This is a genomic window from Paraburkholderia sp. OAS925 (genome assembly GCF_040543975.1).
Classification (GTDB): Bacteria; Pseudomonadota; Gammaproteobacteria; order Burkholderiales; family Burkholderiaceae; genus Paraburkholderia; species Paraburkholderia graminis.
In genome coordinates this window covers 1,319,947-1,377,617 of the sequence record NZ_JBEUNO010000002.1, presented here as the reverse complement: position 1 = coordinate 1,377,617, position 57,671 = coordinate 1,319,947, and the positions used below count along the sequence as shown (strand labels likewise).

Genomic DNA, 57,671 nt, shown 5'->3' with positions numbered 1-57,671 from the left:
CTGCGCTCGCACGCGAAGTCCGCGTCGACGCGCAGCCCGGCGAGCCCGATGGAACCTGCGTCATCCATCGGCCTACGCTACCGGGCTTCCGCATTTCGCTCACCGCCCAATCCGCCAGTTAGCCGGAACGCTTGATTGCCGGCGTCGTCTGGTCGTTTCGGGCGAGTCAACTGGAGGAACCGCCGTGAAAAGTCTCCTGAACCGCCGTAGCGTGCTGACCGGTCCATCGCATGTCGTGAGGGTCCCGCAGAGCCATCCCGCCGCATCCGATTCGCCCACTGACGCGCACGACGACGCATCGCCGAATCTGGCGTCCGCGGAGTCGTCATCGGATGACGGTCTTGCGCCGAATCCTGGCTCCGGCGCGGGTTCCAATGCGGCACACGCCGCCGTGGCCCGCAGCGGGCCGCGCCCGGTGCTGGCCTTGCGGCCCGTGCAGACGGTGCCCTCGCAGGTCAGCGCGCGCGGCGTGCAGATGGCCAATACGGCCGAAGTCGAATGGCTCGCCGAAGAAGAAGCGCTCACGCCGTTTCGCGTGTTCCGCAGCTTTGCCTACTCCGTCAGCCTGCTGTTTCACGGCAAGGAACTGGTGTACTACGTCGCGCTGTATCAGGACGGCGCGTTGTGGCGCGCGCTGAAAGCGGCGGATCTCGAAGCCGCCGAAGCCGCGTTCCGTCATTTCGAGGACCAGGCGACCCGGCTCTCCGATTGCGAAACGCGCCGCGCGCAACTCGAGGCGCAGAACGAGCAGTTGGCCCGCATGATCGCGCGCTCGGAAGCCGAAGCGGAACGGCTGCGCAGCGATCTGCAGCGACGCAGCGTGCAGGAACAGGCGGCGTCGAACCGGCAGCATCAGGTGCGCAAGGAAGTGTCGCAACTGGAGGCGCAACGTGTTGCGGCGCAGGCGCATCTGAACAAGGCGCATCGGCAGATGCACCAACTCAACCTGACGAGCAACGAAGCGATTCCGCACTTGCCGACTCGTTGAATCGGCGGATTGGGCGGTTTTGGTCTTAGCGGTTTACCAAGCGCCCACGCGGATCGCGCGCTGAGGAACCGGTAAACGGCAAACGCCGCCAGGCGAAAACCTGGCGGCGTTTTTTTGCTTAAGCGCCTCTACAGCCGGCGGCGCTTCGTCCAACCCGGCAATTAGTTGCCGAAATAAACCGAGCTGCGATCCGTCGTGACTGCGCGGCCTGCTTGCGAGCTGCCGGCGATCGGTGCGCCGTAGCCGCTGTCGGCGACTTGAGCCGAAGCTTGGGCGGTGCCGTTCGCAGCGTTCACACGCGTTTGAGCAGCTTGCAGGTTTGCCGGGTAGTCGACATGATCGCCGACCGGGTTGTAGCCAGCCTTTTCGAGCTGGACCAGTTCGGCGCGGACTTGAGCGCGCGTGACCGGCTGGTTCGATTGAGCAAACGAAGCAACGGGAGCGGCCAGAGCGGCGGCGATAACAGCGGCAGAGATGATCGTCTTCATGATGTAAAACCTCCAGAACTTGTTGTGATGCGCTTCCGGGTTTGTTGTCCCTTGCGCTTGAACAGAAGTTTAGGAGGCCGGTCATCTAGGGGAAACCCCTAAAACGACGAAACTCTATTCCGCAAATTGCAATAGTCCGCGTCTGAAATTGCCGCCGATCTATCCCGTCGATAGCCTGCAGCAACAATAGCGGCACAGCGAATTCAAACGCCGCGCCGCCGCGTGCGCCCTTACAGCAAGCGCGCGCGGCGGCGCGATTCAAGCGATTCAAGCCGTCCGCGCCGTTCCATCGGCCCGCAGGTTCAGCTCCAGTTCGCGTGGAAGCTACCCGGCTTGTCGACGCGCTCGAACGTATGCGCGCCGAAGAAGTCGCGCTGCGCCTGGACGAGGTTCGCAGGCAGCCGCTCCGAGCGATAAGCGTCGAAATACGCAATCGCCGACGCGAAAGCCGGCACCGGCACGCCCGCATTGATCGCCGCGACCACCACTTCGCGCAACGCCGTCTGGTAGTTGCTTGCGATGTCGCGGAAGTACGGATCGAGCAGCAGATTGGCGATCGCCTTGTCTTTCGTGTAGGCGTCCGTGATCTTCTGCAGGAAGCGGGCGCGGATGATACAGCCGGCGCGGAAAATTTTCGCGATCGTGCCGAAGTCCAGGTCCCACTTGTATTCTTCCGACGCCGCGCGCAGTTGCGCGAAACCTTGCGCGTACGAAATGACCTTGCTGAAGTAGAGCGCACGGCGCACTGACTCGATGAACGCCTCGCGCTCGGCGCCGAGCGGCTTCGCCTTCGGGCCGTCCAGCACCTTGCTCGCGGCCACGCGCTGACTTTTCAGCGACGACAGCACGCGCGCGAATACGGCTTCCGTGATCAGCGGCAGCGGCGCGCCGAGGTCGAGCGCGTTCTGGCTCGTCCACTTGCCGGTGCCCTTCTGCGCCGCGCGATCCAGAATCACGTCGACGAGATCCTTGCCGGTTTCTTCGTCCTTCTTGCTGAAGATCTTCGACGTGATTTCAATCAGATAGCTGTCGAGCTCGCCCTGATTCCATTCGGTATAGACCTTGCCGAGTTCTTCGTTCGACAGGCCGGCCACCTGCTTGAGCACCGCGTAGCTTTCCGCGATCAGCTGCATGTCGCCGTATTCGATGCCGTTGTGCACCATCTTCACGAAGTGACCCGCGCCGTCCGGGCCCATGTAGGCGACGCACGGCTCGCCGTCCGGCGCTTTCGCGGCGATTTCGGTGAGGATCGGCGCGACCAGATCGTAGGCGTCGCGCTGACCGCCCGGCATGATCGACGGGCCTTTCAGCGCGCCTTCCTCGCCGCCCGACACGCCGGTGCCGATGAAATGCAGACCGGCCTTCGCCAGTTCCTGATTGCGGCGAATTGTGTCCGTGAAATGCGTATTGCCGCCGTCGATCAGAATGTCGCCCTTCTCCAGCAGCGGCTTGAGCGATGCGATGGTGGCGTCGGTCGGCTCGCCTGCCTTCACCATGAGCAGAATGCGGCGCGGCTTTTCGAGCGATTCGACGAACTCTTCGAGCGTGAACGCCGGCACCAGCTTCTTGTCCGGATATTCGGCGATGAGTTCGTCGGTCTTTTCACGGCTACGGTTGTAGACCGACACCGCGTGGCCGCGGCTCTCGATGTTGAGCGCCAGGTTGCGGCCCATGACCGCTAGCCCCACTACGCCGATTGCCTGTTTGCCCATGTGAATTCTCCAGTGTCCAAAAGTGTCGTGACGCCGCGCCGGAATGAACGTCGGCCGGACGTCGAGGGTGAAAGCATAAAAGAAATGCCGGTTCGCCGCTTGTTATCGGGCAAGCAAAGGCGCGCTTTGGGTTCGCTTTGGCCGCGCTTTTGGCCGCTCCCGCCGCTCTCGCCGCTGTCACGGATCGCGCCGATTGCGCGCAGTCACCGTGTCTGGCCGGCTTGCGCGGCGCGCTTCCTGAATACAAGGCTGGAATTATTGGCCGGCATCGCGATCGGCTCGTCGCATTCAAATCCCGCCGATGCCCCGAGCGCCACCACCGCCTCCATATCGCGCACGCCCCACGAAGGATCGCGGCTTCGCAATTGGCGATCGAAAGCTTCGTTGCTCGGCGCCGTGTGTGCGCCGCCGCGTTTGTATGGGCCGTACAGATACAGTACACCGCCATCCACGAGATAACGGCTCGCGCCTGCGAATAACGCCTGCGCGGCGCTCCACGGCGAAATGTGGATCATGTTGATGCACACGACGGCGTCCAGCGCGCCGACGTCCCACTCCGGCTGATGCACGTCGAGCGCGAGCGGCGCGCGCAGGTTGGGCGGCGCGTCCTCTGCGATCCATGCGGCAATCGACTCGCGCGCTTCCGCGTCGGCGTCGCTCGGTTGCCAGTCGAGGCCGGGCAGCGCGCCGGCAAAGCAGAGCGCGTGCTGACCGGTGCCGCTCGCGATTTCGAGCACGCGGCCGGTGGCGGGCAGCACCGTGCGCAACACCGCGAGTATCGGTTCGCGGTTGCGTTCGGCGGACGGCGAATGTTGCCGCATCGACGGAAGAGGTTCGGTCATGAGGATGGCGTTCCCATTGAATGAATGGCGTTGGCTCGATAGCGTAGGCGTTGGCGGGCGCCGCTCAATCTACCGCGAGGCGGCCGGCCAGAGCGGTCAGCATATCGGCGCACGGCGCCGCGATTTTCAGCGACAAAAGCGGATCGGCGCGCGTGCGCCCGAGGTTGATCGCCGCGATCGGCTTGCGCTGCTTTTGCGCCCATAAGCAGAAGCGGTAACCGGAATAGACCATCAGCGACGACCCGACCACGAGCACCGCGTCCGCGGCATCGAGCGCATGCGACGCCGCTTCCACGCGCTCGCGCGGCACGCTTTCGCCGAAGAACACCACCGCCGGTTTCAGCAAACCGCCGCAATTCGCGCACGCCGGCACGCGAAACGTCTCGAGCGCGTGCCATTCGAGATGCGCGTCGCCATCGGCGGCGGCTTCGGCGGTGACGCTGCGCAACGCGGGGTTGTCCGCTTCCAGCGTCTGCTGGATCGACGCACGCGAATGCTGCGTTCCGCAATCCAGGCAAATAACGCCGTCGATACCGCCATGCAACTCGATCACCTGGCGGCTGCCCGCACGCTGATGCAAACCGTCGACGTTTTGCGTGACGAGCGTCGGCACATGACCGGCGGCTTCGAGACGCGCGAGCGCCGTATGCGCGGCGTTCGGCTGCGCCTGCGCGACGACCGGCCAGCCGACCATGCTGCGCGCCCAGTAGCGCCGGCGCATCGCATCGCCGCCGAGAAACTCTTGCAGCGTGATGGGCGGCGAGCGCTTCCATTCGCCGTTGTCGTCGCGATAGCCGGGAATGCCGGAGTCCGTGCTGATGCCCGCGCCGGTCAGGACGAACAGGCGCGGGTAACGTTGCACGAAGTCGTGAAGGTCGTCGAGCGTGTGCGATGCGCTAACGGCTTCGAGCGCTTCAAGCGCTTGGGACGACTCAACAGGCGCGGAACGAAGATCGGTCATGACGCCTTCAACCGCGTCCGACGAACGGCATCTTGCTCGCCATGATCGTCATGAACTGCACGTTCACGGACAGCGGCAACTGCGCCATATGCAGCACGGCGTCGGCGACATGCTGGACGTCCATCAACGGTTCGACCGCAATCTCGCCGTTCGCCTGCGGTATGCCGCGCGCCATGCGCTCGGCCATCTCCGTTGCCGCATTGCCGATGTCGATCTGACCGCAGACGATGTCGTACTTGCGGCCGTCGAGCGACACGGCTTTGGTGAGGCCGGTGATCGCGTGCTTGGTCGCCGTGTAGGCAATGCTGTTGGGCCGCGGCGCATGCGCCGAAATCGAACCGTTATTGACGATGCGCCCGCCGCGCGGATTCTGCGTTTTCATCAGACCGAACGCGGCGCGCGTGCACAGAAACACGCCGGTCAGATTCGTGTCGACCACCGAGCGCCATTCGTCGATGGCGAGTTCGTCGATGTCCACCGGCGAGCCGTTGCGGCCCGCGTTGTTGAACAGCACGTCGAGCCGGCCATAGCGCTCGCGGATCGTGTCGAACAAGGCGGCGACGCTGTCCGCGTCGGTCACATCGCAGGGCACGGCCAGCGCTTCGCCGCCGAGCGCGTGCGCCGCTTCGACCACGGCTTCGAGCGCCGCCCGTCGACGGCCCGCGAGCACCACGCTATAGCCGTGCTCCGCGAGGCGCAGCGCGCATGCGCGGCCGATGCCGCTGCCCGCGCCCGTTACCAAAGCTACCTTTCTGATTCCCGTCACTGTCACAACATGTCTCCCTGTTTGCCGGCGGCGAGGCGCCACTGCCTCGTACGTTACCGCAGCGCAGGGTCGATCACAAATGCCCGCGACGCGAGCGCATAGCCCTGACGCCGCGCTTTCATTGCCGTTCCTGTCCGCGGTCGCGGCGGCTCGCGCATCAATGGTATCGTTCGACGTTGCGCGCGGCGCCTTCGCGGCGCCTGATCAAGCCGCGCAATTACCGGAAGCACGTTTTATGAATCCACTCTCCACGCCCCACGACACGCCGCATGACGCTCGCGCGGCACGGCTGCGCCGCTGGCCCGAAACCGGCTATCCCGCGATGCTCACCGCGACCGCCGCATGGCACGTGCTGGTGCTGGCCGCGTGGCTCGTCGCGCCGCGCGCATGGCCGTGGTGGCTCGCAGCGATCTTCGCGAATCACGCTGTTTTCACGGTGGCCGGTCTGCTGCCGCGCACGTCGCTGCTCGGTCCGAACTGGACGCGCCTGCCCGCCGGCGCGCGCAACGCGGACGCCATCGCGTTGACCATCGACGATGGCCCCGATCCGGTCGTCACGCCGCAAGTGCTCGATCTGCTCGACGCGTTAGGCGTGCACGCAACCTTCTTCTGCATCGGAGAGAAGGCGCGGCGTTATCCGCAACTCGCACGCGAGATCGTCGCGCGCGGTCATGCGCTGGAAAATCATTCGCAGGTCCACGTGCATACGTTTTCCATCACGCTGCCTGGCGCGCTGTTGCGCGAGATCGACGCCGCGCAACGCACGTTCGAAGAACTCAGCGGCGAGCGTCCGATGTTTTTTCGCGCGCCGGCCGGCTTGCGCAACATCTTTCTCGAACCGGTGCTGCGCAAGCTCGATCTGCGGCTCGCGGCGTGGACGCGGCGCGGCTACGACACGCGCGAACGCGATCCGCAAGTGGTCGCGAGGCGGCTGCTCGACGGCCTCGCGGCACGCGACATTCTGCTGCTGCACGACGGCAACGCCGCGCTCACCGTCGACGGCAAACCGCTGATTCTCGCGGTGCTGCCGCGTGTCGCCGAAGCCGCGCGCAAACAGAAACTGCGCTTCGTCACGCTGCGCGAAGCGCGCATCGACGGTTGATACGCGGCTTCACGGCCATCAGCATCACATGCGGAAATCCGCCGCCATGTCTTCGTCCGAGCGCGCTTGCAGTACGCCGCTGCGGCACGCCTTGACGAAAGCGTCGTAGTCGCGCTCAACCTGGTCCGCGTACGTCGTTGCATACGTTGTCAGCGCCTCTGCGAACTGATCGCCGCGACCGATATACGCGCTGACCTCGATCGCCTGGCCGCTCGCCTTTGCATGCGCTCGCGCCATCACCCAGCCGCACAGTTGCGCGTAACCGGTCAGCAGGTCGCTATCGAATAGCTCGATGCTCGCCGACAGCTTCATGTCGCGCAATTGACGGAAGTAGTAATGCCGCCCGAGCGGACTCGTCGCCCAGCCGAGAAAAATGTCGCTTGCGGCCTGCAACATGCGCTGCCCTTGCACGACGCGCTCGCCCTGATGCCTGGCCGGCGGCGACTTGAAATAGCGCGCGACGACCGACGGCCTCGCTTCCTTGATCTGCATGAAGAGCGGCTTGCTCATCGGGTCGACGAGCAGCACGGCCGTGCAGCGTGTGCCGACGCTGCCCACGCCCACCACCTTGAACACGATGTCCTGCACGCTGAAATGAGCGAGCAGTTCGCGCCGATCGTGCGACATCGTCTTCAGGTAGTCGCTCCACATGCCGTCCAGCATGTTGCCTCCGCGCGGGCCTTTTAGCTCTTCGGTTTCCTCGGCGGTGAACAGCGTGTTCGCGCCCAGCACATGAAAGAGCGCGGGCGGCGCATCGCGAATCACCCAGCGCTCGCCGTCATGCCCGGCCATTCTTTCGAACAGACTTTCGTGCGTGCGGCTCGCCGCCTTCTCCATGCCGCGGCGCACGGCGCGACGCCGTTCCGGCGTGAGCGCCGTCTCGGCCATGCGCTCGAATGTGATGCGCTCGTACCAGAGTTCGAGCGCGCCGCACTGTGCGTATTGCGCCATGCGATTGCGATATTCGTTGACCGCCGTCATCACCAGATCTTCCGCCGCGCCGCGGCTCAGGCGCATATGACGCGCCGCGATCACGAGACTCGCGGTGAGGCGTTTCAGATCCCATTCGAATGGGCCGACCGACACTTCATCGAAATCGTTCAGGTCGAACACAAGCTGACGCTCGGGCGTCGCGAAGCCGCCGAAGTTCATCAAGTGCCCGTCTCCGCAGATGGGCATCGTCAAGCCCGTGTCGTGAACCTTGCTGAGATCGTGAGCCTGCAACAGCGCGGTGCCGCGAAAGAACGTGAACGGCGATGCGGCCATGCGCCCATAACGCAGCGGCACGAGATTGCGCACGCGGCCTTCGCTGCTCTCCTTCAGCAACTCGATCGGATCGCGGCGCAACTCGCCTACTGTCCTGTGACTCGAGCGCTTCGATTTTTCGCGGGCGGCACGGCCACGCGCCTCACGGTCGGCAATGGTGCTGGCTTTCATGCTCATCTCCGTTCTTCTTGTGAAGGTTCACTATCCGTTCGAGAGACCTGACGCCGGTCGCATTGCATGCTAGCAGAGCAATCGGTAAAAAAGTGAGGGCGCTTTTTACCGATGCCGCATACGCGACTCACGCGCGCTTCTATTTTTCCGCTTTGATTCGTTCTAACACTTCAGCAATAGCCTTTCGAGCCGTTTACCAGTACATGCGGAAATTCAGTGACGCACGCAGCGTCCTTGAAAAAGGACGTCTTCCGGTACGACGTGCGGCGCGCAAGATAACGGAGAGAATATGTTTGTCGCAATTGGCTGGTTATTGGTGATCGGCTCCGTCATAGGGAGCTTCATTGGCGTGGGCGGCCATTTGCCGGCGCTGATTCAACCGTTTGAATTGCTGTGCATTTTCGGCGCCGCGATTGGCGCGTTTGTCGTCAGTAATCCGACCTCGACGTTGAAGAAGACGCTGAAAGCGATTCCGTCATGCTTCAAGGGCGGCGGCTATACGAAAGAAAAGTATCTGGAATTGATCGCGCTGCTTTACGAGCTGCTTCAGAAAGCACGCAAGGAAGGCATGATGTCGCTCGAAGCGGACGTCTTCGCTCCCGAAGAAAGCGTGATTTTCCAGAAGTATCCGCATGTGCTCTCCGATCATCATCTGCTCGATTTCATCGTCGACTATTTGCGCATGATGTCGGGCGGCAACGTCAACGTGCTCGAAGTGCAGGACCTGATGGATGAAGAACTGGCCACGCATCACGCGGAAGCGTCGGTGGCCGCGAACGCGATTCAGAAGATGGCCGACGGCCTGCCCGCATTCGGCATCGTCGCCGCGGTGATGGGCGTGGTCCACACGATGGGTTCGGTCGGCGCGCCACCCGCGGTGCTCGGCGAGATGATCGCCGGCGCGCTGGTCGGCACGTTCCTCGGCATTCTTCTCGCGTATGGTTTTATCGGGCCGCTTGCCGATCTGCTGAACGCGAAAGGCCGCGCCGAAGCGAAGCCGTTTCAATGCGTGAAGGCCGTGCTGCTCGCGTCGTTGTCCGGCTATGCGCCGCCCATCGCCGTGGAATTCGGACGCAAGGTGCTGTTCACCGCCGACCGCCCGAGCTTCCAGGAACTCGACGACGCGGTGCGCGCCACCAAGACGCCGAAGCCGGCCGCAAGCGGAGCAGCGTAATGACGCAACGACGTTCACGCGGCTCGGAAGACGAGGCGCCGCCGCCGATCATCGTGCGTCGCTCGAAGAAGAGTGACGACCACGGCGGCCATCACGGCGGCGCATGGAAGATCGCGTATGCCGACTTCGTCACCGCGATGATGGCGTTCTTCCTGCTCATGTGGCTGCTCGGCTCCACGTCGAAGTTCGACAAGCAAGGCATCGAGGATTACTTCAACACGCCGCTCTCGAGCCTGCTCGGCGGCAGTGAAGGCACGGCCGCCGCGCGGCCGAGCGTGGTGCAAGGCGGCGGGCGCGACATCTCCGATACGCGCCCCGGCGACGGCAAGAAGACCCAGATCGAAGCGGCCACGCCTGTCAACGTCGTGCCGACGGTGGCGCCCGCGGACGCGGCACGCTTGCAGCAACTGAAGGAAAAACTTATTTCGCTGATCGAGCAAAGCCCTACATTGAAGGCGTTCAAGGATCAGATCCGCATCTCGATTACGAACGAAGGCTTGCGCATCGAGATCGTCGATTCGCAGAACCGGCCGATGTTCGCGTCCGGCAGTCCGCGTCTGCAAACTTACGCTGTCGCGATACTCACGCAGATCGGCGCGGCGCTCAACGACGTCGAGAACCGCATTTCGATTGCGGGCCACACGGATGCCGTGCCGTACACCGGCGGACCTGTCGGCTATTCGAACTGGGAGTTGTCGTCCGAACGCGCGAACGCGGCGCGCCGCGCGCTGGTTTCAGGCGGCATGCATGCCGAAAAGTTATTGCAGGTGCGCGGCCTCGCGGACGTGCTGCCGCTTAACAGCAATGTCGTCGATGAACCGACCAATCGGCGCATCAGCATTCTCGTGATGAACAAGGCCGCGGAGCAGGCGTTTTTCCACGATGGCGGCCGTACGTCGATCGACGAAAGCACGCCGGCCAGCTCGGCGATTCCCGCAGTCGCGGCGCGCACGCATGCGGCACCGGGCGCAACGATAGTTCGCTAACGCGTTTTACGCCGCCTGGCGCTCATATCCAGTTCGACCCATGTCGGCGCGTGGTCGCTCGCGTGCGGCTCGCCGCGCACCCAGCGATCCACGCCCGCGTCGCGCAAACGCGGTGCGAGGTCCGGGCTCAGCAAGATGTGATCGATGCGCAAGCCCGAGTTGGTGTCCCAGTGGCGGCGAAAATAATCCCAGAAGGTATAGACGCGCTCATCGCCAAAATGCGTGCGCAACGAATCTGTCCAGCCTTGCGCGAGCAGGCGCCGATAACGTTCGCGGCTTTCCGGCTGCAATAGCGCGTCTTTCAGCCATGAGCGCGGATTGTAGATGTCTTCATCGGTGGGCACGACGTTGAAGTCGCCGGCCAACACGACCGGATGCCCGCTCTTGAGCAGATTCGCCGCGTGGTCGATCAGATGGTCGAACCACTTCAGCTTGTATTCGAACTTGGGACCGGGCTGCGGATTCCCGTTCGGCAGATAGAGACAGCACACGAGCAATCCGTCGACGGCCACTTCGAGATAGCGGCTATGCGTGTCGGCCTCGAAGCCCGGCAAGCCGCGGCGGCTTTCGAGCGGCGCTTCGCCCTTCGACAGAATCGCCACGCCGTTCCACGCGCTCTGGCCATGCCAGATCGCGTGATATCCGGCGTCGCGCACGGCATCGGCGGGGAACGCGCTGTCCGCCGCCTTCAATTCCTGCAGACAGACAATGTCCGGCGCCTCGCGCTCGAGCCATTGCAGCAACGCGGCCTGACGCGAGCGGATTCCATTGATATTGAACGTCGCAATGCGCAGCGTCGCCACAGCATGTCCTCCCTGCACGCAAGTTATTCCGACGACGCCTCGCTCGACACCTGCGACGCCGCTTCATCGCACCATTCGATCGCCCACGATCGCGCGCACGAGATCGCATCCGCTTCGTTCGAGAAGGCGTCGATGTCGCCGGAATCGTGCGAACGGAAATGCTCGTTTTTCCGCGGGATATGCGTGATTCTGGCACGCGCGTAGTAGACGCCTTCGTCCGCATGGCGTGCCCGGCAATCGATATGAAAATGCCTGTAGTCGAACTGCATCGGTTGTCCTCTGAACGCTTGATGCCGATCACCCGTAGCATCGCCCGTACCCGCTGCGGATTCAATGCGGCGCTCACACCGCGCGACGCGGGGCCGCGCCGCGTCACGCGAGTGAGTGGACCCGCATCAGTTTGGCACGTTCACCGCGCCGTTTGCGACCGTGATCGCATTGCCGCCAGGGCTCGTCGCGATTGCCGGCAAGTTCGCGGTCGTCAATGCGGGCGCGGCGCCCGGCGTGCCGCCGCGCGGCACCGTGTGAACCACTTGCGAAGGCGGCAGCGGCGTGCCGTTCTTCAGGTGGCTCCACATCAGGTTGAGCGCCTGAACGTTGTAGTAATGCAGCGGCACGAAGCGCGTATCGAAGCCGGCCACGCCGAGGAACGCGTCGAAGTGCTGACCGTTCGTGATTTCATAGAACGACAGCTTGCTCGCCCCACCCTCGACCAGCCGGTTCGTCGCCACGTAGGGCCGCGAAGCATGGTTGATCGGCACCAATGCATCGGCGCGTCCTTGCACGATGATGGCCGGCTTGCCATGCAGATTCGCATTCACCCTGACTGCTTCGACATTCGTGGTCAACGTGCCGTTGGTCCACAGCGTGCGCAGACACGCAGCGCCGACGTAACTTGCATCGACCGTGGCGAGCCGGTGATCGAATGCGCCCAGCGTGCCCGCGTTGTAGACCAGGTTGATGCCGTTGGTCGGCGGCACACCATTGCCGTTGCCGAACACTGTCAGCATCGGCGAGACGGCGGGCGTGACGCCGGCCGCGCCCGTCGAACTCGTCGTGCCGAAGCTGAAGTTGCACAGGTTGTCGGTCACGCTCGCTTTGGCATAGGCGTTCGCGTACGTCACCGCGACCGCCGGCACCGCTTGCGAATCCCACATCGGCGCATGCAGCAGATCGGAGTCGGTCTGGTAGCCGTTCTGATGCAGAAGTGCGAGCGCGTTGATCGCCTGCGTCGTGGTGTCGCCTCCGGTGATCACGCCATTGTTCGCGAGCGTCGTGCATCGCGCGGTGCGAATCGCGGTGGTCGTCGCGAGCGGCAGCGCGGTCAGATACGGCGACCCGGTCGCGGCAGGCGCAAGCGCCGCGCAAGGCTCTAGCAGGTTCGCGAGCGTCATGTAATCGGCAAGCGGCTTGCCGAATGCGCCGACGGGCACGCCGCCTTGCGACACCGACACTTGCGACGGCACACGAATGTTGATTTGCGGCTCGCCGACCACCACCGCGGTGATGAGACCCGAAGTGTCCTGCTCCGCCGCCGCCAACGACGCGCCGCCGCCATTGCTCACCGATGCCGCGATCGTCAGAATGCTGCCCGGTTTATAGCGCACGGTGCGGGTCGAGCCGTTCAACGTGCCGTATGAATCGTTGAGCGCCCAATACGCGAACTGAATCGCCTGCAACGTGTTTTTGCCCCAGTCCTGCTCCGGGTTCTGCTGCGAGTGTGCGTGCTTGAACGCATAGCGGTTCGGGAACTGGGTGTTGTAGGTGGCGAGATCCGTGTTGCCGAGGTTCGCTGTGAAGAGACTCGCCTTGCCCGCGGCGTTCGCGTCCTGCAACGTGCCGTCGATCAGCGTCACGCGATTGGTCGACAGTTCATGCGCGCCGTTGCCCGAGCCCTTGTCGGTGTACGCGACCGCACAGCCGCGCTTAAGTCCCCACTCGCCCGCTGCGGAAATCGCGCCGTACACGCCGCGCGAACCCGATGACGTTGCCGTGACAATACACGGTTGATCCGCGTTGAAGCTCGCGGGAATCTGCACGAGCACGCTGACGTTCTGCTTACCGCTGCCGTCGTCGGCGAAAGCCAGATATTCCTTGCCGGCGATCTTGCCTTCGCCGAGCGTGTCGTTGCCGTTCAGATCGACATTGGGCCCCCAGAAGCGTCCATAGCCGCCATTGCTCGTCATATCGACGAGCGCGCGATAGTTCGACCAGATCGCGAGCCGCCGCAGTTCGGCGGCCGTGGGTTGCGCGGCGTTCGCAATCGTGGGCGCCGTGGCTAAAGCAAGGCCAGTTTTACCGAGTCCGGCCGTCAGCAGGTCGTCACTATTGCCGTCATAAGACTGCGTCTTGACCGTGCCGACGATGAAGTTCGGCAAGGTGTTCGTTTGCGGTGGCGGCGGCCCGTCGTCGTCGCCCCCGTGGCAAGCGCTCATGGCGAGCGCGACGACGATTGCAATGGGAAGCGTGGACGTGCTTCGAATGGCTGATGTCATCTGTGCTTGTCTCCGTTATTGTGCAATACCGTTTTGCGTAACCGTTGTACACGCAAGCGCGCCGGATTTGCTACGCTGAACTTCTGAGCGCGACGCCTCGGATACCGACGCATCGTCAGCCTGCATTGACCTTTCAGCGGAGTCAATAGACCGTCATGGCAAGAGATAACGAATGTGAACATTCGGGTGACGAAGCCGCCTTGCGTGAGCCCTTGAGTCAACCTTCACGGCGCCGTTTTCTACAATCGGCCGCGGCCGCCGCCACTGTCGGTGCGGCACCGCACCTTCGCGCGCAAACCCAGGCACCCGTCGCCCCGGCCGCAGGGACTGCGCAAACTGTCCCGCCCCGGCCCGTCACCTTGAACGTGAATGGCCGCAGTTATGCGTTGCAACTCGAGCCGCGCGTCACTCTGCTCGATGCCTTGCGCGAGTACGCGGGCCTGATGGGCACGAAGAAAGGCTGCGACCGCGGACAATGCGGCGCGTGCACGGTGATCGCTAACGGACGCCGCATCAACTCATGCCTGACGCTTGCCCTGATGCACGAAGGCGAGACCATCACCACGGTCGAAGGGCTCGCGAGCAACGGCGCGTTGAGCCCGTTGCAACGCGCGTTCATCGAACACGATGCGTTTCAGTGCGGCTACTGCACGCCCGGACAGTTATGCTCCGCGACTGCGCTGCTCGAAGAGTTTCGCAACGGCACGGCGAGCGTCGTCACCGCGGATATTCGTAGACGTCCTATCAAACTTTCCGACGACGAAATTCGCGAGCGCATGAGCGGCAATATTTGCCGTTGCGGCGCATACGCGAACATCGTGGCCGCGATCCGCGCCGCGCATGACGGCAGCGGCCAGAACGCGAGCGCCGCCGACGTCGACCACGATCACCACGACCACCACGATCACGCGTGAGGCAAGCACGAGCATGGATGCGATCTCCTACGAACGCGCCGCCGATGTCGCCGGCGCAGTGCGAGCGGCGCAGCAACCGGGCGCGGTATTCATCGGCGGCGGCACGAATCTGCTCGATCTGATGAAGGGCGGTGTCGAACGGCCGGTGCGGCTCATCGACATCACGCATATCGGCGGACTCGACGACATCACGACGTTGCCCGGCGGCGGCATTCGCATCGGCGCGCTGGTGCGCAATAGCGATGCCGCGAATCATGCGCTGGTGCGCGAACAATATCCGCTGCTCTCGCAGGCGTTTCTATCGGGCGCATCGGCGCAATTGCGCAATATGGCGACCGTCGGCGGGAATCTGCTGCAACGTACGCGCTGCGGCTACTTTTACGACACCGCGTTTTCACAGTGCAACAAGCGCACGCCGGGCAGCGGCTGTGCGGCTCTCGAAGGCCACAACCGCATGCACGCGATTCTCGGCGCGAGTCCGCAGTGCGTCGCGGTGAATCCGTCGGATATGAGCGTCGCGCTCGCGGCACTCGACGCTGTCGTGCGCGTAAGTGGGCCGACTGGAGAGCGAAGCATTCCGTTCGCGGAATTTCATCGGCTTCCGGGCGACAGGCCCGATGTCGATACCACGCTGCGCCCAGGCGAACTGATCACCGCGGTCGATCTTCCGCCACCGCTTTTCAGCGCGCATTCGCACTATCTGAAAGTGCGTGACCGCGCCAGTTACGCATTTGCATTGGTGTCGGTCGCCGCCGCATTACAGATGGATGGCGAGCGCGTGCAGACCGCGCGCATCGCACTCGGCGGCGTCGCGCACAAGCCTTGGCGAGCGAGCGCCGCCGAGCAGCTACTAAACGGCCAGCCGCTCACGCAAGCCACGCTGAACCGCGCCGCTACGGCCGCGTTGAACGATGCCAGGCCGCTGCGCGATAACCGCTTCAAGGTGCAGCTCGCGCAACGCGCGATCGTGCGCGCCGTGAACGAAGCAGCGGGCCGGCCGGGAGGTCTCGCATGAATCTGATCGGTCAACCGTTCGACCGTACCGACGGTCTGCTGAAAGTAACCGGCGAAGCGCGCTATGCGGCGGAGTTTCCGGAGGCGCGTCTCGCGCATGCGGTGCTCGTCACGAGCACGATTGCACGCGGCACGATTGCATCGATCGATGCCAGCCGCGCGCAAGCCGTGCCCGGCGTGTTGCTGGTGATGACGCATGAGAACGCGCCACGTCTGCCGAACGGCGGCAAGGCGCAATTGGCGCCGCCCGCGGGGCGTCGGCTGTCGCTGTTGCAGGACAACGAAGTGCATTACAACAACGAGCCGGTTGCGGTGGTCGTCGCGGACACGCTCGAGCATGCGACCGACGCCGCGCGTCAGTTGCGCATCACGTATCGGGCGAGCGCGGCCACGCTCGACTTTGCGCAGGCGAAGGCCAACGCGCATGCGCCCGACAAACCGCAGGGACGTCAAACGGATACGCAGCGCGGCAGTTTCGACTGCGGCATGCGAAGCGCCGCCGTGCATATCGACGCGACCTACACGACGCCGATCGAGCATCACAATCCGATGGAGCCGCACGCGACGATGGCGCGTTGGGACGGCCCGCAACTCACGCTCTACGATTCGACGCAAGGCGTGAGCGGCGAAGCGCAAGCCGTGGCGAAGACGCTCGGCATTTCGCCCGGCGACGTGCGCGTGATTTCGCCGTTCGTCGGCGGCGGCTTTGGGTGCAAGGGCTCGTCGTGGTCGCATGTGTCGTTGTGCGCGATGGCGGCGAAACAGACAGGACGTCCGGTGCGGCTCGTGCTCGAGCGGCCGCAGATGTTCGGTCCGGTCGGCGCGCGCCCGCACACGGAACAGCACCTCGTGCTGGCCGCGCGGCGCGACGGCACGCTCACCGCGATACGCCACGACAGCATTTCGAATACGTCGATGATCGAAGACTGGACCGAGACCTGCTGCATGGTCACGCGCATGCTGTATGCGGTGCCCAATCAGGTGACCACGCACCGGCTCGTGCCGCTGAACGTCGGCACGCCGACCTTCATGCGCGCGCCCGGCGAGACGACCGGCTCGTTCGCGCTCGAATCGGCAATGGACGAGTTGGCCGTCGCGCTCAGGATGGACCCGCTCGCTTTGCGCCTGAAGAATTACGCGGAGGCCGATCCGCAGGAAAACAAGCCGTGGTCGGGCAAATCGTTGCGCGAGTGCTATCAGGTCGGCGCGGAAAAATTCGGCTGGTCGCGGCGCAATCCCACGCCTCGTTCGATGCGCGACGGCAACACGCTGATCGGCATGGGCATGGCGACATGCACGTATCCGGCCAATCGCAGCGAAGCCGGCGCGATCGCGCGAATCCTGCCGGACGGCACGGCGATGGTGGCGTCGGGCACGCAGGACATCGGCACAGGCACTTACACGGTGATGACCCAGGTCGCCGCCGATGCGCTCGGCTTCGCGCCGGAGAACATCCATTTCGCGCTCGGCGACTCGTCGTTGCCGAAGGCGCCGGTGTCGGGCGGATCGCAGTCGGCGGCGAGCGTTGCGCCGGCCGTGCGGGACGCCGCCAACGCGGCGCGCGCGCAGTTGATCGCGCTCGCGTTGGCGGACCCGGCGTCGCCGGTGCACGGCATCGCGCCCGACGACATCACCGTGGAAAACGGCTGGGTGACGAGCCGCTCGCAACCGGCGAAGCGCGATCCGGCCGCGGCGATCATCGCGCGTGCGGGCGGCAAGCCGATTGAGGCGACGTCCACTGTCAAACCGGGCGACGAAAAGCAGAAGTACTCGTTTCACTCGTTCGGCGCGGTGTTCGTCGAAGTGCGCGTGGACGCGGACCTCGGCACGATTCGCGTGCCGCGCGTCGTCGCCGTGTATGACGTTGGGCGCGTGCTCAACGAGAAGACGGCGCGCAGCCAGATGCTCGGCGGCATTGTGTGGGGCGTGGGCGCGGCGTTGCAGGAAGAGTCGTCGCTCGACACGCGCTATGGGCGCTTCACGAACGCGAACCTCGCGGAATATCACGTGCCGGTGAACGCGGACATCGGCTCGCTCGACATCACGTTTCTCGACCGGCCGGACCCGTACATCAATTCGCTCGGCGTGCGCGGCATCGGCGAAATCGGCATTACGGGCGTGTGCGCGGCGCTCGCGAACGCGGTGTATCACGCGACCGGTGTGCGCGTGCGCGATCTGCCGGTGACGCTCGACAAGGTGATGCAGCCGACGCGCGTCTGAACGCATGGCGGGCGCTTGCCTCGGGTTGCATTGCGCCGCACAATCGGAGGCACTTTCATTCTCCGGTGCCCGCTCATGGCTTACTCGTCGCTTGCCACTGGCATTTTGCTTGCCGCAGGCGTCGGCTCGCGCTTCGATCCGCAGGGCGTGCAAAACAAGCTGCTCGCGCGACTGCCCGACGGCACGCCGCTCGCCCACGAAGCCGCGCGCCGGCTGTTGCTGGTCGTGCCGACGGTGCTGGCCGTCGTGCGGCCGGGCGCCGAAGCGCTCGCGCGTCTGCTGAACGAGGCCGGCTGCGACGTGGTGTTCGCGGCCGCCGCCGAACGCGGCATGGGCGCGAGCCTCGCCGCGGGCATCGAGGCCAGCGACGACGCCGAAGGCTGGATCGTCGCGCTCGCCGACATGCCGCGCATCCAGCCGTCGACGATTGAAGCGGTCGCGCGGACGCTCGACGGCGGGGCGTCTATCGTCGCGCCGTTTTATGAAGGGCAGCGTGGGCATCCGGTGGGGTTTGGCGCGGAACATCGCGAGGCGCTGATGTCGCTCGATGGAGACAGCGGCGCGCGTTCGTTGCTGATGTCTGGGCGTGTGGTGCGGCTGGATGTCGACGATGCGGGGGTTTTGCGGGATGTGGATACGCCGGGGGATTTGCGGGGGGTGGGGGCGGGTTAGCGGGGCTGAAGTGGTGGTTGGGACCGGTCTCGTTTTGGCCGGCAACCACGGGTAGTGTGGAGTCGGCGGGTAGCGTGGAGTCGGCGGGTAGCGTGGAGTCGGCGGTGCGGAGTCGGGCGGTTGTGCGGAGCCGGGCGGTTGACTTCGGAGCTGCGTTGGGCGTTGGGCGTTGGGCGTTGGGCGTTGGGCTTTGAGCGTGCGACGTACGGCGTTGGGGTTCCGCGTTCGGCGCAGGGCGTTGGCCCCTGCCCGCTGTGCGCTGGCCGTGAGCCTTGGCGTGCAGCAAACCGCAGGCTTGCGTCGACGCCAAGCTTGGGCGCATACTGTATATCCATACAGTATTTTAACGCGCCACTAGCTGCCGCTCGCCGCGTGCCCCCGGCCGCAACCCTTCGCATGAACCGCATTTCCATTTACCCGTCTTTCAGCGCCTGGCGCGACGCCGCACGCTTGCTGTTGCGGCATGGCGTGCAGCCGGAGCGGATCGAATGGATTGAGTGCCCGGAGACGGCGCAGGAGCCTGCGAGCACCATCGGTTGCAATGGCGCAGGCGCGGCGCTAAATCAGCCGCTTGCCGATGCGTCGGGTGCATCGGGTGCGTCGGGTGCATCGGGTGCATCGGGTGCATCGGGTGCATCGGGTGCATCGGGTGCATCGGGTGCATCGGGTTCGTCGGGTTCGTCGGGTTCGTCGGGTTCGTCGGGTTCGTCGGGTTCGTCGGGTTCGTCGGGTGCGTCGGGTGCGTCGGGTGCGTCGGGCATGTTGCAAGCCTCGCACGCGTCGGCCGCATCGCACCCGTCTCACGCGTCAGCAACCCCGGACGCAGCAAACGGCCTCGCGGCAACAACCGCCATCCCACGCGAGCTACTCGCCTGGCTGAAAGCAGCCGCCTGTTTCCGCGCGCCCGACCGCTGGGCGCTGCTCTATCGAGTCCTCTGGCGCTGGACGCGCGGCGAACGCGACGTTCTCGACCTCGGCGACAGCGACGGCGCATTGCTCGATCAGCGCGTGCGCGCCGTCGAGCATGAAACCGAGGACATGCTGAACCTGACCTTGTTCAGAAGACGCGATCCGTCGATGGGACCGCCGGAATTCGTCGGCTGGTACGAACCGCATCACGATCTGCTCGAGTACGCGGCCGAGCGCTTCGCAGCGCGCATGGGCTACTCCACATGGATGCTGGCCACGCCGCGAGGCGCCGCGCTCTGGAACGGCATGCTGCTGCACATATCGCAGCCGGTGTCTGAGCACAGCGTCGACGTTCCGGCCGAAGACGCAATGACGGGCGAAGCCGTCACCAGCGAGTCCACTGAAGCGCTCTGGCTCGGCTACTACGAGGAAGCCGTCAGCGGCGAGACGCCGCCGGTGCCGCTTCGGTACTGGAGAGCCCCGCCCGAAGGGCCGCCGTTGCCCGCGCAACTCGGGCGCGAGCGCATCTGTCGTCGCGGACAAAACGCTGTCGTGACCGTACCGGCTGCTCCGCCGGCGGAATATTCCGCGCTGACGCCACCGCTGCGCGAGCCCACCGGTCCGCTCGATACCTGCCGGCGTTGCGCGTTATGGCGCAACGCGAAGCAGCCGGTGCCCGGTGCGGGTGCGGGTGCGGGTGCGGGTGCGGGTGCGGGTGCGGGTGCGGGTGCGGGTGCGGGCGGCAGCGTGAGTGCCAACGCCGATGCGCATACAAATTCCACTGCCCCCGCCAGTCCCCCGATCATGGTCGTCGGCGAGCAACCTGGCGAGTATGAAAACCAGCACGGCGTGCCCTTCACCGGACCGGCCGGTCAGTTGCTCGACAGCGTGCTCGCCCGCGCCGGGCTCGAACGCGCGGCGCTCTATCTGACGTATGCGGTCAAGCATTACAAGTGGGAGATCGTCGGGCGGGAGCGCATTCATCGCACACCCGCGCAACGCGAGGTGGAAGCCTGTCAGTACTGGCTCGAAAAAGAACTCGCGCAGCTTGCGCCGCGGGTGGTCGTCGCGTTAGGCCCGACGGCGTTGAGAGCGTTGACAGGCGCGCACGTCAACCTGTCGGAATATATGCGGGGCGCACGATCAGTCATGGCGGGCGCATCATCGTGCCGACCTGGCATCCGGCGTATGCGTTGCGAACCGCCGACCCGCGTTTGCGCGACGACATCGTCGCAAGAATCGCGACTGCGTTCAGGTGGGCGGCGGAACTGGCGGGCGACGCTTCCGAGCGTCGGTGATAACCGCCTAAGCCATGCCATCGCTCGGGCGTGCACAGGCACATGGCTTGCGCAAACACTCATAGCTATGCGTGAGCGCCGCAGAACGGCGAACCGACAGTGAACCGACCGCGAATGAACCGCCAATCGACCGCGAATCAACCGCGCAACTCGTTCCAATTCCGCCTAAGCTGATGTGACGCCGCGATTGTCACGCAACGCTACTCCGTCGTTGAAGCGGCGCACGCGTTCGAAACCACCGACTGCCCATGAGCGAAACCAGCCCGCGCCTGTTCATCGTGTCACCGCATTTCGACGACGCCGTCTTCAGTTGCGGCGCATTGCTCGCTGCGCATCCGGACGCCGCGGTCTGCACGGTATTCGCCGCGCCGCCCGAGCATACGATGCACACCGAATGGGATGAAAAGTCGGGTTTCGTCAACGCCCACGAAGCGATCCACGAGCGCACGTTCGAAGACAATCGCGCGCTCGAATTGCTCGACGCGATTCCGCTGCGCATGCCGTTTCGCGAAAGCCAGTATTCCGATTCGCCGTCCATCAGCAAAATGGCGGCCGCGCTCGAGGAAACCATCTATCGAACCACGGCTAACACGTTGCTGATGCCGCTCGGGCTGTATCACGACGATCACGTGCGCGTGTTCGAAGCCTGCTGCGAGATCCTGCCGCGGCTGTCGCATCTCGCCTGGTTCGGTTACGAGGAAGCGATTCACCGGCGCACGCCGGGGGTCGTGCAGGCGCGCCTCGCCGATCTCGCGCAGCGCGGCATCGTGGCGACGCCGGCCAATCCGAGCGCCGGCCACACGATCGACATGCAGCGGCGCGCGCAGATCAAGCGCGAAGCCGTCCACGCGTACCAGAGTCAGTTGCGGGCGTTCGGGCCGGGCAATTACGACGACGTCTTCGCCACCGAGCGCTACTGGCAACTGAGCGTGGGCCGTCGCGTGAAAAGGTAGCGGAACGCGTGAAAAACACAGCGGGAAGCGTAGGCAAAAACGCAGGCGAAAGCGCCGACAAAAAGCGCCGCCGCGAAATCCCGCCCGACAGCAAAACCGCCTACCCTTGAAGTGAACCGCACGCGCCGTCGCGCTATCGCACAACTCTCAACCACAGGTGATGCAATGAGCTACGACATGCATACGAGCCCGATCCCCGATCCCAACGCCGACCCGACGCGCGACCCGGAAGGCGATCCGCTGACACCGCCGTCGCCCGGTCATCACAACGACGAACCACAGCGCCCCGAAGGACCGCCCGACAAAGACCCGGTGTGAGCCGCGAAGCGTTAGCAAATCAGCCGCGAACCGACAGCCGCGTGCATAAACCGCACACGACATGCGGGCACGCGACGGCGCCACGGCGGCACACCCGCACCGCAATCAGCTCGTCAGTTCGCTGAAGCCCTGCAACAGCCGGTCGATGTCGGCGGCGTGGATGTTACCCATCGTCGAGATACGGAACAGTTCCGCCGACAGCCCGCCCTGCCCGGCATAGATCACGAAGCCGCGCGCCTTCAGCGCGTCGTGCAATTGCGGATACGTGACGCCGTTCGGCAGCCGGTACGCGCGCAACACGACCGACGACTCCTGCGGCGCCAGCACGCTATCGATGCCGCGCTCGGCCAGCCCCGCGCGCGCCTGCTCGGCGAGCGCCGCGTAGCGCGCATGACGCGCGCGCCAGCCGCCTTCGTCGGCGATTTCGCGCAACGCTTCGACCAGCGCGTAGTACGCGTGAACCGACGGCGTGAACGGCGTATTGCGCTGATCCTGCAGGCGCGCGAGCCGTCCGAGGTCGAGGTAGTACGTGCGGCTCGCCGCCTGCGCGAGCGCCGCACGGCGCACCAGCACGAACGACGCACCCGGCACGCCGTGCAGGCACTTGTTGGCGGTCGCGGCGACGGCGTCGAGACTCGTATCGGCGAAGTCGATCGCCTCGGCGCCGAAGCTGCTCACGCCATCAACCAGCAAACGCAGACCGCGCGCGCGGCACAGCGCACCGAGCGCGGCGAGATCGTTCAGCCGCCCGGTCGTCGTTTCATGATGGATCACCGCGACGTGCGTGAACGCCTTGTCCGCGTCGAGACGTTCGGCGATTTTCGCCAGGTCCGGCGCCTGCATCCAGTCATGCTTGAGCGCTTCATGTGCAATGCCGTATTGCGCGGCGATCTGCGCGATACGCTCGCCGTACACGCCGTTTTCCACCACCAGCAGCTTGCCGTTTTGCGGCACCAGCGCGGCCGTCATGCTTTCGACGGCGGCCGTGCCCGAGCCCGTCATCAGCACCGCCTGCCATTCGCTCGCGTCGAGGCCGTAAAGGTCGACGAGACGCGTGCGCGCCTCTTCCTGCAAATCGAAAAACTCGCTTTCGCGATGGCACAGGTCCGTCTGCAACAGGCTGTTGCGAACGCGTTCGGTGAGCGTCACGGGGCCGGGATTGAGCAGCAGCATGGGCGCGTCTTCCTTTGACTTCAGGCGGCGCCGATGTGACGCATCAAACGCGTTTTCACATCGGGCGGAGTGATGGTGGGACGCGGCAAGCCGTCAGGCGTGCCGCGGCGAATGACGAGGCGCGCGAAGCGCGGACCGTCGAGCGGCGCGGATTCGAACAGCGCGTCGAGCACAGCCGGATCGTCGCTTTCGACCGCCGACGCATAGCCGCACGCCGCCGCGACGCCCGCAAACGAGACCTGCGGCGAGACCGTCGCCTGCCCGCCCGTGGAGTCGTGCGCGCCGTTATCGAGCAGTACGTGCGTGAGATTCGACGGACCGTAAGCGCCGATTGTCGCGAACGCGCCCATGCGCATCAGCGCCGCACCGTCGCCGTCGAGCGCGACCACATGCAGGTCTGGACGCGCGAGCGCGAGACCGAGCGCGAACGGCGTCACGCAGCCCATCGAGCCGACCATGTACAACTGGTTCGGACGATCGTCGATCGCGTAAAGCTCGCGTCCGCAAAAACCGGTCGACGCGAGCACGACCGTCGACTCGAGCGGCGTGTGCGCGATCACCTTCTTCAACGCGTCATGACGCGACGCGAGTTCGCTCGCCGCCACGCCGGTGAACTGTGAACGCGGCGCGACCGGCACACGACGCGCGCCCGCATCGCCCGCCTTCAATTCGTATGGCGCGACGCTGCCCTTTTGCATCACGAGCGCGTAAGGGCGGCCCGTTTCGTCCATATGGGCGATCGCGCGATCCAGCGCGGGGCCGATCGCGTCGGGTTCGGTCGGAAACGTCTCCCACGGAATTTCCATCGTGTCGAGCATCGCGGGCGTGACCGGTCCCATCAACGCGTGCTGCGGTTCGTCGGCGACGCCGGGTTGGCCGCGCCACGTGACGATCAGCAATTGCGGCAAACGGAAGGTCCACGTGAGCGACGTCAACGGACTCACGGCGTTGCCGAGGCCCGAGTTCTGCATCATCGTGATGCCGCGGCGGCCGTTGCGTGCGCCGAGAGTGACGCCGCCGATCAACGCAACCGCATCGCCCTCATTGGCCGCCGACACGTAGTGCAGCGACTCGTCCTGCAACACGTAGTTGATGAACGGCGTCAGGTACGAGCAAGGCACGCCCGCATACCAGTCGAAGCCGCGCTCGCGCGCCGCCTCGACAAACTGTGCGGCTTCGATCATTGCGCCGCCCCGCTCGCTGCGTCAGAGGCCGCACCGCCGACCGATGCCGCGAGCGGCGTCTGTCCATGCGCGAAGTCGCCGGCGCGGCGGAAGTCTTCGAGATCGTTGACGCCGCGCCAATGGCCGTGCACGTATTGCACTTCGATCGACTCGCCTGCTTCGATCAGCGCGTTCAGCAACGCGGGCATGTCGAGCGATGCAAAGTCGGCGCGCGCCTGCAATTGCGCCATGACAGTCTGCAGACGCTCGCGGCCTGCGCCACGCACGTTGAGCAAACCGACCCAGCGGCCATGCGGCGTTTGTGCGGCGATCGACGACGACGCCTCCTGTCCGCTCGACACATGGCGCAGCACGACCTTGTTGCCGAACAGGCCGCGGTCGTCGGAAGCCGAGCACCACGCGAAGTCGCGCACGCTCGCGTTTTCCGCATCGGTCAGCGAAGAATCGACGACCACGCTGAAGGCCGCCTCGCTCTCCACCAGATCGCGCAGGATGTAGCTGCGGAACAGCAGATCGCCGTACGAGATCACGGTGTCGCCCGAGAGCTTGTCGAGCGCGCAGGCGAGCGACGCGAGTTCGCCGGTCTGCTCGTGCTTGTCATTGACGACGAGCTTGATGCCCGCCGTATCGATGGCATCGGCGCGATAACCGCCGACCACCGTGATGTCGTTGACGCCCTGCTTCTTGAACGCGTCGACGAGCCAGCGCAGCAGCGGCTTGCCCGCAACCGGCAGCATGACTTTCGGACGGTCTTCGGTGACGGCTTCGAGGCCCTTGCCGCGGCTCGCCGCGAGCACGACCGCGGCGCCCGCCGCGCGGCCGCTCGACAGATAGCGGTCTTCCGCTTCCGAATACTCGTCGGCGTCCTGCAAACGGAAAATTTCGTTGACCGCGGCGATGCGGTCTTCCACGTTGACGAGCGTTTGGCTCGTGTGGATTTCTTGTGCGACCGCCTGCATCGCCGACGTGGCCGCGCGAATCAGATGGTTCGCCCAGATCACGGTGCTGATGCCGGCTTCGCGGAACACTTCGGTCGGCGTGCTGTAGTACTTGGTCGGCACGATCACGAGCGGCCCGCGGCCCGCCCACTCGCGCGCGAACTCGAGAATTTCGTCGGGGCGCGAGAGCTTGCTGTGAATCAGGATCGCGTCGGCGCCGGCGCGGCGGTAGGCTTCGGCGCGGCGCAGCGCCTCTTCCATGCCCCAGCCGGCGATCAGCGCTTCCACGCGCGCGACGATCGAAAAATTCTCGTCCGATTGCGAGTCCTTGCCGGCCTTGATCTTGCCGCAGAATTCGTCGATGTCGGCAAGCGGCTGCGCCTCGCCGTTGATGAAGCTATTGGTCTTCGGAAACTGCTTGTCTTCGATGCACACGCCGGCGATGCCGCGTTGTTCGAGCTTGCGCACGAGGCGGCGCACGTTGTTGAAGTTTCCGTAGCCGGTGTCGCCGTCGAGCAGGATCGGCAGATCGCTCGCGTCGGCCATGAATTCGAGGTTGTCGACGACCTGGGTCCAGCTTGCCTCGTTGTTGTCGCGCACGCCGAATTGCGCGGAGATCGCGAGGCCCGAGCCCCAGATCGCCTTGAAGCCGGCTTCGCGGACGATGCGCGCGGAGAGGCCGTTATGCGCCTCCATCATGAATTCGAGTTCGCTGCTGACAAGCATCTGGCGCAGACGTGCGCTGCGTGAAGAAGAGACGAAGGCGGGTTCGCGGGCGTTCATATTCTGTACTCCTGGTGGCGGGCTTATTGGCGGGGCCTGCTTGCCGGTTTATCGGCGCTCTTTTTGCCCGGCTGGCGACTGGAAAATGGCGACTATAGCGGAATTTTCATTTAGTCGTCATTTAGACGGCTGTGCTTTTGCTGTATTGCTTTTAAGTGGAGAAATGTGTCGATTTTTGCAGCGCAGGCGCGCTGGCAAGCGCTTTGGAATTGAGTGGCGTTTTGTGGTTTATTGATGCGAAGGCTTGCCGGGTTGGGTTGGTGCGCGTCATCGCGGAATTAATTCCATTTCTCGGCACCGGCTTTTTATTAATCAGAGAATCGTCGCTGCGAATAATGCTTTTTATTAACTGCGCAGAATTAAATAAATGCTTTCGCATCAGGTGCATTACCTCCGCCCACACCCTTTAATCAGACGAAACGCGCATGGCAAAGGGTTTCCCCTGCCCTCATGAGCAAAGTGAAACCTGCCGTAAACAGAGTCAGCGAGAAGCACACAGCCCAATCCGATCGACCCTTTGCCAAGCACCACTCTTTGCTATGACTCTGAACAAAAAATTAGCCTCAATGATCGCCGTCCTGTGGTTCGGCCTGATTCTGATCGGCGGCTTCGGCGCATGGCAAAACCGTGCGTCGATGGTTAGCGACCGGCGCGACCAGCTCACGTCGCTGATCGACCAGGCGAACCACGTGGTCGCCCGTTACTACGCAATGGCGCAACAGCACGCCATCACCGAAGACGAAGCGAAGAAGCAGGCGCTCGCCACGCTCGAATCGATGCGCTACGGCAAGGACGGCTACATCTCCGTGAACGACTCGCAGCCCGTCATGCTGATGCATCCGTTCAAGAAAGAGATGGTCGGCAAGAACCTCGCGCAGTTCGCGGACCCGGCGGGCAACCATCTGTTCGTGGATATCGTGAACGCGGGCAATCACGAAGGCGGCGGCTTTGTCGACTACCTGTGGGCGAAGCCGGGCAGCGAGAAACCCGTGGCGAAGACCAGCTATTCGCAGCACTTCCAGCCGTGGGACTGGTATGTCGTCACCGGCATGTACATGGACGACGTGCAGCGCGCGTTTTACGCGAGCCTGTTGCGCTGGCTCGCGATCACGGTTGCGCTCGGCGGCATCGCCACGGGCATCATGCTGCTCGTGTTGCGCAGCGTGCGCCGCTCGCTCGGCGGCGATCTGGAAGTGGCCGTCGAACATGCGCAACTGATGGCGGGCGGCAATCTCGCGGTGCGCGTGCCGGTCAAGGACAACGACGCCGGCAGCCTGCTGCATGCGTTGCAAACCATGCAGGCCGGTCTTGTCGATACCGTTTCGCGGGTGCGCGCCGGTACGGAAAACATCAACGTCGGCGCAAGTGAAATTGCCGCCGGCAACACCGATCTGTCGCAACGCACGGAGGAACAAGCCGCCGCGCTGGTGCAGACGGCGTCGAGCATGGATCAGATGACGGTCAACGTGAAGCAGAACGCGGACAGCGCGCAACAGGCGGCAGAACTGGCGGGCCAAGCCGCCGACGTCGCCACGCGCGGCAGCCGCGTCGTCGACGACGTGGTTCGCACGATGGGCGAGATCACGACGAGCTCGCGGCAGATCGGCGACATCATCGGCGTGATCGACGGCATTGCGTTTCAGACCAACATTCTCGCGTTGAACGCGGCCGTCGAAGCGGCCCGCGCGGGCGAACAGGGACGCGGCTTCGCCGTCGTCGCCGCCGAAGTGCGCAGCCTCGCGCAACGCTCGGCCACGGCCGCGAAGGAAATCAAGGCGCTGATCGAAACGTCGACGACCACGGTGGAAGCGGGCGCGTCGCTGGTTGCCAACGCGGGCTCGACGATGGGCGAGATCGTGCAGTCGGTGCGTCGCGTGAACGAGATTCTCGAGGAAATCAGCAATGCGTCGCGCGAGCAGAGCGCGGGCATCGAGCAGGTGAATCGCGCGGTCGGCGAGATGGATCAGGTCACGCAGCAGAACGCGGCGCTGGTCGAGGAAGCCGCCGCGGCCGCGCATTCGCTGAAGGATCAGGTGGGCGTATTGCGAGAGGCGATCTCGAGCTTCGCGCTGCCCGCGTGAAGGCGCACGCACGAAGGAGCGCATGAAGGCGCGCGTGAAAAAGAAGGCGCTCGACAGGCAGCGAGCGCCTCTTTAACACGCCGCGTCGAAATCGACGCATCAATCGAACGAAATGAGCCGCGCGGATTTTGAAGTCCGCGCGGCTTTTTTTACGTCTGTCGCGCGTGTTGGCTTGCGGTAATCTCGCACACAGATTACGTTCTCATTACAATGAGCGCTGCCGCAAGTTAATCCGCTGTCAGTCGGACCGCCATGATCCCGAAGAAAAAATCCCCGTCGCGCGATTCTTATGCGCCCGTCGCGAAGAACCAGTTGCTGGTTGCGCGTCTGCCGATGTGGCGCTCGAAGTTCATCGTCGTGCTGGTGTTCGCCGCGTTTGCCGCGCTCGCGGGCCGCGCGTTCTGGGTGCAGGTGGTGAACCGCGACTTCTATGTCGATCAGGGGCAAAAGCGCTATCAACGCACGATCGAACTCGACGCGACGCGTGGGCGCATTGTCGACCGCAATGGCTCGATGCTCGCCGTCAGTCTCGCGACTTACGAGATCTGGGCAACGCCCAAGCTGCTCGACGAAGCCGCGCTGCCGCCGCTTTCGAAACTGCTCGATCTGCCGCTCGCGGAACTGCGCCGCCGCTTGAACGGCGACAAGACGTTCGTGCTGCTCAAACGCCAGGTGGACGCGGACACGGCCGGGCATCTGTCGAAGCTCGGACTCGCGGGCATCACGCAGATCGCGGATTCAAAGCGCTTCTATCCGGAAGGCGAATCGGCGGCTCACGTGGTCGGCTTTACGGATATCGAGGACAACGGCCAGGAAGGCGTCGAGCTTGCCGCCAACGAACAGTTGCTCGGCGTGCCGGGCCATCGCGAAGTGATTCGCGACCGGCTTGGCCGCGTGGGTGTCGGAAACGCGGCCGCTCGTGCCCGCGCAGAACGGCGACACGATTCATTTGACAATCGATCGGCGCATCCAGCAGCTCGCGTATGCACAGTTAAAGGACGCCATCGCGAAGCATCGCGCGGAAGCCGGCAGCGTGGTCGTGCTCGACGCGCGCAACGGCGAGATTCTCGCGCTTGCCAACTATCCGAGCTTCGATCCAAACGATCGCGCGCGCCTCACGGGCCGGCAGTTGCGCAATCGCGCGGTGGTGGATACGTTCGAGCCCGGCTCGACGATCAAGCCGGTGGTCGTCGCGTTGTCCATCGACGAGGGCAAGGTGCGGCCGCAAAGTGTGATCGACACGGCGCCTGGCTGGTACAAGATCGGCCCCGCGGTGATCCACGACACGTCGAATCACGGCGCGATGACCGTCGCCGAAGCAGTGCAGAAATCGAGCAACATCGCGCTCGCCAAACTCGCGCTCAATCTGCCCGCCGAAAAAATCTGGGCCAAATATCAGGAGTACGGACTCGGCATGCGGCCCGAGCTGACCTTTCCTGGCGTGGCGTCGGGCAAGGTGCGGCCGTACAAACGCTGGCGTCCTATCGAGCAGGCGACTATGGCGTATGGCTATGGGCTCTCGGCGTCGCTGCTGCAGATCGCGCAGATCTACACCGCCTATGCCGGCGACGGCACCATGCACCCGGTGCGCCTCGTGCGCGAGAACATCGATGCCGCGGCCGCCGCTTCGCAAACGGGCCACGCGGTCACCACGCCGGCCACCGCGCGCGCGATCCGTTCGATGCTCGAAATGGCCACAGGCGACGGCGGCACGGGGCGCGCCGCAACCGTCGAAGGCTATCGCATCGGCGGCAAGACGGGCACTGCGCGCAAGCAGGTCGGCGCGTCTTACGCGAAGAACCGTTATCGCGCGCTCTTCGTCGGCATGGCGCCGATGAGCGACCCGCGCCTGATCGTCGCGGTGATGATCGACGATCCGGCCGGCAAGGCGTTTTATGGCGGCACTGTCGCAGGCCCCGTGTTCAGCGCGGTAACGGGCGGCTCACTGCAACTGCTCGGCGTGCCGCCGGATGCGCGGGGCGTCGACGGACAAAACGCCGCACACGCATTTGCGCCGTCTTAAGTCTCGCTTAATTCTTTGCTGCAACCATGCGGCTCAACATCCCCTGTTGAGCCGCCAGATCATCGGCGGCGTTTTTTTCAGCGATGTTGCCGACGCGCAAAAGAAAGACTCCATGCCTGCGAAAAAGAAGGAGGACGAACCATGGTTGAGGACGCGGTGTTCGAGCATCTGCGCGCCATGCCTGGCAACGAATGGGTCGGGCAGATTCACTCATGCAAGGTCTCCGACCCGCTGCAGCCGCCCTGGGGACGTTCATACCGGCTTGTCGAATGGACGATGAAGCACACGCCCGAAGCGAGCCGCCGCGTGGTGCCCGCCGAGAGCACGCCGCTCGAGATCGCCCAGGCTGTCGTCTCGCATGTGCCGGGGCGGCGCTTCTGTCAGCACGGCGACGAATAGCAGAAGTCCAACGCGTCTTCGAGCCGGTCGTTGCCCCAGAACATTTCATCGCCGATAAAGAACGTGGGGGCGCCGAAAATGCCTTTGGCCGCGGCCGCTTCTGTCTGTTCGCGCAGACGCAGCTTGTTCGCGTCGCTTTGCGCTTCAGCGATGATCTGCTGAGCGGGCAAGCCGAGTTTGACGAGCGCTTCGCCCACGACTTCGACGGAACCGATATCGCGGTCATGCACGAAGTTCTGCTGCATGATCTCGCGGCAATACGCAGCGATCCATTCACGCTCGGCGCCGAGTAGCGCGACGCGCATCGCCAGCAGCGCGGCGCGCGGAAAAACGCTCGGACGTGTCAGGGCGATACCGTACTTGCGGCACTGCCGTTCCATATCTTTCCAGACGTAGGCGCCCTTCTCCTTCTGCAAGACGAACGGGGAATTGTCAAAACCCAGCGCGCGAAAAATCGGCCCGAGCAGAAACGGCCGCCAATGAATACGCACGCCTCGCGCAGCAGCCTCAGCCTCGATACGCATCACGCTCAGGTAGCTGTAGTTGCTGCCGAAGTCGAACCAGAATTCGATGTCGCGCGCGGGCGCTGTGGAAGCAGTGGTGGGGTTCATCTCTTCCCTCTTGCAATGTCTGACAGTCGAGCGGGACAAGCTTGCCTATGATGACAGTCTTCGCGTTTCTCAACCGATGGTGAAAGCATGATGCGTTACCCGCTCGATCTGTGTGTCGCCATGCTTCTTGCCGTCGTCGTGATGGGCGCGTCGGTCATGCTGGCGCTGAATTGAAGCTCCGGGCAAACGCTACGCGCGCCCCCGAAAAGTCGCGATATACTGTACATATATACAGTACTTTTCGTATGAGCAATGCGCCTTCCTCCCTTCGAGCCTCCCACGCTTGCCGAGCTGCGCGCCTTCTGGCGCGCGCGTGACGAGCGCGCGGTGCAGCGGCTCATCCTCGAAATCCAGCGGCAGCGGCTTACGCTGCTCGAACTGCGCAATCTGATCGACTGCGGCGTGCAGCAGGCGCGCGCCGCGGACCGCACGCTCGTCGAACGCGGCGAACCGCTCATGACGCTGCGTATCCGCCTCGCGCAGGAAGTACTGCGCGTCGGCGAAATCGACGATACGCGGCAAATCAGCCGCGCGGAGCAGGAAAGGCTCGCGGTGCGAACTCAGGAACAGATCGAATACGCGCGCGAAGGGCGTTTGCGAAGACAGCGCCGCAACATCTAGCCGTCGCGGCGCGCGGCCGCCCGCTTAGCGCGTTTGCGTCGCTACGCGCAGGCCGAGCGATATGAACAGCACGCCGATAATCTTGTTCTGCCAGCGGCGCAACCACGTCAGGCGTCCGACGAGTCTGCCGAGTGGGCGGATCGTCAACACGATCAGCGTCGTGTAAAGCGCGCTCATGCCGACGAAAATCAGGCCCAACGTGGTGAACTGCAAGAACGTCGAACCGTGCTCGGGGTGCACGAACTGCGGGAGAAACGCGAGAAAGAAGAGCGCGGTTTTCGGATTGAGCACTTCGGCGGGAATGGCCTGAAAGAACGCTTTCGACGCCGACACGGGTGCGCTCGCAGGCATCTCGCCGCTCGCCGGTTTTTCGCGCAAGGCCCGAATGCCGAGATAGACGAGATACAGCGCGCCGATCCACTTGACCGCGTTGAAGGCGAGCGCCGACGTCATCAGCAACGCTGAAAGACCGACTGCCGCGCCGAGCGTATGAACGAAGTCGCCCACCGCAATGCCGAGGCCGGTGAAGATGCCGGCCTTGCGTCCTCCGTGAACCGTGCGTGTCAGAACCAGCAGGACCGCGGGCCCCGGAATCAAAAAAAGACCGAGTACGACGGCGACGAAGGTGCCTAACGTGGACAACTCGAGCATGCTGTTCATTCTGTCTCCTGGCGGTTTCCTGCTGATTGGCGGTTCCGTTCAATTCGTGCTCCGCAAAGTGTACCGCGCTCGCGCTTGTGCCTGCTTGCGGTTGCGTTGGTGCTTGCGTTCGCGCTTGCACGACAGCCCGCATCGCAAAGTCGCTATGATTCGAGTCTGGGCCGAAAGCCGGCTCCGACGTTTTTTATCGCAGGCTATTGAGCGGAATTTCCAGGTGACTTACACGTTGTCGGCGCGGCACATCCACGAACTCGAGATTCGCAAGAGCCGGTTTATTGCGTATGCGATACCCGTCGAGGATCGCGACGCCGCGATGGACGAACTGCGCCGTCTGCGCGACGAGCATCCGGCCGCGACGCATGTGTGCTGGGCGTTGCTGGCAGGCGGCCAGTCCGGCATGTCCGACGCCGGCGAGCCTTCCGGCACCGCGGGCCGGCCGATTCTCGAAGTGCTGCGGCATCACGATCTGGACGGCGTGCTGGCCGCCGTCGTCCGCTATTACGGCGGCGTGAAGCTCGGCGCGGGCGGCCTCGTGCGCGCCTATACGGACGCGATCGCCTCCGCGCTGCTGGACGCGCCGCGCGTCGAACGGATTGCTCAAGGATCGCTGATCGTCGAAGTCGGTTACGCCGACGAAGCCAAGGTGCGCCGCTGGATCGAAGCGGAAAGCTACGCGCTCGCCGATACCGCGCACGCAATGCTCGTGAAAATGACGATCCGTTTGCCGGTGAATAAAATCGACGACGCGCGCCGCACGCTGGTCGATATGACGCAAGGCAAGGCCGGCTTCTTCTGATAGCGGCGCGTTCGAGTTTTATTTAGAAGATGGCTTGCGAGTGGCCGCTGTTACCATGCTGTTCTCGAACGGCGTATGAATGTACCGCCAGCACGTGCCACCACTTAAAGGGCCACTCCTCTGATCTCGACCGCCGCTTGTCCCCACGCAGCGCCCGAATCGGCGCGGCATCGTTCGCTTGTGCCGCATCTTGCGCGCCCGTCAGCGTCTATACGAATCACAATGCTCAAGGGCTGCGGCGCCGTCGCGCTGCCTTTGATGCTGTCGGCCTGCTCATGGTCGTGGTTCGGTCTCAACAGTCATAGTGCGCCGCGCGCCGCCGCTTCGTCCACGGGTTGGCTCAGCGTCGCGCCCGCCCGCGACTTCGCCTACATGCCGGCTGTCGATGGCCGCGTGTCGCCGAACCGCATCGAAAATACGGCGATGACCGTGGTCGTGCTGAAGAACGACATCAGCGAGACCGTGCGCGAGAGTGTGGCGAGCCGCCTGAAGGTGGTGGGCTTTCATCTCGAGGACAGGCGCAAACTGCTGAGCGGCAGCATCGAAAAATTCAGCGTCGACGACGTTCGCACGCCGGCGCTCTGGACTCTGCAGATGCGCTATGTCGTGACCGACGCCGTCACGCACAAAGTCGTGTTCTCGACCACCAAGACCGTCAAACGGAAGTCGCCGAAATTCACCAGCAACACCATTGCGATCGAGGACACGGTCAAGCTCAGCGTCGACGCATTGGTGAAGGACGCCGGGTTCATCAACGCAGTGAACTAGCGGACGCGACGTAGACGTGTACGTTTTACTGTGCAACGCACGGTAGCGGAGATACCAGGAGAGGCGCGCCGCCCGTTTCGCTACAATCGGAAGCAGCACATGCCGCTGCTTTTTTGCTGCGCTCTTGTGCGTGCCGCGCCAACCGCGCCGGCGCCCATGAGCACTCACTCCGCGAGGCTCCATGTCCACTACCGCCTGGCTCTTTTTTCTTCCCGCCTGCTTCGCGATCAATCTCGCGCCCGGGCCGAACAATCTCCTATCGATCAACGTCGCCGCGCGGCACGGCTTCATGACGGCGTTCCTCGGCGGCGCGGGACGGCTCGTCGCGTTCGCGGCGATGATCGTGCTGGCCGCGACCGGCCTCGCGGTCGTGCTGCATGCGTCGGCGTGGTTCTTTCTCGCGATCAAACTGGCCGGCGCCGCGTACCTGATCTGGCTTGCCATTCAACTCTGGCGCAGCGACGCGCCGGCCATCGACACCACGCAGGAACAGTGCGCATCGCTCGCGACCGTCGCGCGGCGCGAGTTTCTCGTGGCCGCCGGCAATCCGAAGGCGATCCTCGTGTTCACCGCATTTTTGCCGCAATTCGTCGACATCGCGAAGCCGATGCTGCCGCAATTCGCCGTGCTCGGCGCGAGTTTTCTCGTGCTCGAATGCGTGGCGATCGCGCTCTATTCGTGGGCCGGCATGTATCTCGGCAAGTGGCTGGTGCGCGCACGGGTGAGGCGGTGGTTTAATCGATGCTGTGGGGCGTTTCTGGCTGCGATGGGGGTGGGGTTTTTGATGGTTAGGCGGGGTTAGGGCGGCGTTGAGGTGCGGGTCGGAAGAAACACGGCCAACGGCGACCGTGTTCCGACATAACTACATTCCGGATCGAATTGCCGGATCACGGCAGCCGGATGCGCCTAGCCTATCCCACGACCTCGTCGGAAAGCGGCAACCGCGCGTGTCCGCCATTGCCGACGTCTGCGATGAAATCAGTGAACCGGTCGCGATGCCACTCGGCGTCGCCATAGCGCGCTTTTGTCGTCTCTTGCGTAAGAAGCCGGGCGACATGATCGACGCAGACGTCCTCGACCGGCAGCGGCTCATGCGGACCCGGTAATCCATTGTCACGCAGGAATTCCGCACACTTTGGCTGGTAGCAGAACAGCATTGTTGGGACGTCATACACAAAGCTGACGATCGCGCCGTGCAGTTTCGAAGTAACGACACAGGCCGCTGCGGCGAGTAGATCCACGACCGCTGTGATCGAGTCCCCGTATCGAAAACGCTCCACCGAAACGTTCGACGGCGAGAACAGGCGAGCGATGTCTCCTGTCACCGCAACACTTTCTTCGTCCAGCGAGACAAATAGCACTTCATCGACAAGCCGCTGGCTGTCGACGTACGCAAGTATCGCAAGCACCGCGTCAGTATATTGGCGCAGGTGAATGGACACGATCAGCGTTCGTCTATCAGACGGTCTGCGCTTTGGCGTGTAGATTGCAGGCAACGCAAAAGCAAGATCCCTGAGATTGACGGGCGCCGATCCTGTCACTTCGGCGACGAGGCGAACCGACGCTTCATCGCGCACGGCCACGTATGGTATGTCGCGAAGGACAGCCTCGAATGCGCTTCGCCGCTCTGCCGATGCAAACGGTCCGACCGAAACGCCAAGCGCTGCGACCGGCTTGCTGAGCCGCCGGCCCAAACGAACGATCAGCTTCGCAAAGGACAGCGAAGCGTTAGCACCAAATAGCGAGCCTCCACCGAAAATGGCCGCCCGCGCAGACAACATCGCTGCAACATAAGTGACCGAGCGTACCGCGGCACCGACTCCGCCTCTTCGCATCCAGAGCCCCCGTGCCCCCGGCAGATGGAACGAGTGCGTCAACTCTTGCGCCGGTGAAGCGCCCACGATCAACGGCTCGATGCCTCGTGCCCGAAGCGATATGGACTGCAACAGATATCCGAACAGGTCGTCGCCGAAGTTGCGCCTTCCATAGAATCCGAAGAAAGCAACGCGGGTCGTGCGGCTACCCGATGCGCGAGCTGTGCTGCGGCCAAGTCCGCCCTTATTGCACCCATTCGATTGCGCGGCGGCCGGCGCCGCTACGTCGAACTCGTTCATTTCAAGACCTCTGTTGAAAGTGCGCGAGTCAGGGCCGGCGAATGATGAGCATGCACTGGCGACAGCAGACGCCGGTAAATGCCGACGTAGGAGCGAAACAATCGGGCGTCGCCGAACCGGGCAAGCGCGTGCTTCGCCGCCGCCGTGCCCATTCGTTCGCGCAATTGCGGGTCGTCGATCAATCGACGTGTGTAATGCTCGAGCTCCGCATCGTTGCTTGCGAGGAAGCCGGTCACGCCGTGGACGATGACATCCCGATTGCCGACGATGCGACTGGCGACCGCCGGCAGCCCCGCCGCCTGCGCCTCTATCAGCGCAATCGGCATGCCCTCCCATAGCGAAGGCAAAACGAAGATGTCGCATTGCTGAAGCGCTCGCCTGAGTTCCGGCGCCGCAATCCATCCACTCAACTCAACAACCTCACGATCAATCCAGCGATCAATCGCTTCCGCTTCGCCATCGCCATACCACACAGCACGGACGTTGGATGTTCGCGCGAGACGTTGGGCAAGCTGCGTGAATCGCCACGGCGCCTTCTGATAGGTAACGCGCGCCGACGTGCATACGACGACCTGCTCGCGAGTTTGTCTCGTGGTGTCGGCCCCGAAGTCATCGAGTTTCACCGCGTTCTCGACAAGGCTCGTGCGTTGCGGATTCGAAAGCAACATTCGCGCGTAACGCCATTCGCTTTTTGAGCATGCAACGATGTGCCCGCCCATTGCATGCAGCGTCCGTTCGATTAACAGGAACAGCTTTGCCTTTAACGCAGACGTGTCCTCTTTCAGAAACGCAAACCCGTGCGGCGAATAGATCGTGCACCCGCTTAGTCCGAGCAACCGCGTGGCGATGCGGCCTAGCGCCGCCGCCTTCGACGAGTGGAGATGAACAATGTCGGGCCGCTCCCGAAACAGCTCGACGAAAAGCCTGCACAGACTCGAGAGGTCGCGAACTCCTATGGCAGTTTGCATTTCCACGACCCGGCGACGCACGCGCGGATCGAACAACTTATCCAGCGTTGCGTTAAGCGGCGTGTCTTTGCGCACGGAATGGAGCACAACGACGTCATCGCCCGCAGCGGCCTGACGATTAGCTAGAAGAACCACGCAATGCAGCACGCCGCCACCCAGCGCTTCTGTTACGTGTACGATTTTTTGCCGCAAGATCACTACTCCATATTCTGCAATTCTGGCGCTGCGCGATAAGGCAGGAATGGCGATGCGCCACGACCTTCTTCATCGCTCATGTTGTGGATTCGTCCCGCGAGTGCGATGAGACCGATGGCGAACAGCCACGCCGCCAACCTTGTGTTCATCCGCCCCGTCGGCGGAGCAAACTGACGCCAAAGCACAACCAGCATCAGATAGACGAGAATCAGCTGGAAGCGGATGCCCGCATACGTGACCTGTGTCATGCCGTAAAGCGCCGCTGCCAGCACGGCAAAAATCATCCAGCCGACGGGTGGAATCGCGAACTGCCGCCGATGCATGACCATGACGCCCAGCATGAGCAACTGGATCAACAGGAACAGCAATCCAGACGTTGCATTGGGCGCTTCGATGCCGGTGTAAAGACTCGTCTTGTCGGCGAGGTAGCCTGGGACCAGCAACGACCCGCCGGCGACAGCTAACGCCGCACCGACGAACATGATCGTGTGCCCGCGCCGCGTGGTCGCGACAAAGAGCAGGAACAGCAATGCCGATGAGAAATGCACACACGTCCCGACCACCGCGAAGATGAAATACCGAAGCGGCTTTCGCTGCGGCGAGAAGCGCGTGGCCAGCAGAAAGATCGAAGCCGCAAGGCCGAATCGCATCACGTTCATGGTCAGTTCATAGAACATGCCGGGCACGAGCACGAGGCCGCCGAACCAGATGCCATGACGACTGCGTGAAATGGACCAGAGCAACAGCAGCGCGGTTGTCATCGACACGCTGTTGACGACGAAGCGCGGGTCGGGCTCGATAGCCCAGAGAAGCCTCGCATACGCATTGAACAGCGGCTCGCCGCCATAGCCGTTCCCCTGGCCCAGATCGGCGAACGCCTGGTAGTAGGCGGCCGTGTCGGTGCCGCAATGGCCGCGCAAGACCGCGAGCGCGACCATCGGCAGCGCACACGTCACAATGACAGCGGTGCTGGTTCCACCGTACGCAACGCACAGCGCGACGCCGAGATAGAAGAACAGCAACGGCACAAGGTAGTACGTCATGAGCCGCACCACCCCGCTTGTCGTGTTGCGGGAATCGCCGCTATGCGTCTCACGCAAACCTCCGTGACAGCAGGCAGCGCCGCAGATATTTCGCGCCGCTCAACGCAGAAAAGCACAGCCATTCACCAGGACCGATCACTCGTCGACGGCGCAAGCGCAGGTAGTTGTCCTGCTCGCCTTTCTGGATTTTCAGGAGCTGGGCGCTCAGTCCGGTTTGCGCGCCGAACTGCGCCTTGTAAATGTACGAAAGCGCGAAAGGGAACAGATAGGCCTCGCCTCCCTCCACGAGCACCACTTCCAGCAACATGAAATAGTCTTCGGCGTGGCGCTTGTTTTCATCGAAACGTGCGCCGACGTCCGCGCGCATCAAAATGCTCGAGGGCGTGAAGCGGTTCGAGAACAGAACGCGTCGCCGCGATACGCGGCGCGGGGCGACGACAGCCGGCCACGGTTGAGACGCCGGCAGACCGCCGGCTTCGAGTTGCGCCACGGGATGCCCCGTTATCGCGACCTCCGGATGCGCGCGCATCCACTTGTATTGCGTCGCCATTTTCGACGGATGCCAGCTGTCATCCGAGTCGAGGAACGCGATGTACGGCAGCGTCGTCGCGGACCATCCGGCGTTACGCGCCGCACCCGGCCCCGCGTTGCGCGGCTGCAGAAGTACGCGAAGCCAATTGCGCGGATAAATCTGCGCCAATTCGCGAAGCAATGCGCGCGTGCCATCCGTGCTGCAATCGTCGACCAGAATCAACTGCTGCGGACGGCATGTCTGCTCGAAGACGGATTGAACCGCACGCCCGATCGTGTCGCGGCAGTTAAAGCACGGAATGATCACGCACACCGGAATCTGTTCCGGAGGCATTGGCGACATGCTGCGTGCATCTGGCCGCGCGTCGATGCCGGATATCGGCTGCTGCCGTTCGCGGAACAGGAAGTGGCGAGCGCACAGCACGGACAGCACCGCCCACACCACTTCGCCCATCACCGAAGCGGCGGCTGCGCCGACAGTGCCCGCGACCAGCACGCCGATGAGTCCAGCGACCACGCTGAATAGCAGTGCGGCGGCGGCGCACCAGTTGCGCACGCGGACCAGGTTGCGGGTCGTCATCACGGACGACGCACAGACCGTTAAAAATCTGAACGGCGTGCTCAGTGCCATGATGACGACCACTTGCACCGCTTGCCCGTATTGCCTGCCAAACACCAGCGGGATGGCGACCGGCGCGAGCAGCGCCGCAATCGCGCCCAACGCGAGACCTGAGACGAACATCCATCTGCCGCCTTCCCGATACATCCGCTCGAGACGTTCGTCGCCCGATGCGGCCCATCGATGAAGACGCGGCATGAGCAGTTTCTGGAACAGAACCGTCGGCAACAGATAAAGCGCGCTAACAATCGTCAACGCGACGCTGTATGCGCCGACGTCCTGAGGTTCGCCCAGGTGCGAGACGATAACCAGGCCGCTTTGGCCGTACGCATAAAACAGCAGGCCGGATACACCGAAGGGCAGCGCGTTGCGCCAGAGTTCCATGACGGGCGGCGTCGGCAGTCCTTCGCGCGAAAATCGTTCCGCGAGTTTTGGTCCATGCCCGATCAGGTGCACCGCGCCGCTTCGCAGCGCCGAGACTGACTGCCATGCGCCGAGCGTCACGATGACGGCAATACAGCCAAAGCCGGCCGCGACAATCAGGCTGCTTGCGCCCAACCGCCAGCACACCAGAAGCAACATGAGACGTCCGGCATGCTGTAGTCCTTGCCACATTGCAACCCGGCCGAATTTTTCCTCCAGTTGCAACTTCACCGAGGCGATCTCGATTGCGCCTTGCGTCAGCACCGCCGGCAGCATGAATAACAGCAGTGCACCGGTCTGCGCATCCGGAGTGCCTAGCCATGCCCACAAGGCGGCAGCGAGAAGACACACCAGCGCGCTGCGGGTGACGAAACGCACGGATGCTTCCATCCATCGACTCGCGGACCAACCCTCGCTGCCGTACGCTTTGAGCCAGAACGACGGCACGCCGAACCCGACCGCCGGCGCAACGATAGTCACGACAGCGAGCGCAGCAGCGAACCGCCCGTAGTCCGCCGGCGACAGAGACCGCGCAAGCACTGCCTGCACGGCGAACGCCAGGCCCGCCGACATCGACGCGCTGACCAGCAGCACCGACGCAGCGCGAGCGTCACGGATGCGCGAATTCATTCTTGCGCTCCGTCCATCATCGGACGCGCATCTTCACCTCGTGAGCGCCCGTAGAGGTACGTGCCATAGGTGGTGCCATTGCGGAAGCGCCCTGCATGACGATCGATTCCGTTGAGCACAACGCCCTTCACCGCAACGCCCACATGCTGCAAGCGGCGCATGCACTCTTCCATTTCCGCAGCCTTCGTGACCGAGGCGCGAGCGACCAGGAAGATGTTGCCGTTTGAATATGGCGCGAGAATCGCCGCATCGGGCACCGGCAACAGCGGCGCGGTGTCGACGACCACGAGGTCGTAGCGCGCGGACAACGCCTTGAAAAGATCGCCTGTGCGTTCACTACCGAGGTGGTCGGCCGCATTCGGCGGCATCGCGCCAGCCGGCAGGAAGTCGAGCGTCGAGCGCTCCAGCTTGCGGATCGACGCGTCCAGTTTGCCCATGTCGGCGATCACGTCGGACAGTCCGACTGCCGAAATGCAGCCGTATGCGCGAGTGAGTCCGCAGCGTCTCAGGTCGCCGTCGACCAACAGGACACGTTTGCCAGTGCGGGCCACGACCGCGGCGACGTTGGACGCGATAAACGATTTGCCCACATTCGGCGACGGCCCGGTGAACATCACGACGTTACCGCCGCCATCGGACAATGAAAACTGCAGCGCAGTGCGCAGACTGCGCAAACTTTCGATTGCCGGATCTGCTGGGTCGATAAAAGCAAGCGGACGCCGCGGACGCGTTTCCCGACCGAAGTATCCAGACCAATGGAATCCGCCCCTGCGTGCCACCGGCACCACGGAGAGCACATCGAGACCTGTGCGCTCCGCCAGTTCGCGGGAATCCGAAATCCCATGGAACAGAAGGTCGCGAATAAACGCGGCGCCGACCGCTGCAAGTAACGCGACGGCGACGACCGCGAGGCACAGCAGAAAACGCCAGAAGCGAACCGGGCGGTCGGGCAACAACGCCTCGTCGAGAACGCGGACGTTGCCGACCCGTCCCACTTGCAGAATCTGCAGTTGTTCGATGTTGTTCAGCAAACCCACGTATAGATCGTTGCTGATCTTGACGTCGCGCTCCGCCTTCACCACCTGGCGCTGCATCTCCGGCAGGCCGTCGATCTGTTGATTGAGTCCACTCGACTGCGATTGCAGAACTGCTAGCTGTCTATCGAGAGCCATCACGGTCGGGTTGGTCGGCGCAAAACGCGTCAACGCTTCGGCTTTCTTCTGCTGCAGCGTGGCGACCTGTATCTCATTGTCGGCCGCTAGTTGCAGTACTTTTTTGGCTTCGCCTTCAAGGTCCACCGATCCAAACTTGCTGCGGATTACCGCATAGGCTTTTTCCGCGCTGTCCAGTCTGTCGCGCAAGCCAGGCACCTGGCCGCGCAGGAACGCGAGCGACCGCGCGGCCTGCTCGGCTTTGCGCGCCTCGTTCTGCTCCAGGTAGTGTTGTGCGAGATGGTTGAGCACCTCGGTGATCCGTACCGGATCGGCGCCGCGCAACTTCACGCGCAGCACGTTGGAATCCTTTCCTTGTTCGCTGATCGAGAGGCTGTCCTGCAGCTTGCCGATCGTCTCGAGGCGCGATTGCCGCGTGAGCTTGAAGCGGGCACCAACCGCAGCATGCAACGCGCCGACGCACAACGTCAGCGGACCGTCATCGGTCATGAAGGTTTCGGTTGCGCCGAGCCGGCCGACCACATCCTGCTTCAACCCAGGTCCGGAGAGCCGGTACGCGCCCGCGTCAGCAACGGTCAACGAGTACGCCGATCCGATCAGTGCGCTGGGCGTGTCGAAGCGTTCGACGTACGCGCGCTCTTCACCCCACGTATAGCCGCCCATGCCCAGCAAACCGGGGCGCGATAATCCCTTGCTGGCGCGTGCGATCGCCCGGCCGACGAGTGGAAAGCGAACTGGCTCGGCTTCGATGTACAGGCCCAACTCGTCGACGACCGCAGCCACGACGAGCCGCGACCGCAGCACCTGCATCTCCGTATCGGCGGAAGACTTGACCTCGAGCATCGACGAAAGGTCCTGACCCAGCAGCGACGACGCGGTACTCGCACTGCTGCTCTCATCGACCTGAGTCACCATGTCCGCCTCGTACTGCGGATCGGAAAGCAGCACCGCGGCAAGGCCGAGAACACACAGCGTGCCGAAGATCCACAGCATCATGTGCCGGTAAAGCAGGAACACATCGAGAATCGCCGCAAGATCGAAATCCTTTTCGGCGTTGGCGGGCTCATGCAAAGCGCGGGACTGGTTCACTGTGCCACCCCCTCGACGTGGGCCGCGTCATCGCGATGACGATCAGCGGACCGCACGTTGAATTTGCCTAGCCGCTCTACCCAGTAGTCGATACCGACCGTCAAGCTCTCCCTGCACTGGCGAAACGCCGATAGGGACAAGCCCATGGGGTCGTCGATATCCATGTGGTCGAAGCCGCGCACGGAGAATATGCGGCCGCACATCGAGGGAAAAAGCCACTCAATGGTTTGCTTCTGCCGCGCGGTCATCGTAAGAATCAGATCTGCCCGGCTTGCCAGTTGCCAGGTCAACTGCTTTGCGCGGTGTTCCCGCATATCGACGCCGACTTCTGAAAGCACCGCGACGGCGTTGCTCGCCGCCGGTTGCCCGACCATCGCCGCAAGTCCGCAGGAATGTACGTGCACGCCCTCGATCTTCTGCTGTAAAAGAGCCGCAGCCATAGGGCTGCGGCATACGTTGCCTTGGCAAACGGTCAAAACGTTGGAGATCATCTGTCTTTGGTTCTGTATTGCGGTGTGCCGAGGAATTCGACTTCGCACACCGGCGTCATGACGAGCGCCATACCGCCAGTTCATCTATTTGCAACTGCCCCGTCCATCCAATGAAAGCGGCAGTGACCATCGCCTGCGTTGCGCCCGCTGGAACGGTTGCTTGCGCGGCCGGCAGTTCATGCGCGGCGCTTTGCGATTCGCTTGTGCTCAATGGAATGCCCGGCGCGGCATCGAAGTGGAACGCGAATTTCACGCGGCCCGTTACACCTGTCGTCGCTGCGCTGCAGGCCACGTTGAGGACGTCGCCCGGTACAACCGGGAAAGCGGCTCGCGTCGCCACGGAGAACCGCGCGTTGCCTGCATCAGGCAAGCTCACGTGGAGAGCCTGCTTTCGTTTCGCCGATGCGCTGCTCTGCGTAGCCGCAGTGGCGTCCGCAACTGGACCCGCAACCACAATGCTTCCTGCGAGTTCGGCACCTGCGGTCACCGATGCGCTCCAATGGGTGAGCGCGCCTACCGGTGTGCCGGGAGTGTCCAGTTCGAAAAGACTGTCGGCATTGATCACGCTTCCTCGCCAGGGCAGCGCGTGGACTTGCTGGAAGCTCATCGCTGACAGCGACTCCACGGACACTTCGTCACCGATCAAAGCCGTCAGGCTGCCTTGTGCCGGAGATTCGAATCGCCACTCGACGCCGGAAGCAGAAAGCTTCGCTTTGCCCGCCGCCAGTTGACGCGGTGCATTGCTCAAGTCCTTACGCTTCCAGTGCCTCGGCAGCACGATCGAATCGCGGAATACCGTGCGAAGATGTTTGCCCGCCTGCGTGGCATCGACCAGCAAGCCGTCGATACCTTCTATGTGGCAGTGATTGAAGGCGACCGTACCGAAACTCGCATGGGGCCCGAAATGCACGACGTCGCCGTTGAAGTCGAACGAACACGCGTCGAAAACGAAATCCATGCTGTCGGCGTCGATTGCAATGGCTCGCGCGGAACCGGAAAACGTGCAATCGGCGAAGGTCATCCGCTCACCGCTGTTGACGCTCTTTCCATCGGCGGATGCGACGCAAATACCATGTTCGCGGTTCTGCTCGAACCGGCACGAATGCCATGCACTCAGATAGGTATTGATGGGATCGATCGCGAGCGCTCCGCGCCAACCGGTGATCACAACGTTGCGGCCACCCGCGTCTCGTACCTCACCCGAAAACAAGGGCTGCCGATTGCCCATCACGACGCCCCGCCCTTCCGCGCGTGCCACGCCGGGGCCGAGGATCGAAATCGTGCCTCCCGCTCCATCGAGGAATGGCGAACGGTTGCCGGGGAAGCGCAATTCGGTCGACGGAAGCATCGTTTCGTTTCTGCACGTCAGGCCGTCGCGACCCACCGGCATCGTCGAGAAGTCGAGCAGAACGCTGCCCACTGAACGCAGCTTGATCCACGGCAAGGTGTCGATGGTGTCGGTCAGGACATATCGGCCGGCGGGAATCAGCAGGCTCGGCAAGCAGGAGGTGTCTTTCGTGCGTAGGCCGAGATCGCGCACAAAGTCGATCGCGCGCTGCAGCGTGCCCGTATCGTCGCTCGCACCCGCGCCCTTCCGCGCAAAATCATGCAGCCAGCGAAAGCCACCGGCAGCGTCGTTCCGCTGCGGCTCGCCCCATCCAGGCGAGACCGCGGATGCGCCGAGCACTGCCATCCCGGCCGAGAGTCCGATTGCGGAGCGGCGGTTCATCGTGCCGCTTCCCGCACGCATCCAGCCAGCACAAAGCGCAGTCTCAGGATCACTTCGCCACCAGCCCCGCGGTGAGCCCCGCGTTGATGGCCGGCAACAGCAGACTCAGCACGCGGCTAAAGCGAACGAGTCCGTTGCCGTCGACATAAACGATGTCTTTCGGTTCGAGTTCGAAGCGGTTGGCGAGGACCATCGAGACCGGCGAAGCGGCATCGAGATGAAAAATGCGCGCGTCTGCGCCGCGTCCGCGAATGACATAGAGATTCCCGGCATCCGCGGTCGCGGAACTGATGCTGCCCGCCTGCGAGAGTGCGTCGCTCAGCGTCATGCGACCGTTGCGCAGCGGCACTGCCGTGACGGGCTTGGCGACTTCACCCATCACGAACACGCCGCTTTCATCCCTCGCGGACACGCGAACCAGGTCGCCTGCACGCAGCATCAGCCTCGCAGGACTCACACCACGCTGCAACATGCGGACGAAGTTTATGTCGTACGACTTGCCGTCGCGAGTCAGCGTGATGCGGCTCTGATCCGCAGCAGGGCTGAAGCCGCCGGCATGGCTGATGGCGTCGTACAGCGTCGTCGGAATATCGTTGACCGCTTGCGCGCCGGCCTGCCGGACCTCGCCATCCACGTAGACCTGCTTCGCGCGGAACGACGCCATGCGAACCGTCACTTGAGGATCGCGAAACGACTTGCCGAGTTCCACGGCAAGCTTGCGTTGAACTTCTGCGACCGTCATGCCCTGGACGTGGATATTGCCGGCAAACGGGAATCGCAGGCTGCCGGTATCGTCGATGATGAATCCGGGCGGCGGATCGAACGCGCGCGCCGCCGCGGGCGAAAGTGAGCCGGATGCGGCCGCTAATTCCGGATGGTCCCAGACAGTGATTTGCAGCACATCGCCAGCGCCGACCGTATAGGCCGTCGCGTGCCCGAGAAGCGCTTCGACGCTTGCGTCGCTACGATGCTCGACCTCGCCTTCCATTTGATCGAGCGAAGCCAAGGTCACTTCGGTGACTGGCACGGGCAACTGCTCGCCCGGCGTCTGCTCGCTGCCGCTGGTCATGGGCAATGCGGCCGATTCCTCCATCCGCATACCGGGCGCCACCGCGCATCCGGTGGTCAGCAACGCGACCACGGTCATCAAGGCTCCGAGCCGATACATCGGCTGGGACAAAACTGCAACTGACATCGTACTCAACCTGTTCAAGCGGGCGCGCCGCAGCGCCGCCCTTGTCGACTGCATCGCGGCAGTCATGATTCGTGTTCGTTGGGCTGCACCCTTCCATCGAAATGCCGTTTAATAAGCATTCCGATCCACCAACCCCCTCACCACCGTCGCCGCGACAATCCGCATATCCAGCGCGAACGACCAGTTGCGCAGGTAATAAAGGTCGTGTTCGACGCGCGCCTGCATCTTCTCGACGCGATCCGTCTCGCCGCGAAAGCCGTTCACCTGCGCCCACCCGGTAATACCAGGCTTGATCCGGTAACGATGGATATAGCCATCGACGATCGTCCGGTACTGGTCGTCGTGCTCGATCGCGTGAGGGCGCGGACCGACCACCGACATCTGCCCGCGCAGCACGTTGAAAAACTGCGGCAGTTCATCGAGACTCGTGCGTCGCAGGAACGCGCCGACGCGCGTGATGCGCGGGTCCAGCCGGGTCGCCTGATGAACCACGCCGTTCTGCTGCGTGTGAACGCGCATCGAGCGAAACTTGTAGATGCGAAACACGTTGCCGTCGGCGCCCATGCGGCGCTGCGAGAACAGCACCGGGCCTCGCGACGTCAGCTTGATCGCGGCCGCGACGAGCAACATCACCGGCGACAGCGCAAGCAAAGCCGCCGCGGCAAATACGCGGTCGAACAGCGCCTTTTGCATCAGTGCATGAGGCGTCATCGGCGACGCCATCAGGTTGATCGCGGGCAGCCCCACCAGCTCGACCACGTTGCGATCGAACATGGCGAGAGCGCGCACATCGGGAATGAAGCGCAGGTTCACGAGGTCGCCGCTGAATTCCTCGACGATGCGCAGCACCGCGTGCTCTTGCGACATCGGCATCGCAAGCCACACTTCTTCGGTTCGCTCACGGCGCACCCAGTTTGCGAAGTCGCGCAACTCCGAGAACGACGACAGGCCCGGCTCCGCGACCGTTTCGCCGTGCAGCGGATCGAACGTCGCAACGGCGCGAAAACCGGAATCGGTCGAAGCCGCAATGCTCGCGAGCACGCCATCGCGATGCGCGCCGCTGCCGACCACCGCCACCATCCGCAGATTGCGTCCGGCTCGTCTGATGCGGCCAAGCATCGCGTGGATCAACAGACGCGAGGCGACGAGCAGCACCGCGGTGATGAGGGTCCATCGCACGCACCAGATTCTGGACAGCAGCCCCGCGCGATGAAGCAGAAACATCATCGCGAGCCCGCACAGTTGCACCACGATCCAGCCCGCGACGACGTTCAGCGTCAGATGCAGTTTCGAACGCCCGCGCCACGATTCATACACGCCGAACCACGGCAGCAGCATCATGGCGAGCGCCATGTCCAGCGCAACGAATGCGCCCTCGAGGACCGGATGCCCCTCTCCAGCCGGCAACAGGCGCGCAAGCGCCGCCGCCATCGCGATCATGAGCACATCCAGCAGGCGCGCGAGAGCGCTTTCCATATCGACGGATTCGCGGCCCATCGTTTGACGAAACACCGTACGCATGACTGTGCCTAACGGCCGGCGCGACGACATCGCGAAACCGCGCAGTCGCCATCACCGGACATACCAGTACGTCTGGGCACAAATACGGACACCATGGGGTTAGTCTCAACAAGAGCTATCTGAAAATGGACGGACGCGTCACTTCTTGAGTGAGGGCGCATTCTGCCCTTACGCTGAATGCTCAGGGACCAGAAATTTCCTAAGCCTGGCGGCTATTTGTCAGCTAGATAGACATCGGACGAGCCAAGGCGACGGAGAGACGTGAAGATGGGATGGCCGCGCCTCGCATGCCGCGGCTATAAGCGATCGCTTATGCAAAGCGCGAGAAACTTTAACTATCTGTATTGACGCCGCGCCCCTATGCTCAATCAGTGACCCTCCGTCGTGTCCGGCGACGCGCGGCATGGGCAAGCGACTTCTCATAGTCACAGGAGCGGCATCATGAAGATCTGCATCTTCGGAGCGGGAGCGATAGGCGGCTTGATGGGCGTGCAGCTTGCACGCGCCGGCGCCGACGTCAGTTTCATCGCGCGCGGCGCGCATCTCGCGGCAATGCGCGAGCACGGCGCGCGTCTGATCATGGACGGCGAGACAGTGAGCGCGCCGGTCCGCTGCACGTCCGATCCGCGCGAGCTAGGCGTACAGGACGTCGTCATCATCACGTTGAAGGCGCACTCGCTGCCCGGCGTGGTCGACTCAATGCAGCCGCTGCTCGGCAAGCACACGGCCATCGTGACCGGCGTGAACGGCATTCCGTATTGGTACTTCTATCAGCACGGCGGCAAATTCGCGGGCACGCGCCTCGCGAGCGTCGATCCGGACGGCAGTCAATGGACGAAGCTCGGCCCCGAACGCGCGATCGGCTGCGTGCTCTACCCGGCCGCGGAGATCGTCGAGCCTGGCGTCATCAAGCATGTGTACGGCAAGAAGTTTCCGATCGGCGAGCCGAGCGGCGAACGCACGCCGCGCATTCAGCAATTCCACGAGATCATGCAGGCCGCGGGTTTCGAGGCGCCGATTCGCGACAACATCCGCGACGAAATCTGGCTGAAACTGTGGGGCAATCTGTGCTTCAACCCGATCAGCGCACTGACGCACGCGACGCTCGACGTGCTCACGAGCGACCCCGGCACACGCGCCGTCTCGCGCACGATGATGCTCGAAGCGAAGCGCATCGCGGATCAGTTCGGCGTGCACTTTCGCGTCGATGTCGAAAAACGGATTGACGGCGCGGGCGCGGTGGGCGCGCATAAAACGTCGACGCTGGTCGATCTGGAAAACCGGCGGCCGATGGAAATCGATCCGCTGCTGACCGTCGTGCAGGAAATGGGGCGGCTCGTCAACGAACCGACGCCGACCATCGACGTCGTACTCGCGCTCGTCAAGTTGCGCGAGCGCATGGCCTTGCAGGGCGCGTGAGCGCGTTCGCGTTTATCGCGTTGGCCGTCGTGGCTGGATGATGGTAGGTGCAAAAGGATCGGACGGCGTCCGATCCTTTTTTATTGCGCCGTTATTACCGCTATCGCTACTGCTCGATCGCGAGCCAGACCGCCTTCGGCTCGGTGAAGTTTTCAATCGCGACGTCGCCGTGTTCGCGGCCGAAACCCGAATCGCCGGAACCGCCCCACGGCAGACGCACGTCGGTGTAGCCATACGTGTTGATCCAGACGGTGCCTGCCCGCAGGTCTCTCGCCACGCGATGCACGCGGCCAATGTCCGCGCTCCACACGCCGGCCGCGAGGCTATACAACGTGCCGTTGGCGATACGGATCGCGTCGGCTTCGTCGTCGAAACGAATCACGCTTGCCACCGGTCCGAAGATCTCCTCCTGCGAGATTCGCATTTCGTGTTCGACGTTGGCGAATACCGTCGGCTCCACAAAGAAGCCGCGTTCCCCGACCCGCGCCCCGCCCGTCACGAGCGATGCGCCTTCCGATCGCCCCGCATCGACATAACCGAGCACGGTCTTCATTTGCGCGGCGGAGATGAGCGGGCCCATCGACGTTTCGCGCAGCGACGGATCGCCGACCTTGATCGACTTCGCTCGCGCGGCGAGCCGGTCGACCACTTCGTCATAGACATCGCGATGCGCGAGAATGCGCGAGCCCGCCGAGCACACCTGGCCGGTGTTGAAGAAGATGCCCGACGCCGCGGCTCGCACTGCGTTGTCGAGATTCGCATCGGCAAAAATCAGGTTCGCCGATTTGCCGCCGAGTTCGAGCGTCACGCGCTTGAAGTTGCTCGCCGCGCCTTGCAGAATGCCGCGCCCGACCGAAGGCGAGCCGGTGAACGTGACCTTGTCCACGCCCGGATGCGCGACGAGCGCGTCGCCGACCACGCGTCCCTTGCCGGTGACGATATTCAGGACTCCCGGCGGTAGGCCCGCTTCGAGCGCGAGTTCGCCGATACGCAACGCGCTGAGCGGCGTGATCTCCGCGGGCTTGACGATCAGCGTGCAACCGCACGCGAGCGCGGGCGCGATTTTCCACATGCCGATCATCAACGGGAAATTCCACGGCACGATGGCCGCGACCACGCCGACCGGTTCGCGGATCGTATAGGTCAACGCGTCCGGGCGAACCGGCACGACCTGGCCGTTGATCTTGTCGCACCAGCCGGCGTAGTACTCGAGCGTGTCGATCGCGGCCGGAACGTCCTGGCGCATGACAGCAGCAATCGGCTTGCCGGCGTCGAGGCTTTCGAGCGCGGCGAGTTCGTCGAGATTCGCGCGCATCAGGCCGGCGAGGCGGCCAAGAATGCGGCCGCGCTCCGCCGCCTTGATGCCGTTCCACACTTTCAAAGCGGCGCGCGCTGCGATAACCGCTGTGTCGACGTCGGCCGCGCTGCCTTGGGCCACATGCGCGATCGGCTCTTCGGTGGCCGGATTGATATCGACGGAATATTCGCCTGTGCCCGGCGGCAACCGCTTGCCGTCGATCAGCAGATCATGGCGCCTGAGGTCGGTGTCAGTGTCCATCGTAAAGCTCCTTGCATTGAGATGTTGCGTGGCTGAGTGCTGCAAACCGGTCCGGGGATGACCGGTGCGCGCAAGGACCAGGCGGCGCTACGGCTCGTGAAGCGCCGCGCCGCTGCGCGCGGCGACGGGCCATGAAGAATCGGAGACTGTGTGAGAAGCCGGACTTGTGTTTGCCTCCGGGTTTGCCTCGCGGTTCGCCTCGACGCTCGCGCTGCTCGACAACGCCCCGCCCTGCTCGGCAAACTGCGCCCACGCAGCCGCGGCATTCGGCCTGAGCGAGCGGTTGCGGCGATGCACGAGCAGCGTGGTCAATGTCGCCTCGGGTGCGAGAGGCCGGCTCACGAGCGACTCGCCCACGGCGGGCCAATGCGAGTCGACGGGCAGCACGCCGACACCGAGCCCGAGTTCGACCATGCGCAGCACAGCCGCGACGTGCCCGAATTCCTGCACCGGACGCCGCTTCAAACCGTTTGCATTGAACGCGCGATCGAGCGCCGCGCGCACGCCGGCGTCGGCGTTCAGCGTGACGAGCGCCCAGTCGTGCAACGCATCCCAGGCGACGCTCGCGTGTCGGGCAAGCGGATGAGTCGGCGGCATCACGGCATGCAGCGGCGTCGTGAAAACGACTTGCGCATGCAATTGATCGCTGACGAGCGGCTCGGCCAGCGAGACCACGCCGAAATCCACCTCGCCGTGCTCGACGCTCGCAAGCACACCGCTTTGCGCCTGGTCTTCGACGGTAACGAGAAGTTCGGGGAATGCGGACGCGCAGCGCGCGAGTCCCTGTGCGACCCAACTGGACGACAACACCGGATTGCTCGCCAGCGCGACCACACCGCGATGGCCTTCGTAAGCACCGCGTTCTTCGCGCAACGTCAGATCGATTTCATCGAGCAGGCGGCCGATTCTTCTTTCGAGGCTCGCGCCTGCATGCGTCAGTTGAACCTGGCGCGTCGTGCGGTCGAACAGCTTCAGATCGACCGCGTCTTCCAGTTCACGCACGCAACGGCTCACTGCGGACTGCGTCAGATCGAGTTCGCGCGCCGCGCGCGTGAAGCTGCGTTCACGCGCGACGGCGACAAACACCTTGAGTTGCTGCAACGAAACGTTCATGACGTAGTGGCCGGCGCGCGGCTTGCCGGCCTGTTCCTGTTGTTCCTATTCGCCGGTTTGCTCGGGCCAGTGGCTAAGACGCGAGGCCTTGCCGTTCCCATTACCGGCGACGGCCAGCACGCCTGGCGACGGCTCGTCCTGCGAGTGGATCCAGCGCGAGCGCATCGGCGCGAGGATGAACTTCGCGGACACGCCCGCGGCAATCGTGATCACTGCGGACACCGTGAACACGAGGCTCCATCCGCCGGTTGCCGACAGCACCGATGCAATCGGCACCAGCAGCGAGGCCGTGCCCTTCGCGGTGTACAACGTGCCCGCGTTCGCCGCCGCATACTTGCTGCCGAAGGTGTCGGCGCAGATCGCCGGGAAGATCGAGAAGATTTCGCCCCAGAACAGGAAGATCAACGCGGCGAACGTCATGAACGCATACGGGTTCGTGCCGTACTCCATCATGCCGAGCAACGCGAGTCCTTCCCCAATGAAGATCATGAACATCGTGTTTTCACGGCCGATCTTGTCGGAGATGAAACCGCACAGCGGACGCGTGAAGCCGTTGCAGACGTTGTCGATGGAAAGCGTGGCTGTGAGAAGCGGCAGCGTGACGCCGAAGATCGTCATCGGAATGCGCGCGAGGCCCCAGTCTTTCGCAATTGGGCCGATCTGCGCAGTCGCCATCAAGCCGCCGGCTGCCACCGCGACGAACGACACGTAGATCACCCAGAACACCGGCGTCTTGATCATCTGGCCGGGCGTGAGATCGACCTTCGACACGGAGAACTTTCTCTTCGCCGGCGTGTGCTTACTCAACACCGGTTTCACCAGCAGCATCGCGAGCAGCAGAATCGCGACGCCCTGCAAGATGCCGAAGAAGAAGAACGTGTGCTCATAGCCCGAGCGCGTGATCATGTTCGCAATCGGAATCACGGTGACTGCCGCGCCCGCGCCGAAGCCCGCTGCCGTGAGACCCGCAGCCAGACCGCGCCGGTCGGGAAACCATTTCAACGCGTTGCCGACGCATGTTCCATACACGCCGCCCGCGCCGATACCCGCGATCACCGCGGACGTATACAGCATGGGCAAGGTCGTCGCATACGAGTTCATCACCCACGCGAGGCCCGCGCATACCGCGCCGCCTGCCACCACGGGCCGTGGACCGAACTTGTCGACGAGCCAGCCCTCGAGCGGCACGAGCCACGTTTCAGTGAGAATGAAGATGGCAAACGCCAGTTGAATCGAGGCCTGGCCCCAGTGATGCCGCGCGTCCATCGGTGCGACGAAGAGCGTCCATGCGTACTGCAAATTCGCCACCAACGCCATGCACACCATGCCGATGACGAGTTGCCACCAACGGTTCGCCCAGAATACGCGGGCCGCGGTCTGTTGAGTGATGTCGTCCATGTGCCTTGTCTCCGCAATTATTTAGTGCAGCCGGCCAAAGCGCCGTGCTGTATGTGTCCCACCTTATCGTTATGACCCGGAAAGCCTTGCAATCCGGGAATGTTTAATATTTGAGTCTTTAAAGCGCTTCCTTTAAAAAGCGCTTTATTCATCGCCTTTTGGAAGTTCTTAATTCCGACTAATCCGTTTTGTTGTTTTCCGCCAATCTGCCGCCTGGTCCCGCCACGCCAGAAATCCAAGCGTTAACCCGAGTGTTCCGTGGCAGCTTCGCCTTGTTTACAAACCCATGCTAGGGTCATTGCTGAATTACTAATAATTAAAGTTTGTTATTATGTTGATTCACATTTGCTTATACATCGGTCATGACGATGCGCAATGCCACGCTGCGTCAATTGAAGGTGTTCGAGACCGTGGCGCGCCACTTGAGCTTTTCGCGCGCCGCCGAGGAACTGCATCTCACACAGCCTGCCGTCTCCACGCAGGTTCGTCAGTTGGAGGAGCATGCGGGGCTGCCGCTCTTCGAACAGCTCGGCAAAAAGATCTACCTCACGCCGGCCGGCACTGAAATGCTGCACTACAGCCGCGCGATCATTCAGCAGTTCCACGAAGTCGACGAAGCGATGAGCCAGTTGAAGGGCGTCTCCGGCGGCAAGCTGAATGTCGCGGTGATCAGCGCAGGCGACTACTTTTTCCCGCGGCTGCTCGCCGAATTCACGCGGCGCTATGCGGGCGTCGTGCTGAACCTCGCTGTCCACAATCGCGAGGAGTTGTTGCATCAGCTCGCGACCAATCAGACAGACCTCGCGGTAATGGTGCGCCCGCCGCACGAGATGGACGCCACTAACGAGCCGTTCGCGCCTCATCCGTATGTCATCGTGGCCGCGCCCACGCATCCGCTCGCGCACAAGCGCAACATCAAGATCAGCCAGTTGGCGAACGAGGCGTTCATCGTGCGCGAGCGCGGCTCGGACACGTGGAATTCGATGGAAGAAGGTTTTGCGGGCCGACTGTCGAATCTGAAGATTGCGATGGAGATCAAAAGCACCGAGACGATCAAACAGGCGGTGATTGCCGGCATGGGCATCGCGTTTTTGTCTGCGCATACCATCAGCCTCGAGTTGCAACTGGGCCATCTCGTGGTGCTCGATGTCGAGAGCTTTCCTGTGATGCTCAACTGGTACGTGGTTCATCGCAAGAACAAGCGCCTGCCGCCGGTGGCGGTGGCGTTCAAGCGCTTCCTGATGGAGGAAGGCGCGAACCTCATCGAGAAGATCACTCGTGTGAAGGAACTGAGCGTCTATAAGCAATAGGCTATGGAGATCCAATAAAACTTTAACTATTGCAAATCGTTCGGTACTTCTATGCTGCAAGCTAGTTTCATCACTTGACAGCCCAGGAGGCCGATCATGAACCATGCTTCGGTTGCGACTCATGCCAGCGCACGCACCACTGCGCGCGCTTCCGCCGATCATTCCAACGACCCGCATCTGAGCGCCTATAACGCGGCGTTCAGCGACCTCGGGCTGCGCTTTCGCTGGGACCACGCCACGCTCGACGTGCTGAGCGAATTCAATAGCGAGGCCGCGCGGATTACCGCATACATCGAGCGGTTTCATGGGCATCTGCATCGCGCCTATGATCCGGACTTTCTCGCGCAATTGATCCTGCAGAAGAAGGCGCAGTACTTTAGTGAATTCGCGGCTTTGGGCGAGTGAGCGGATGGGCGGGAATACGTTCCCGCCTTTTATCGCGGCAGTTGCCTGATTGATCGGGTTCGCGTTCATGGATGCCGGCTTACCGTGGATCGGTTGGACAGGCGCCGTGCCGCGCATGCCTGAATCTTCCGTTGCCTGCTGCCGTTGCTGTCGCTGTTATGCCAGCGTCGGCCGTGACGGTATGCTGCCGCGCGCACCATGACGTGCATTGGGCTGACTTCTTCTGCGTCTTCTCGCCACTTCATTGGCATGTCGGCGCGAGCGCCATACGCGTGCGTTTTCGCATGCTTCTTCGAATACTCGCGGCTCATCATCACATGCACACCGATCGACGAAGCCAGCGCGCTCATCGCGAGCAACGCGGTGAGCCCGAACGGCTGCGCCGCTTCGGTGACGAAGCCATAGCCGAGCCATCCGCATAACAGCAGCGCGACCGCATTGACGACGTCGTGCCCGCGACGCGCCGTCACGCGAAGCGGCAACAGCCCGTGCAATTTGCAGAATGCGATCGCCGATGCCGCGAAGATCAACGCGCCGGCGAACACCGCCGCATAGAGTTCGATCCGCTCGGGAATCGCGAGATTGGCCTGGTTTCCTGGCGACAGATAACGCGCGACGCCGACGGATACGACGGATAAACCCATGCCGCTCGCGAGCAACGCGGCGAGCGCGGGTCGTCGTGTGAGATTGCGACGGCGCACGACGGATGCACCGGCGAGCATTGGGCCGAGCGCGCAGGCAAGCAATGCAGCACACGCAGCCGTCAGCGAGACGAGCATTCCAAGCCACACGGTACTATCCGACGCTTGCGGCACGCGCGCTCCTTCCGTGTTGTTGCAACCCGCGGACTTGTGGCCCGCGGATCGACCGATCGTTCTTCAAACGAGTCCCGCCGTAACGCCTGTTGCAGTAACGCCCGGCCCCGGCGCTTCGCGTGCCGCGGCTTGCAACGTATTGCGCAGCGTGCCGATTCCATCGATAGAAATAGACACCGTCGCGCCATCCTTGATCGACCCAACTCCCACCGACGTACCGCACGCAATCACATCACCCGGCTCCAGTGTGAGATCCTGCGAAATGAGGCTCACCTGCTCGGCCGGCGAAAACACCATGTCGGAGAGCGGATAGTTTTGCCGCTCGACGTCGTCGAGCATCGTCACGAGATGCGCGTTTTGCCAGTCGAAACCCGAGACGATTGCCGGTCCGATACAACAGAACGTATCGAAGCCTTTCGCGCGGCACCATTGCGGAAAATGCGGATTCTCGTTGAGCAGATCGGCCGCGGTCACGTCGTTGACGAGCGTGTACCCGAAGATCGCTTGAGCAGCTTCTTCGACGTTCGCATCGCGGCAGCGCCGGCCAATCACAATGCCGAGCTCGCCTTCATAGACGATCTTGCCCGCGTAGCTCACGGGCCGCCGGATCGGCTCGCCTGAGCCGATCACCGAGCCCGCCGGCTTCAGCAGAAAAAGCGGATGCGCGGGCACCGGCTTGTCGAGCTTCGCGGCAAGCGCGTGAAAGTTATTCCACAGTGCGACGATCTTGCCAGGCGCGCAAGGCGCGAGCGGCGTCAGCGCGCGCGTCGATAACACGGCGCCGGTCGGCACCGGTTGATCGAGACTTTCGTACTCGTGCAGATAAGCACCTTCGACGCGGCCGAACACCACACCGCCGTCGCTGGACATGAAACGCATCCACGTATCCATACGCCGCTCCTTGAGCGCTTCGGCACGATCTTCTTCGCGAGTTGCAAACGACAATCGACTGTCGCGAAGAAAACCGTGCCGCCTTCCGTTTGACGCGTCAGATCAGGCCGGCGCCGCGTGCCCACTGATACTTTGCACCGAGCACCGCGACGGGAATTTCCGTCGAATAGGCGTACGCGGGAACACCATGCGCGTACAGATATTCGGCGGCTTCTTCCACCTGAACGTCGCCCGCGAGCGAGGCCACGATCGGCTTCTCGATGCCGCGCGCTTTCATCTCCTCTTTCACCTCGACGACGAGGCGCGCGAACACCATCGGCGGCGTGATGATGGTGTGCCAGTAGCCGAGGATGATCGCGTGAATGCGCGGGTCTTCGAGGCCGAGCCGGATCGTGTTCTGATACGTGGACGGCGGCTCGCCACCCGTGATGTCGACAGGATTGCCCGCCGCACCGAACGGCGGAATGAACTTGCGGAACGCAGCGTCGAGATCGGCGGGCATGGTCATCAGCGACAGACGGTTGTCCACGCAAGCATCGGACAACAGCACGCCCGAGCCGCCCGCGCCCGTGATGATCACCACGTTCTCGCCCTTCGGCGTCGGCAGCTTCGGAATGCCGCGTGCAAATTCGAGCAGGTCGCGCAGCGAGCGAGCGCGGATCACGCCGCATTGCTTGAACACGTCTTCGTAGATGCGATCGTTGCCTGCAAGCGCGCCCGTGTGCGAACTCGCCGCGCGCGCGCCGAGACTCGTGCGGCCCGCCTTCAGCACCACGACCGGCTTCTTCTTCGACACGCGCGCCGCCGTTTCCGCAAACGCGCGACCGTCTTTCAGGTCCTCGCAATGCTGCGCGATGATGTCGGTGTTCTCGTCCTGTTCGAAGAACGTCAGCAGATCGTCTTCGTCGATATCGGACTTGTTGCCGAGCCCGACAATCGCCGACACGCCCATC

The 57,671-nt window shown here is 63.4% G+C and carries 50 protein-coding genes and 1 pseudogene (1 of these 51 running past the window's edge); 22 read left to right on the top strand and 29 right to left on the bottom strand.

Annotated features, from left to right (window positions below):
* Positions 1-184 precede the first annotated feature (184 nt).
* Entirely contained in the window at positions 185-988 is an 804-nt protein-coding gene (locus tag ABIE53_RS24935; RefSeq protein WP_114156912.1) for a DUF2968 domain-containing protein, read from the top strand.
* 161 nt (positions 989-1,149) lie between these two features.
* Here ABIE53_RS24935 and ABIE53_RS24930 read toward each other — a convergent pair whose 3' ends face one another.
* From ABIE53_RS24930 to ABIE53_RS24910, 5 genes are all read right to left on the bottom strand, one after another.
* The gene (locus tag ABIE53_RS24930) at positions 1,150-1,476 is read right to left on the bottom strand and encodes a DUF4148 domain-containing protein (RefSeq protein WP_006049215.1); all 327 of its coding nucleotides are present in this window, start codon (positions 1,474-1,476) and stop codon (positions 1,150-1,152) included.
* A gap of 302 nt (positions 1,477-1,778) precedes the next feature.
* Complete coding sequence (gnd, locus tag ABIE53_RS24925; RefSeq protein WP_053859541.1) at positions 1,779-3,188, bottom strand: NADP-dependent phosphogluconate dehydrogenase; 1,410 nt, start codon at positions 3,186-3,188, stop codon at positions 1,779-1,781.
* A gap of 203 nt (positions 3,189-3,391) precedes the next feature.
* Positions 3,392-4,030 (bottom strand): DUF938 domain-containing protein, encoded by a 639-nt coding sequence (locus ABIE53_RS24920; RefSeq protein WP_192699364.1) that lies wholly within the window; start codon positions 4,028-4,030, stop codon positions 3,392-3,394.
* 64 nt (positions 4,031-4,094) lie between these two features.
* Positions 4,095-4,991 (bottom strand): NAD-dependent protein deacetylase, encoded by an 897-nt coding sequence (locus tag ABIE53_RS24915; protein WP_192699365.1) that lies wholly within the window; start codon positions 4,989-4,991, stop codon positions 4,095-4,097.
* 7 nt (positions 4,992-4,998) lie between these two features.
* Positions 4,999-5,763 (bottom strand): SDR family oxidoreductase, encoded by a 765-nt coding sequence (locus ABIE53_RS24910; RefSeq protein WP_006049211.1) that lies wholly within the window; start codon positions 5,761-5,763, stop codon positions 4,999-5,001.
* Between the two features lie 229 nt (positions 5,764-5,992).
* On the opposite strand from ABIE53_RS24910, the gene ABIE53_RS24905 reads away from it, so the two are divergent.
* The gene (locus tag ABIE53_RS24905; RefSeq protein WP_107709093.1) at positions 5,993-6,859 is read left to right on the top strand and encodes a polysaccharide deacetylase family protein; all 867 of its coding nucleotides are present in this window, start codon (positions 5,993-5,995) and stop codon (positions 6,857-6,859) included.
* 24 nt (positions 6,860-6,883) lie between these two features.
* On the opposite strand, the gene ABIE53_RS24900 is transcribed toward ABIE53_RS24905, so the two are convergent.
* Entirely contained in the window at positions 6,884-8,296 is a 1,413-nt protein-coding gene (locus ABIE53_RS24900) for a DUF2252 domain-containing protein (RefSeq protein WP_192699366.1), read from the bottom strand.
* A gap of 289 nt (positions 8,297-8,585) precedes the next feature.
* On the opposite strand from ABIE53_RS24900, the gene motA reads away from it, so the two are divergent.
* Both motA and motB read left to right on the top strand, forming a co-directional pair.
* Entirely contained in the window at positions 8,586-9,470 is an 885-nt protein-coding gene (motA, locus tag ABIE53_RS24895; RefSeq protein WP_029966464.1) for a flagellar motor stator protein MotA, read from the top strand.
* On the top strand, positions 9,470-10,456 hold the full coding sequence (gene motB, locus ABIE53_RS24890) for a flagellar motor protein MotB (RefSeq protein WP_192699367.1): 987 nt from the start codon (positions 9,470-9,472) through the stop codon (positions 10,454-10,456). The genes motA and motB overlap by 1 nt, the downstream gene beginning before the upstream one ends.
* Here motB and ABIE53_RS24885 read toward each other — a convergent pair.
* The 3 genes from ABIE53_RS24885 to ABIE53_RS24875 all read right to left on the bottom strand — a co-directional run bounded on the left by ABIE53_RS24885 (position 10,453) and on the right by ABIE53_RS24875 (position 13,754).
* Positions 10,453-11,259 (bottom strand): exodeoxyribonuclease III, encoded by an 807-nt coding sequence (locus ABIE53_RS24885; protein WP_029966467.1) that lies wholly within the window; start codon positions 11,257-11,259, stop codon positions 10,453-10,455. The two genes, motB and ABIE53_RS24885, sit on opposite strands and share 4 nt — an antisense overlap.
* Positions 11,260-11,282: 23 nt before the next feature.
* Positions 11,283-11,528 carry a hypothetical protein gene (locus ABIE53_RS24880; RefSeq protein ID WP_006049205.1) on the bottom strand — a complete coding sequence of 82 codons (246 nt, stop codon included), beginning with the start codon at positions 11,526-11,528 and terminating at the stop codon, positions 11,283-11,285.
* Between the two features lie 126 nt (positions 11,529-11,654).
* Positions 11,655-13,754, bottom strand: coding sequence for a D-(-)-3-hydroxybutyrate oligomer hydrolase (locus ABIE53_RS24875; protein WP_192699368.1), 2,100 nt, complete (start codon positions 13,752-13,754; stop codon positions 11,655-11,657).
* A 155-nt stretch (positions 13,755-13,909) separates the two neighbouring features.
* Here ABIE53_RS24875 and ABIE53_RS24870 point away from each other — a divergent pair, with 155 nt between their 5' ends.
* The 7 genes from ABIE53_RS24870 to ABIE53_RS24840 all read left to right on the top strand — a co-directional run bounded on the left by ABIE53_RS24870 (position 13,910) and on the right by ABIE53_RS24840 (position 22,052).
* Positions 13,910-14,668, top strand: coding sequence for a 2Fe-2S iron-sulfur cluster-binding protein (locus ABIE53_RS24870; RefSeq protein WP_192699369.1), 759 nt, complete (start codon positions 13,910-13,912; stop codon positions 14,666-14,668).
* 13 nt (positions 14,669-14,681) lie between these two features.
* The gene (locus ABIE53_RS24865; RefSeq protein WP_192699370.1) at positions 14,682-15,683 is read left to right on the top strand and encodes an FAD binding domain-containing protein; all 1,002 of its coding nucleotides are present in this window, start codon (positions 14,682-14,684) and stop codon (positions 15,681-15,683) included.
* Positions 15,680-17,902 (top strand): xanthine dehydrogenase family protein molybdopterin-binding subunit, encoded by a 2,223-nt coding sequence (locus ABIE53_RS24860; RefSeq protein WP_192699371.1) that lies wholly within the window; start codon positions 15,680-15,682, stop codon positions 17,900-17,902. Before ABIE53_RS24865 ends, ABIE53_RS24860 begins: the two co-directional genes overlap by 4 nt.
* 75 nt (positions 17,903-17,977) lie before the next feature.
* Entirely contained in the window at positions 17,978-18,574 is a 597-nt protein-coding gene (locus ABIE53_RS24855; protein WP_053859549.1) for a nucleotidyltransferase family protein, read from the top strand.
* A 396-nt stretch (positions 18,575-18,970) separates the two neighbouring features.
* The gene (locus ABIE53_RS24850) at positions 18,971-20,884 is read left to right on the top strand and encodes a DUF4130 domain-containing protein (RefSeq protein ID WP_376916232.1); all 1,914 of its coding nucleotides are present in this window, start codon (positions 18,971-18,973) and stop codon (positions 20,882-20,884) included.
* A gap of 145 nt (positions 20,885-21,029) precedes the next feature.
* Positions 21,030-21,734: a PIG-L family deacetylase gene (locus tag ABIE53_RS24845; protein WP_006049198.1), complete on the top strand. Its 705-nt coding sequence runs from the start codon at positions 21,030-21,032 to the stop codon at positions 21,732-21,734.
* Between the two features lie 165 nt (positions 21,735-21,899).
* A complete protein-coding gene (locus ABIE53_RS24840; RefSeq protein ID WP_006049197.1) occupies positions 21,900-22,052 on the top strand; it encodes a hypothetical protein in 153 nt (50 codons plus the stop codon).
* A 105-nt stretch (positions 22,053-22,157) separates the two neighbouring features.
* Here ABIE53_RS24840 and ABIE53_RS24835 read toward each other — a convergent pair whose 3' ends face one another.
* The 3 genes from ABIE53_RS24835 to aepX are packed head-to-tail and all read right to left on the bottom strand — an operon-like array spanning position 22,158 to position 26,130.
* Positions 22,158-23,225 carry a 2-aminoethylphosphonate aminotransferase gene (locus tag ABIE53_RS24835; protein WP_053859551.1) on the bottom strand — a complete coding sequence of 356 codons (1,068 nt, stop codon included), beginning with the start codon at positions 23,223-23,225 and terminating at the stop codon, positions 22,158-22,160.
* A gap of 20 nt (positions 23,226-23,245) precedes the next feature.
* The gene (aepY, locus tag ABIE53_RS24830) at positions 23,246-24,409 is read right to left on the bottom strand and encodes a phosphonopyruvate decarboxylase (RefSeq protein ID WP_192699373.1); all 1,164 of its coding nucleotides are present in this window, start codon (positions 24,407-24,409) and stop codon (positions 23,246-23,248) included.
* Entirely contained in the window at positions 24,406-26,130 is a 1,725-nt protein-coding gene (gene aepX / locus ABIE53_RS24825; protein ID WP_192699374.1) for a phosphoenolpyruvate mutase, read from the bottom strand. The genes aepY and aepX overlap by 4 nt, the downstream gene beginning before the upstream one ends.
* Positions 26,131-26,669: 539 nt before the next feature.
* Between aepX and ABIE53_RS24820 the strand changes: the two genes are divergently transcribed.
* The 3 genes and pseudogenes from ABIE53_RS24820 to ABIE53_RS24810 all read left to right on the top strand — a co-directional run bounded on the left by ABIE53_RS24820 (position 26,670) and on the right by ABIE53_RS24810 (position 30,633).
* Entirely contained in the window at positions 26,670-28,211 is a 1,542-nt protein-coding gene (locus tag ABIE53_RS24820) for a methyl-accepting chemotaxis protein (RefSeq protein ID WP_029966482.1), read from the top strand.
* A 252-nt stretch (positions 28,212-28,463) separates the two neighbouring features.
* A pseudogene (locus ABIE53_RS24815) lies at positions 28,464-30,234 on the top strand (peptidoglycan D,D-transpeptidase FtsI family protein).
* Positions 30,235-30,375: 141 nt separating this feature from the next.
* Positions 30,376-30,633, top strand: a complete 258-nt coding sequence (locus tag ABIE53_RS24810) for a DUF2866 domain-containing protein (RefSeq protein WP_029966485.1) — start codon at positions 30,376-30,378, stop codon at positions 30,631-30,633.
* Here the strand turns inward: ABIE53_RS24810 and ABIE53_RS24805 are convergent.
* Positions 30,615-31,244 (bottom strand): 2-hydroxychromene-2-carboxylate isomerase, encoded by a 630-nt coding sequence (locus tag ABIE53_RS24805; protein ID WP_114156901.1) that lies wholly within the window; start codon positions 31,242-31,244, stop codon positions 30,615-30,617. The genes ABIE53_RS24810 and ABIE53_RS24805 overlap by 19 nt on opposite strands.
* Before the next feature lie 252 nt (positions 31,245-31,496).
* On the opposite strand from ABIE53_RS24805, the gene ABIE53_RS24800 reads away from it, so the two are divergent.
* A complete protein-coding gene (locus ABIE53_RS24800; protein WP_006049189.1) occupies positions 31,497-31,865 on the top strand; it encodes a hypothetical protein in 369 nt (122 codons plus the stop codon).
* A gap of 24 nt (positions 31,866-31,889) precedes the next feature.
* Here ABIE53_RS24800 and ABIE53_RS24795 read toward each other — a convergent pair whose 3' ends face one another.
* The gene (locus ABIE53_RS24795) at positions 31,890-32,516 is read right to left on the bottom strand and encodes a LysE family translocator (protein ID WP_029966487.1); all 627 of its coding nucleotides are present in this window, start codon (positions 32,514-32,516) and stop codon (positions 31,890-31,892) included.
* Positions 32,517-32,739: 223 nt separating this feature from the next.
* Between ABIE53_RS24795 and ABIE53_RS24790 the strand changes: the two genes are divergently transcribed.
* The 3 genes from ABIE53_RS24790 to ABIE53_RS24780 all read left to right on the top strand — a co-directional run bounded on the left by ABIE53_RS24790 (position 32,740) and on the right by ABIE53_RS24780 (position 34,891).
* Positions 32,740-33,321 (top strand): IMPACT family protein, encoded by a 582-nt coding sequence (locus tag ABIE53_RS24790; protein WP_192699375.1) that lies wholly within the window; start codon positions 32,740-32,742, stop codon positions 33,319-33,321.
* Between the two features lie 222 nt (positions 33,322-33,543).
* Positions 33,544-34,089: a hypothetical protein gene (locus tag ABIE53_RS24785; RefSeq protein ID WP_192699376.1), complete on the top strand. Its 546-nt coding sequence runs from the start codon at positions 33,544-33,546 to the stop codon at positions 34,087-34,089.
* A 181-nt stretch (positions 34,090-34,270) separates the two neighbouring features.
* Positions 34,271-34,891, top strand: a complete 621-nt coding sequence (locus ABIE53_RS24780) for a LysE family translocator (RefSeq protein ID WP_053859557.1) — start codon at positions 34,271-34,273, stop codon at positions 34,889-34,891.
* Positions 34,892-35,000: 109 nt separating this feature from the next.
* Here the strand turns inward: ABIE53_RS24780 and ABIE53_RS24775 are convergent, their stop codons facing one another.
* From ABIE53_RS24775 to ABIE53_RS24740, 8 genes are read right to left on the bottom strand one after another with little or no spacing between them, the layout of a single operon-like run.
* A complete protein-coding gene (locus ABIE53_RS24775; protein ID WP_192699377.1) occupies positions 35,001-36,203 on the bottom strand; it encodes a polysaccharide pyruvyl transferase family protein in 1,203 nt (400 codons plus the stop codon).
* Positions 36,200-37,363 (bottom strand): glycosyltransferase, encoded by a 1,164-nt coding sequence (locus tag ABIE53_RS24770; RefSeq protein ID WP_132503467.1) that lies wholly within the window; start codon positions 37,361-37,363, stop codon positions 36,200-36,202. Before ABIE53_RS24770 ends, ABIE53_RS24775 begins: the two co-directional genes overlap by 4 nt.
* A gap of 5 nt (positions 37,364-37,368) precedes the next feature.
* A complete protein-coding gene (locus ABIE53_RS24765; RefSeq protein ID WP_006049182.1) occupies positions 37,369-38,409 on the bottom strand; it encodes an EpsG family protein in 1,041 nt (346 codons plus the stop codon).
* 49 nt (positions 38,410-38,458) lie between these two features.
* Positions 38,459-40,612 (bottom strand): glycosyltransferase, encoded by a 2,154-nt coding sequence (locus ABIE53_RS24760; RefSeq protein ID WP_192699378.1) that lies wholly within the window; start codon positions 40,610-40,612, stop codon positions 38,459-38,461.
* Positions 40,609-42,873, bottom strand: coding sequence for a polysaccharide biosynthesis tyrosine autokinase (locus ABIE53_RS24755; protein WP_192699379.1), 2,265 nt, complete (start codon positions 42,871-42,873; stop codon positions 40,609-40,611). The genes ABIE53_RS24760 and ABIE53_RS24755 overlap by 4 nt, the downstream gene beginning before the upstream one ends.
* Positions 42,870-43,364, bottom strand: a complete 495-nt coding sequence (locus tag ABIE53_RS24750) for an arsenate reductase/protein-tyrosine-phosphatase family protein (protein ID WP_192699380.1) — start codon at positions 43,362-43,364, stop codon at positions 42,870-42,872. The genes ABIE53_RS24755 and ABIE53_RS24750 overlap by 4 nt, the downstream gene beginning before the upstream one ends.
* Positions 43,365-43,419: 55 nt before the next feature.
* Positions 43,420-45,093, bottom strand: coding sequence for a hypothetical protein (locus tag ABIE53_RS24745; RefSeq protein ID WP_192699381.1), 1,674 nt, complete (start codon positions 45,091-45,093; stop codon positions 43,420-43,422).
* A gap of 49 nt (positions 45,094-45,142) precedes the next feature.
* Positions 45,143-46,261, bottom strand: a complete 1,119-nt coding sequence (locus ABIE53_RS24740) for a polysaccharide biosynthesis/export family protein (protein ID WP_374710203.1) — start codon at positions 46,259-46,261, stop codon at positions 45,143-45,145.
* Here ABIE53_RS24740 and ABIE53_RS24735 point away from each other — a divergent pair.
* Positions 46,161-46,400 carry a hypothetical protein gene (locus tag ABIE53_RS24735; protein ID WP_244231101.1) on the top strand — a complete coding sequence of 80 codons (240 nt, stop codon included), beginning with the start codon at positions 46,161-46,163 and terminating at the stop codon, positions 46,398-46,400. The genes ABIE53_RS24740 and ABIE53_RS24735 overlap by 101 nt on opposite strands.
* Here ABIE53_RS24735 and ABIE53_RS24730 read toward each other — a convergent pair.
* Positions 46,397-47,809: an undecaprenyl-phosphate glucose phosphotransferase gene (locus ABIE53_RS24730; protein WP_310074511.1), complete on the bottom strand. Its 1,413-nt coding sequence runs from the start codon at positions 47,807-47,809 to the stop codon at positions 46,397-46,399. The genes ABIE53_RS24735 and ABIE53_RS24730 overlap by 4 nt on opposite strands.
* Before the next feature lie 441 nt (positions 47,810-48,250).
* Here ABIE53_RS24730 and ABIE53_RS24725 point away from each other — a divergent pair, with 441 nt between their 5' ends.
* Entirely contained in the window at positions 48,251-49,228 is a 978-nt protein-coding gene (locus ABIE53_RS24725) for a 2-dehydropantoate 2-reductase (protein WP_006049175.1), read from the top strand.
* A gap of 106 nt (positions 49,229-49,334) precedes the next feature.
* Here ABIE53_RS24725 and ABIE53_RS24720 read toward each other — a convergent pair whose 3' ends face one another.
* The 3 genes from ABIE53_RS24720 to oxlT form a co-directional block, all read right to left on the bottom strand.
* Positions 49,335-50,786, bottom strand: a complete 1,452-nt coding sequence (locus ABIE53_RS24720) for an aldehyde dehydrogenase family protein (protein WP_192699383.1) — start codon at positions 50,784-50,786, stop codon at positions 49,335-49,337.
* Positions 50,787-50,873: 87 nt separating this feature from the next.
* Complete coding sequence (locus ABIE53_RS24715) at positions 50,874-51,899, bottom strand: LysR family transcriptional regulator (RefSeq protein WP_053859567.1); 1,026 nt, start codon at positions 51,897-51,899, stop codon at positions 50,874-50,876.
* Positions 51,900-51,944: 45 nt separating this feature from the next.
* Complete coding sequence (gene oxlT, locus ABIE53_RS24710; protein ID WP_006049172.1) at positions 51,945-53,297, bottom strand: oxalate/formate MFS antiporter; 1,353 nt, start codon at positions 53,295-53,297, stop codon at positions 51,945-51,947.
* A 362-nt stretch (positions 53,298-53,659) separates the two neighbouring features.
* Here oxlT and ABIE53_RS24705 point away from each other — a divergent pair, with 362 nt between their 5' ends.
* Both ABIE53_RS24705 and ABIE53_RS24700 read left to right on the top strand, forming a co-directional pair.
* Complete coding sequence (locus ABIE53_RS24705) at positions 53,660-54,607, top strand: LysR family transcriptional regulator (RefSeq protein WP_006049171.1); 948 nt, start codon at positions 53,660-53,662, stop codon at positions 54,605-54,607.
* A gap of 96 nt (positions 54,608-54,703) precedes the next feature.
* A complete protein-coding gene (locus ABIE53_RS24700) occupies positions 54,704-55,012 on the top strand; it encodes a hypothetical protein (protein ID WP_107709029.1) in 309 nt (102 codons plus the stop codon).
* Positions 55,013-55,077: 65 nt separating this feature from the next.
* Here ABIE53_RS24700 and ABIE53_RS24695 read toward each other — a convergent pair whose 3' ends face one another.
* From ABIE53_RS24695 to ABIE53_RS24685, 3 genes are all read right to left on the bottom strand, one after another.
* Positions 55,078-55,827 carry an NAD(P)(+) transhydrogenase (Re/Si-specific) subunit beta gene (locus ABIE53_RS24695; RefSeq protein WP_192699384.1) on the bottom strand — a complete coding sequence of 250 codons (750 nt, stop codon included), beginning with the start codon at positions 55,825-55,827 and terminating at the stop codon, positions 55,078-55,080.
* Positions 55,828-55,890: 63 nt separating this feature from the next.
* Positions 55,891-56,718 (bottom strand): fumarylacetoacetate hydrolase family protein, encoded by an 828-nt coding sequence (locus tag ABIE53_RS24690; RefSeq protein WP_114156888.1) that lies wholly within the window; start codon positions 56,716-56,718, stop codon positions 55,891-55,893.
* 97 nt (positions 56,719-56,815) lie between these two features.
* On the bottom strand, positions 56,816-57,671 hold the 3' portion of the coding sequence (locus ABIE53_RS24685) for an acetate--CoA ligase family protein (protein ID WP_192699385.1). Its footprint extends 1,340 nt past the window's final position; only the last 856 of its 2,196 coding nucleotides appear in the window; its start codon lies beyond the right edge, outside the window; its stop codon occupies positions 56,816-56,818.

Coding starts and splice junctions, on each gene's coding strand:
- ABIE53_RS24745 (WP_192699381.1), bottom strand. CDS start 45,093: ATGAACCGCCGCTCCGCAATCGGACTCTCGGCCGGGATGGCAGTGCTC.
- ABIE53_RS24765 (WP_006049182.1), bottom strand. CDS start 38,409: ATGACGTACTACCTTGTGCCGTTGCTGTTCTTCTATCTCGGCGTCGCG.
- ABIE53_RS24810 (WP_029966485.1), top strand. CDS start 30,376: ATGGTTGAGGACGCGGTGTTCGAGCATCTGCGCGCCATGCCTGGCAAC.
- motB (WP_192699367.1), top strand. CDS start 9,470: ATGACGCAACGACGTTCACGCGGCTCGGAAGACGAGGCGCCGCCGCCG.
- ABIE53_RS24915 (WP_192699365.1), bottom strand. CDS start 4,991: ATGACCGATCTTCGTTCCGCGCCTGTTGAGTCGTCCCAAGCGCTTGAA.
- ABIE53_RS24750 (WP_192699380.1), bottom strand. CDS start 43,364: ATGATCTCCAACGTTTTGACCGTTTGCCAAGGCAACGTATGCCGCAGC.
- ABIE53_RS24730 (WP_310074511.1), bottom strand. CDS start 47,809: ATGCGTACGGTGTTTCGTCAAACGATGGGCCGCGAATCCGTCGATATG.
- ABIE53_RS24775 (WP_192699377.1), bottom strand. CDS start 36,203: ATGAACGAGTTCGACGTAGCGGCGCCGGCCGCCGCGCAATCGAATGGG.
- ABIE53_RS24920 (WP_192699364.1), bottom strand. CDS start 4,030: ATGACCGAACCTCTTCCGTCGATGCGGCAACATTCGCCGTCCGCCGAA.
- ABIE53_RS24905 (WP_107709093.1), top strand. CDS start 5,993: ATGAATCCACTCTCCACGCCCCACGACACGCCGCATGACGCTCGCGCG.
- ABIE53_RS24850 (WP_376916232.1), top strand. CDS start 18,971: ATGAACCGCATTTCCATTTACCCGTCTTTCAGCGCCTGGCGCGACGCC.
- ABIE53_RS24780 (WP_053859557.1), top strand. CDS start 34,271: ATGTCCACTACCGCCTGGCTCTTTTTTCTTCCCGCCTGCTTCGCGATC.
- ABIE53_RS24835 (WP_053859551.1), bottom strand. CDS start 23,225: ATGCTGCTGCTCAATCCCGGCCCCGTGACGCTCACCGAACGCGTTCGC.
- ABIE53_RS24725 (WP_006049175.1), top strand. CDS start 48,251: ATGAAGATCTGCATCTTCGGAGCGGGAGCGATAGGCGGCTTGATGGGC.
- ABIE53_RS24930 (WP_006049215.1), bottom strand. CDS start 1,476: ATGAAGACGATCATCTCTGCCGCTGTTATCGCCGCCGCTCTGGCCGCT.
- ABIE53_RS24705 (WP_006049171.1), top strand. CDS start 53,660: ATGACGATGCGCAATGCCACGCTGCGTCAATTGAAGGTGTTCGAGACC.
- ABIE53_RS24795 (WP_029966487.1), bottom strand. CDS start 32,516: ATGCTCGAGTTGTCCACGTTAGGCACCTTCGTCGCCGTCGTACTCGGT.
- ABIE53_RS24880 (WP_006049205.1), bottom strand. CDS start 11,528: ATGCAGTTCGACTACAGGCATTTTCATATCGATTGCCGGGCACGCCAT.
- ABIE53_RS24715 (WP_053859567.1), bottom strand. CDS start 51,899: ATGAACGTTTCGTTGCAGCAACTCAAGGTGTTTGTCGCCGTCGCGCGT.
- ABIE53_RS24805 (WP_114156901.1), bottom strand. CDS start 31,244: ATGAACCCCACCACTGCTTCCACAGCGCCCGCGCGCGACATCGAATTC.
- ABIE53_RS24900 (WP_192699366.1), bottom strand. CDS start 8,296: ATGAAAGCCAGCACCATTGCCGACCGTGAGGCGCGTGGCCGTGCCGCC.
- ABIE53_RS24735 (WP_244231101.1), top strand. CDS start 46,161: ATGGGCAATGCGGCCGATTCCTCCATCCGCATACCGGGCGCCACCGCG.
- ABIE53_RS24870 (WP_192699369.1), top strand. CDS start 13,910: ATGGCAAGAGATAACGAATGTGAACATTCGGGTGACGAAGCCGCCTTG.
- oxlT (WP_006049172.1), bottom strand. CDS start 53,297: ATGGACGACATCACTCAACAGACCGCGGCCCGCGTATTCTGGGCGAAC.
- ABIE53_RS24840 (WP_006049197.1), top strand. CDS start 21,900: ATGAGCTACGACATGCATACGAGCCCGATCCCCGATCCCAACGCCGAC.
- motA (WP_029966464.1), top strand. CDS start 8,586: ATGTTTGTCGCAATTGGCTGGTTATTGGTGATCGGCTCCGTCATAGGG.
- ABIE53_RS24860 (WP_192699371.1), top strand. CDS start 15,680: ATGAATCTGATCGGTCAACCGTTCGACCGTACCGACGGTCTGCTGAAA.
- ABIE53_RS24785 (WP_192699376.1), top strand. CDS start 33,544: ATGCTCAAGGGCTGCGGCGCCGTCGCGCTGCCTTTGATGCTGTCGGCC.
- ABIE53_RS24720 (WP_192699383.1), bottom strand. CDS start 50,786: ATGGACACTGACACCGACCTCAGGCGCCATGATCTGCTGATCGACGGC.
- ABIE53_RS24820 (WP_029966482.1), top strand. CDS start 26,670: ATGACTCTGAACAAAAAATTAGCCTCAATGATCGCCGTCCTGTGGTTC.
- ABIE53_RS24845 (WP_006049198.1), top strand. CDS start 21,030: ATGAGCGAAACCAGCCCGCGCCTGTTCATCGTGTCACCGCATTTCGAC.
- gnd (WP_053859541.1), bottom strand. CDS start 3,188: ATGGGCAAACAGGCAATCGGCGTAGTGGGGCTAGCGGTCATGGGCCGC.
- ABIE53_RS24875 (WP_192699368.1), bottom strand. CDS start 13,754: ATGACATCAGCCATTCGAAGCACGTCCACGCTTCCCATTGCAATCGTC.
- ABIE53_RS24690 (WP_114156888.1), bottom strand. CDS start 56,718: ATGGATACGTGGATGCGTTTCATGTCCAGCGACGGCGGTGTGGTGTTC.
- ABIE53_RS24865 (WP_192699370.1), top strand. CDS start 14,682: ATGGATGCGATCTCCTACGAACGCGCCGCCGATGTCGCCGGCGCAGTG.
- ABIE53_RS24800 (WP_006049189.1), top strand. CDS start 31,497: ATGCGCCTTCCTCCCTTCGAGCCTCCCACGCTTGCCGAGCTGCGCGCC.
- ABIE53_RS24855 (WP_053859549.1), top strand. CDS start 17,978: ATGGCTTACTCGTCGCTTGCCACTGGCATTTTGCTTGCCGCAGGCGTC.
- ABIE53_RS24740 (WP_374710203.1), bottom strand. CDS start 46,261: ATGTATCGGCTCGGAGCCTTGATGACCGTGGTCGCGTTGCTGACCACC.
- ABIE53_RS24700 (WP_107709029.1), top strand. CDS start 54,704: ATGAACCATGCTTCGGTTGCGACTCATGCCAGCGCACGCACCACTGCG.
- aepY (WP_192699373.1), bottom strand. CDS start 24,409: ATGATCGAAGCCGCACAGTTTGTCGAGGCGGCGCGCGAGCGCGGCTTC.
- aepX (WP_192699374.1), bottom strand. CDS start 26,130: ATGAACGCCCGCGAACCCGCCTTCGTCTCTTCTTCACGCAGCGCACGT.
- ABIE53_RS24760 (WP_192699378.1), bottom strand. CDS start 40,612: ATGAATTCGCGCATCCGTGACGCTCGCGCTGCGTCGGTGCTGCTGGTC.